This is a genomic window from Brevibacillus sp. FSL K6-0770 (assembly GCF_038000275.1).
Classification (GTDB): domain Bacteria; phylum Bacillota; class Bacilli; order Brevibacillales; family Brevibacillaceae; genus Brevibacillus; species Brevibacillus parabrevis.
In genome coordinates, this window is record NZ_JBBOBQ010000001.1 from 2212144 (window position 1) to 2268137 (window position 55994).

Genomic DNA, 55994 nt, shown 5'->3' on the forward strand with positions numbered 1-55994 from the left:
CCGAGGGTCGCCATCAGCAAATTCCCCGCGCGCGATGCCCTCCTCAAAGATCGGGATGTACAGCGTGTAGGAAGAAGACAGCATCGTCAGGACCTGTTCCATGATGGCCGGATCGGCAAGCTGGCTTCCGGCAAACTCTTCTCCTGCTCGGCGAAGCGGGTGGGACAAAAAGTCTTCCAGCAAAAAAGCAGCCAGGGCATACAGCTTTTCGACAGAGGTGGCGTGCTGTTTTTCTTTTTCTTGCCACAGCCCTGACCATTCCGTGTACTGCTTCTCCAGCAAATACAAAAACAAATATTCCTTGCTTTTGAAGTGGTAGTAAAGGCTTCCTTTGCTCGCACCAGTCGCCTGGCAAATATCTTCAATGGAAGTCGCCAGGTAGCCTTTTTGCGAAAACAGCTCGGTTGCTTTTTCGGCGATATGTTGTTTCGTTTTCTCCCCATCTAGGCGGCGTCTGGACATGATGCAGTAAACTCCTTTTTATAGACTGAACGTTCGGTTTAATAAAAGTGTAGCGGAAATGCGCAAGAAGTGCAAGGGCTGTTTGCCGGAAAGGACGTGTGAGAAAGCAGGAGCCAGGGAAAAATGAAGGGAGCGTACGAGGGGGGAAGAGCGATGCAAATCGGGTGTCACGTCAGCATTCGCAACGGTTACGAAGAGGCTGCCAGAACGGCGCACAAGGAGGGGGGCGCTTCTTTTCAGTTTTTCCCGAAAAACCCGCGCAGTCTGGGAGTCAAGTCGTTTGCTTCCCGCGATGCTGCGGCTTGCCGGGCGTTTTGCGAACAGCACGGCATGCTGGCGATTGCCCATACCGCTTATCTCGTCAATCTGTGTGTCGAGACGGCCGATTTGTACGAGGTAACGGTCGCTTCGGTGCGCAACGATCTGGAGATTGCGGAGGCGTGCGGGGCGCTCGGCGTCGTCGTCCATTTCGGACAGGACAAAGGACCGGATGTGCTTGCCGGATACAGACGCATGATTCAGATGATGAACGAGATTCTCGCTGGCTGGAGCGGACAGGCCAAGCTGCTGATTGAGAACAACGCGGGGCAGGGAAACCGGATGGGCATTACGCTGGAAGAATTGACGCAAGTGCGGCAATTGCTCGCGGAACCAGAAAAGGTCGGGTTTTGTCTCGATACGTGCCACGCGTTTGCCAGCGGGCTGTGGAACGGGGAAAACTGGCGCGAGGTTGCCGAGCGGATGCGCGAGCTGGACTACTTTTCCCATCTGCGCGCGGTGCATTTGAACGATTCGGTCTATCCGAGCGGCTCGTTTCGGGATCGGCACGCCCCAATCGGAAAAGGGATGATTGGTGACGAGGCTTTCGCGGAGTTTCTGCGCACGCCTGAGCTGCACGGCTTGCCGATTGTCCTGGAGACAGCGAGAGGGACAGACGGCGGGCACCGGGAAGAAATCAGACATGTGCGTCAGTTGGCGGGTGAGTGGCAGGCTTGACCATATTGTGATACAGTGTGAAATGATGTGATGTGTGGTCAATGAGGGAGGAGTTACCAATGGCAAAACGGATCAAAGTGACGATTGCTGACTTTGCTTCGCTGAAAGAAGTGTTGAACAACCCTGAGGAGCTGGCGCTTTACGAGACAGCGAACGGGAATACATACGATGCCGATATCCAGCACGACGGGTTCGCTGTCATCGATGTGACAGAGGACGACTATATCGAGCTGGCACCAGGCGAATACCAACTGATGATCGAGGAATGGACAAACGCGGGACAAATCGGGGATTTGACGCTGCAAACGAAGTCCGATCCGGCTGACGACACCGCTTTGCTCTACCGGAGCGTGGATGCGGCGGGCAATGAAGTGCAAGCGCCACAATCGCTGCCGAAGCAAGTGGTGGAGCTGGTTGCGAAGACGTGGTTTGGCAAAACCGCCAAGAAAATCGAGGAATAAGTCAGACGAAAAGGTCACAGAAAAGAGCGCTCACGTGTTGAGCGCTTTTTTGCTGTTCCGTGGATGGGCTGCGAACAGCTGACAGCCCGCAGACAACCGTTTAGCTGTGAACGGAATGTCCGGCATGCTTTTTTCGCGAGTGCAAGTGGTCAGCCCTTTTACCAGCGACTTGCAGCAGGTTTCGGCTTGTCCACGGCCGCTTTTCTCAAGCGTCCTCCTCGTCTTCCAAGGCAATCCCGTATTTCTTGATCCGCCGCATCAGCAGCGACTGTGTAATCCCCAAAGCGGCAGCCGTCTTGCGGGTTGTTTTGTGAATGCGCAGCGCCTGCATAATAAATTCCACTTCGATTTTTTCCATGCGCTCCGTCAGGGACAGCGAGCCTAACGTGAGGATGCCTTCCTCCAGCTCGCGAATACTGCGTTGTTCTTCCGGCAAATCGGTGACAGAAATCTCGTCGAGCTTGGAGGTGATGACGATGCGCTCCACCAAGTTTTCCAGCTCGCGCACATTTCCCGGCCAGTCGTACTGGTGCAGCACATCCAGCACATCTGACGTAAACCGCCGCTTCTGGTTATGCTTGGCGTTGAATTTTTGCAGGTTGTGGTGCAAGAGCGGGAATATATCGTCTTTGCGCTCGCGCAATGGCGGCACGTTGATCGGCAAAATGTTCAGTCGGTAGTACAGGTCGTGCCGGAACTTGCCGAGGCGCACCAGCTCCTGCAAGTTCGTGTTCGTGGCGGCGATGATGCGGATGTCGGCCGTGTAGGTTTTCGTGCCGCCGATCGGCATGAATGTTTTGTTTTGCAAAAGCAGGAGCAGCTTCGATTGCAGGTGATAGGGCAGCTCGCTGATCTCGTCGAGAAACAGCGTGCCTTTGTCCGCCATTTTGACCAAGCCGATTTTGCCTGAATGGTTGGCTCCGGTAAACGCCCCTTTGTGGTAGCCGAACAGCTCCGACTCGATCAACGTTTCCGGGATGGCACTACAGTTCACATGGATAAAAGGTCCGGTGCTGCGCTCGCTCAGCTGGTGGATTTGCTCGGCGAGATGGCTTTTGCCCACGCCGGTTTCCCCTGTGATCAGGACAGTCGTATCAGCCAAAGCGACTTTTTTGATCAGCTCCATCAGCGCCAGATAGGAGCGGCTGTTGCCGATCAGCGTCTGCGACGAGCTTTGATTCGCCTCGCGCTTCATCAGTTGCAGCTCCTCGCTGTAGCGTTTGAGCAGGGCCACGGTTTCTTCGAGCTGGGAGCTGGCCCGCGCCGCTTCTGTGATGTCGCGGGAATGGGCGACGATCAGCTCCGGATTGCCAGCTTCATCGGGGATGATATGACCCGTCACGAGAAATTTTCCTCTGCTGTTCACCAGCTGGATTGTCGTCGTCGGCTTGCCGGATTCGAGGACGAGACGTGTCACAGACGGGCTGAAAATGCCCATCTCCTCCAGATCCGCCACGTTTTGTCCGATCAATTCTGCTTTGGGCATGCCGCACAAGTTTTCGCTCGCTTTATTCAACCAGAGAGTCGTGCCTTGCGCATCCGAGATGAAAATGCCGTCCGCCAGCGAGTTCAATATGTCGATGAAGCGATCGACAGACGACAGGGCCAAAATCTCCGCATCTTTTTCCATTGGCGATTCGCTCCCCCCATTTTTGAACTGATTGTACAGGATGAAACCGCCCGTTGTATAGTGAGTCGGATTTGAAAAAATGTGAGTCGATATCAATTCGGCGTAAACAAGCCTGTTTTTCTTGATTTCGATTCAAAAGTGAGTCTGATTCGATTCGTCAGAAAAAACATAGTTTCGGCAATTTTCGCTACGATTCAGCATTTGCGGCATTGGCACGAGACTTGCTACAACGAAAAAGACGAAAGCGACTTTGCCCAATAATCAAGAGAGATAAGGAATGGCCATGCTATGCTATCAAAACTGGTGACGCGCGACCAAGCAATGGAATGTGTACAAGACGGAGCACGGCTGATGTACGGCGGCTTTGGGACGATCGGTTCTCCGGCCTTGCTGATTGATGCGCTTCTGCAAAAGGGAGTGCGCGACCTGACCTTGATCGGGATTGACGCCGGATACCCCGATGTGGGGATTGGCAAGCTGATCAGCCACGGACGGGTCAAAAAGCTGCTGACGACCCATATCGGCTCCAATCCCGAAGCAGGTCAGCAGATGATAGACGGACGTCTTGCGGTAACATTTTGCCCCCAAGGCATTTTTGCCGAAAAAATTCGCGCCGGGGGCGTGGGCATACCCGGGATTCTCGTCGATGCGCGCATGTGGGGAGAAGCGACAGACGGCCGGGAAGCGGTGCTGTTCGAGGGAAAACCCTGTTGGATGGAGCCGGCGCTGACGGCGGATGTGGGCATCGTCTACGCGAAACAGGCGGACACGTACGGCAATCTCATCTACGACAAGTCGGCGAGAAATTTGAACCCGCTGGTGGCGATGGCGGCGGAAATCACGATCGCTGAAGTGGAAGAAATCGTTCCGGCAGGCGAGCTGGACCCGGAAAAAATCGTGACGCCAGGCATTTTTGTCGATTACATGGTGAATCGCAGCGGGGGGAACAGCTGATGCGACTGACAATGGATCAACGCAACATGATTGCGCGCCGGGCCGCAAAGGAAATCGTGCCGGGAATGGCCGTGAATCTGGGGATCGGGATTCCCGAGCTGGTCGCTGATTTTATCCCGAACGAGTGGCACGTCATGTTCCATTCTGTGAACGGCATTCTCGGAGTCGGGCCTACGCCGATCCAGGGCGAAGAGGATCAGCATATTTCCAACGCGGGGGGAGCGCCAGTCACAATCGTTCCGGGGGCTTCCTACTTTGACAGCACCGTCGCCTACGGCATGATCCGGCGCCGAAAGCTGGATGTGGCTTTTATCGGGGCGCTGCAAGTAAATCGCCGCGGAGATTTGGCGAACTGGATCGTTCCCGGGACGAGGGTTCACGGGATCGGCGGTGGTGCCGAGCTGGCGTTTTACGCCAAAAAAGTGATTGTGCTGATGAGCCATGTGACGCTTTCCGGGGAGCCGAAAATTCGCAGGGAATGCACGTTTCCGCTGACAGCCAAGGGCTGTGTCGACCTGATTGTCACGGAGCGGGCGGTCATTGAGGTAACGCCAGAAGGGTTGATGCTGACGGAGGTGATGTATCCGTATTCATTGCAGGATGTCATTTACCATACCGGAGCGCCGCTTTTGATTTCCGAACATTTGCAAATGGTGGAGTAATGAAACAGTTTGACAGACATCATAAGGGGGCTAATTACTATGAAAAAATCACTCAAAGCCGTTGCAGGAGTATTGTTTTCCTTGTCACTTCTCGTAGCAGGATGTGGACAAGAAGCGTCGACTGGCAATACCGGAGGACAAGGCAGCGCAGCTGCGGGTTCCTCGATGACGAAAGAAGCGGGCGTGTTCACTTTCGCGGCTTCCGGTGAATACCAGCCGTTCAGCTATTTCAAAGACGGGCAGTTGACCGGATTCGATATCGAGATCGGCAACGAAATCGCCAAGCGGCTGAACCTTACACCGAAAGCGGTTACATCGCCTTTTTCCGGCATCATTGCCGGGGTAAAAGAAGGGCGTTACGACGCAGCGATTGCCAGTCATGCCATTACAGAAGAACGCAAACAGCAAATTGATTTTGCTGATCCATATTATTTGTCCGGTGGTCAACTGTTCACTCGTCCGGACGGCACAACTTCCACACTGGAAGAGCTGAAAGGCAAGGAAGTTGCGGTTGCCCTGGGCACTACGCACGAAAAAATGGCGCGCGAGTACACCGACAACATCAAGACGTACGACAGCGACGTGACTGCGCTGCGTGCCCTGGAGCAAGGAAAGCACGATGTGGTCATTACTGATAGCGTGGTCGGGGAAATCGCGATTGGCCAAGGCTTGAAGATCAAGAAAAGCGGAGCGCCGCTGTCAGAGGTTCAGCATGGAATTGCCGTGCGCAAAGGAAACACAGAACTCTTGAACAAAATCAACGAGGTACTGAAGCAAATGCATGAAGACGGCACTTACAAACAGTTGAGCGAAAAGTATTTCCAACGCGATATCAGCAAAAACGAGTAGTTTGACGCATCGGTTCGACTGCCTGTCATCTGCGGGCGCAAAGCTGCGGGTGACAGGAACATTTTATCAGCGAGGGGTGGCATCGAGTGCCCAGTATTTCACATTTGACCGAAGAGTTTTTTCGCACACTGCCGTTTTTTTGGAAGCCGCTGCTGCTGACGTTTGAGCTGACGGTTGCTTCCGTCATCGTAGGTTCGATTATCGGGCTGTTCGTCGCCCTGTTGAAAGTGTCCAAGTTCAAGCTTGGGCAAATCATCGCCAACGTGTATATCATGGTCATTCGCGGTACGCCGCTGATTGTGCAAATTTTTGTCCTCTATTTCGGTTTTTACAAGATGATCGATCTCGGTCAATTTTGGTCAGCGGCTTTGGCTCTGGCGATTCACAGCGGGGCGTACATCGCAGAAATTTTCCGCGGCTCCATCCAGTCGATTGACAAGGGCCAGATGGAAGCAGGCTTGTCGCTCGGGATGTCCTCGTCTCAAACGATGCGCAGAATCATTTTGCCACAAGCGATGAAGCGTTCGATTCCGCCGCTCGGCAACCAGTTTATTTTGTCGCTGAAGGAATCGTCGCTGGCGGCATTTATCGCGATGGATGAGCTGTTTTCGCTGGCTCGCCGTCTGTCAGCAGAAACCTTTGACGAGATGACGTACTTTTTGATCGTCGCCTTGTACTATTTGGTGATTGTCATGATTTTCACGTATGTCGTCCATCGGATGGAAAAGCGGTTGGCCAAAGGTGACGTGTAGAGCAAAGGGGCGAAAACAATGGAAGACAAGCAAGTCATGATTCGCGTGCAAAACTTGAAGAAGAGCTTTGGACAGGTAGAAGTGTTGAAAGACGTCACGTTAGAGGTGGCAAAAGGCGAGGTCGTCGTCTTGATCGGGGCGAGCGGCTCCGGCAAGAGTACATTGATTCGCTGCATCAACTTTTTGGAAATCAAGAATGGCGGAGATATCTTGATTGAAGGAAAGAGCATCGATCCGAAAAAGGACGATTTGACCAAAGTGCGGCAAAAGGTCGGCATGGTCTTCCAGCACTTCAATCTGTTCCCGCACAAAACTGTGTTGGAAAACGTCATGGAAGCGCCGCTGATCGCGAAAAAAGCGGACAAGGAGCAAACGAAGCAGGAAGCGTTGCAGCTTTTGCAGAAGGTAGGATTGTCAGAAAAAGCAGACGTCTATCCATCCTCGCTGTCAGGCGGTCAGAAGCAGCGGGTGGCGATCGCCCGTTCGCTGGCGATGAAGCCGGAGATCATGCTGTTCGACGAGCCGACATCCGCGCTCGATCCCGAGCTGGTCGGCGAAGTGCTGGAAACGATGAAGCAGCTCGCCCAGGACGGGATGACGATGATTATTGTGACGCATGAAATGGGATTCGCCAAAGAAGTAGCGGACTGGGTCGCTTTTATGAACCAGGGGAAAATCGTGGAGATGGCGCGCCCGGAAGAAATTTTCAACAATCCGAAAGAAGAGCGGACACGCGAGTTTTTGAATCGGGTTTTGTAAGGTAACGAGGCAAAAGCGAAAGGGAGCGTAGCGATGAGAGAAGTAGTCATTGTCGCCGGGGCGCGCAGCGCAGTTGGCGCTTTCGGCAAAAGCTTGCGCGACGTGCCGGCAACGGAGCTGGGACGGCAAGTATTGGAAGGCTTGATGGAAAAGTCTGGCTTTTCCAAGCAGGAAGTCAATGAAGTGATTTTTGGCAACGGTTACGTGCACGGCGGCGGTCTGAACGCGGCTAGGATCAGTTCGCAGCTCGCCGGATTTCCGCGCCAGGTGTACGGGCATGTCGTGATCAAGGCGTGCGGATCGGGCTTGAAGGCGATCACAAGCGGCGCACTCGCGATCATGGCCGGGCAGGAAGATGTCGTCGTTGCCGGCGGCGTGGAAAACATGAGCAATGTCCCGTACTTGGTGAAAAACCGTTGGGGCAGCAAATTCGGCAACTTGACGATGGAAGACGCTCTCTTGGCGGACGGCTTGATCTGTTCTCTGGAAGGCGAGCACATGGGGATCACAGCGGAGCGGCTCGCGCTCCAGTACGGGATTTCCCGCGAAGAGCAGGATCAGTTCGCTTTTGACAGCCATAAAAAAGCCGCAGCCGCCATCGCCGCAGGCAAATTTGCCAGCGAGATCGTGCCGATTGCAATCAAGGAGCGCAAAGGGACGCGCGTCTTTGACCAGGATGAGTCGGTGCGTGCGGATATTAATCTGGACGATTTGGCGAAGCTGAAAAGCGTCTTCCAAAAAGACGGCACGGTTACGGCGGGCAACGCATGTCCGATGAACGACGGAGCAGCAGCCGTCTTGATGATGTCGCGGGAAAAAGCGGAGGAAGCGGGTCTTAAGCCGCTGGTCAAAATCAAGACGTTTGCCAGCGCAGGAGTGGAGCCGGGCGTAATGGGAATCGGGCCTGTCCCGGCGACGCAAAAAGCGTTGGAAAAAGCAGGTCTGACACTGGATGACATCGGGCTGATCGAGCTGAACGAGGCGTTCGCCGCACAAGCGCTGTCCGTCATCAAAGGGCTGGAGCTGGACCCGGCGAAGGTCAATGTCAACGGAGGAGCGATCGCACTCGGTCACCCGGTCGGAGCGACAGGCGCCAAGCTGACCGTGACGCTGATGAACGAAATGGTGCGCAGCCGCGTCAAGTACGGCATGGTCACGCTCTGCATGGCAGGCGGAATGGGTCTGTCCGTCATCTATGAAAACATGACGCTGTCTTCGTAAGGCCAAGCATGTAAGCGAAACAAGCACAGCACATAAAAAAGCCCCGTCAGAGAGCCGCTTCGATTTAGCGGCATTCTGGCGGGGCTTTTGCGGTGGTCGGGATCAGCGCTTTGCAGTCTACTCATGTGTGCACATGCGACTGACGTAGAGTCAGGTAGATCAAGCATTCAACGGCTCGCTCGGACGCTGTCACTCTGCGAGCATGACAGAAGGCGTCGCTGTCCGCACGAACACCAGCGCATCAAACGCTTTTGCCGGAACCATTTGCAGCGTGTACATTTTCTCGATGCTGCCATACCAGCTGGCAAACATGTCGCCGATGGCGCTGATCGGCTGGGCGCGATTCACGTAGGCGGAAAAGGCTGTGTCCTGGCGGGTCTTGGCAAAATCCAAAAAGCCATCCGCCATTCCGGTCTTCGCGAACAGAACGGCTAGTCGCTGCTCTCCGCTGTTTTTGACATGGAACAGCTTGCGTTCATTGGTTGACGCGTCTTTGGCCAGAAACGAGCTTTCGTAAAATTCGCTGCCGATCGCGTAATACTGGTCGCCCCACGTTTTCGCCAGATGGGCGCCCATGGAGGCGGTGATGCCAGCCGTCGTCGACGTTTTTTCGATGTGTCCGTTATGTCCGGCGATAAACAGTTGCTGGCGTCCGTAAAATTTCTTTTCAAACGCGAGAATCCAGTTGACCCGGTCGGCCATGAAGCGGTCGCGTGTGCTACCGTAAGGGACGTTCGTTCCGTGCAAAGTGGCATTTTGCATGATCGATTCGGCATAGGCGACAGCCAGCTCGTAGTCTTTTTCCGAGCTTTTGGCGATGTAGGCGGTTTTGTTTTGCTTGATTCGTTCGAGCATGTGGCGAGTCGAAGCAAGGCTCTCCTTTGCGAGCTTTTCGTCGGACACGGTTTGATCGGTCAGCTTGGCGAGTGCCTTTGCCGATTCAGAAGCAAGCGCAGGGTCGGCTTTTTGCAAGTAGGCGAAAAGCCTTGTCTTGTTGTGATCGTAGCGCTGCATGTCAAATCCGTAAAAATGGATTTTTTGGTCGGCAGGCTGCTTTTCATTGTAAGTGCGCATCCAGGACAGCAGATCGGCCATTTCTTGCGTGTTGTAGATGGCGAAGCCGATCGCCTTTGCCGCATCGTTTGCGGTTACATGTCCACCCAAAAGGAAGTCGTTGACCTTCTGGGCGCCGCCAAAATCACCTTCGATGGCAAACACGCGATAGCCTTGCTTCTCGACTACATGCCGGAATACGTCCAGCTTGAGCGTAGTGAACTGCTTGTTTCCGTGCGTAGCTTCGCCAAAGCCGATAATCGTCTTCGCGGGCAGCTCCATTTTCGCTACAGGAACGGCATATTTTTGCAAAGAGCTTTGCAGGGAGCTTGCAGCAGGGGCAGGGGTGTCAAAGCCAGTCAGGACGCTGAGCATGAGCAGCAAGCTTGCGGCGATCAAAACAATTTTTTCCATAACAATCTCACTTTCTGTAGGGCGTTTTTCAAAAAGAATCTGCTTCACAACGGTTGTCTTGTCTTCATTCGTGTTGAGCGAGCAGATGTTGTTGCAGCGTAACGGCGATCTCGGTGGGGTTCTCCACCTGCACGACAATTTTCCGGTATTTCGCATGTCCTTCCAAATCAAGCAAAAGCAGATGATTCGTCCGCTCGAAGGAAAGGAAGTACCAATCGTTTCCGTAGAGGAATCTGCCCGCATATGTGCTGGAAAAAGGAATCTCCGTTCCCGGCATGCGCAGCGTTCCCGGCTCGGGAGTAAAGGAATCGACTTGAACATGCTTGATGAATCGATACGGCATGGTAATGCGGTTCTCGAATGCGATCACCGCGCGCCAGCCGCTGAGCGCCAATGTGCACTCCGACGGGCCAAACTGTATCGTTCTGCTCACATCCACTCACCACCGATGACGTTTTTCTTTTTATTATCGCAAAGCATGACAAAAAATGGAACGATTTAGGTGGTGAGATATCGGCAAGCGAGCCGTGGCTGCTGTTTTCCAAAAAGGAAAGCCGGCGTTTCCTGAGAGCAGGAGGCAGCCGGCTTTCGTGATCTTGCGACAGTTACATTTCCTCTGGAGCAGCCAGTCCGAGCAGGCGCAATCCTTCTTTCAGGACAGCGACTACCGCAGCTACGAGCTGGAGGCGGGACGCTTTGACGTCTTCTTCCTCGGCCAAAATGCGCACGTTGGCGTAGAACTTGTTGAACGATTGGGCAAGGTCGATGACGTACTTGCCGATTTGCGACGGATCGAAATTGTCGCTGGCCCGTTCAATCACTTCCGGGAAGCTGTTCAGCAAAGTGATGACTGCCCACGCTTCCTTGCTGTCCAATGCATCTGGTACGAGGCTGGCAGCCGTTTGCGGCTTGTACTCTCCTTTGCGCAGAAGCGAGCAAGCGCGCGCATGCGTGTATTGCACGTACGGCCCTGTCTCGCCTTCAAAGGTGAGCATTTCTTCCCAGGAGAAGTTGATGTCGTTCAGACGGTAGTTTTTCAGGTCGTGGAAAATAACGGCCCCAACCCCGACTTGGCGGGAAACTTCGTCCTTGTTCGCGAGGGAAGGATTTTTCTCCTCAATCACTTTTTGCACATCGGCAATCGCCTGCGCCAAAACTTCTTCGAGCAGGACGACTTTTCCTTTACGCGTGGACATTTTCTTGCCGTCTTTGAGCATCATGCCGAACGGGATGTGATGCATGTCGGCGGACCAGGCGTAGCCCATTTTTTCCAACACTTTGTAGAGCTGCTGGAAGTGGAGGCGCTGCTCGTTTCCTACGACGTAGAGCGCTTTTGCGAAGTCGTACGTCTCATGACGGTACAGGGCGGCTGCCAGATCGCGCGTGGCGTACAAAGTAGCGCCGTCCGACTTTTTGATCAGGCATGGCGGCATGTTGTACTCATCGAGGTTGACAACCATGGCGCCGTCCGATTCGGTCAGCAAGCCTTTTTCTTCGAGCAGGGTGACGACGCGATCCATTTTGTCGTTGTAGAAAGCTTCCCCGTGCGTGGAGTCGAAGGAGACGTTCATCAGCTCGTAAATTTTCATGAACTCCTTGAGTGATTCGTCGCGGAACCATTTCCACAGATGCTGCGCCTCGGCGTCGCCATCTTCCAGCTTTTTGAACCATTCGCGGCCCTGGTCTTCCAAGGTAGAGTCGTTTTCAACTTCTTCGTGGAAACGCACGTACAGGCTGAGCAGCTCCTTGATCGGCTCCGCTTTGACTTTCTCCTCGTCACCCCACAGGCGATAGGCGACGATCAGCTTGCCGAACTGTGTGCCCCAGTCACCCAAGTGGTTGATGCGCACAGGCTGGTAGCCGCGTTTTTCCATGATGTTCGCAATCGCGTTTCCGATGACGGTCGAACGCAAGTGCCCCATGGAAAACGGCTTGGCGATGTTAGGGGAGGAGAGGTCGATCGGCACTTTGCGGCCTTGGCCTGCTTCGCTGCTGCCGTAAGCGCTACCTTGTGCCAGGATGGTGCCAATGACTTGCTCCGCCACGTTTTGCTGATCGAGAAACAAGTTGACGTATGGGCCGACCGCTTGTGCCGAGCGCAGCGGCGCACCTTCTATTTTTTCCGCAAGCTCTGTCGCGATCATCGGCGGAGCTTTGCGCAGCGCTTTTGCCAATTGGAAACATGGGAAAGCGATATCTCCCATAGCCGGGTTTGGCGGTGTTTCCAGCATGTTGTACACCGTTTCTTGCGAGAAATCGTTCACACCGAGTCCGGTGAGGGCCGCGGCGATTTTTTCCGCCACTTGATGTTTGTAACTCATGGTAATTCTCCTTTCAGATGGGAAAAGCTTTGGAACGGAACGCTTGAAAAATAAAAAAACCTCTACGTCTCCTGTAAAAAGAGACGAGAGGTTGTGCTCCCGCGGTGCCACTCTTGTTGTTTTTGCCTGCATGATTTGGTTGAGGCAAAAACCGCTTTGCGCTGCTGTAACGGGCAGACCCGGCAAAACCCTACACAATCCAGACGCTTACATCTATAGCGTCAGATGTTCAGGCCGCATCTCCGAGGGGCGCTTCCGCACTTGGTCAGGCATCGGGCTTCCACCATCCCCGATTCGCTACAGCCGTAAGTCCAAGGGTACTGTCCTCATCAACGATTCGCTTGTTTACCTAGCATTATAGCCGTTTTTGGTGCTTTTGTGCAACTTACTCTTCCGGTTTTTTCAAAATCTTGTCGAGTGCCGCGAAATACTCCTGCGTCAGCTTTTCTCTTTCTTCCGCCGTCAAGTTTTCGGCATGCATCCATTGCGCCTTGTACTGCTCCAGTTTTTCCACCATGGCCAGCTCGGCAGCCGCTTCTTCTTCCAGATCGTAATTCTCGGATGGATCAAAAGGGATCAGCCGATTGTCGTTGCCGCTGCGCAGGTAGGAAGAGCGCCAGTTTTCCGGGAAGTGGTAATCCTGATCGCCAAACATCAGACCGAGAACGTCGTCGGAGTCGAGTGGCAAAAAGTGATCGTAATTGTCCCTTCTGCCGCCTTCGGACAGGTTGATATGCGACAAAAAGTAGCGCAAATAGTGTTCACCTGTTTCGGTATGCTTTACGATGGAATATGTTTCAAACTCGGATGTTTCCAGTTCCTTTACCGTCTCTATACAGGACAAAAACTCGTCTTTTTCACAAGCGAGCAAAGTGTTCATCGTCAATCGTTCCTTTCTAGGGGTTAGGTAAGCCTCATGATAGCAAAAGCGTTCCGCTCTGACAACGAACGCAGTGCGCGCAGGTGTCGTCTTTTCCGCTGAAAACAGAGGCCAGGAAAAATAAATCGCGATTTCTGTCACAAAAAGCAGGCTGCTGGATCAAATGGATATCGTTTGCAAGAGGAGGTGAAGCAAAGTGAATGTCAATCTGAATGCCAGTGCAAAGGCTAACGCGGCAGAGCGGTCTTTGCAGCCGACCAAGGATGCGCTGCTGTCGACTTTGATGAATGACTACGGTGACAAAATCGTCCAGCTCGCCTACATGATCGTCAAAGATCGCGGAATCGCGGAAGACATCACACAGGAAGTGTTCCTGAAAGCCTATCGGTCGCTGGATCAGTTTCGCCATGAGAGCAGTTTGAAAACATGGCTGTACCGGATTGCCATCAATGAATCGCGCAAGTATTTGCGATCGTGGTCGTTCCGGCAAATCTTTTCTACGTTTGTCTCCCCGAAAGAAACCGTGCCGGAACAAGTGGCGGAAGGGAACGTGGAATCGTCCGTTTTCAAGCAACTGGACCAGGTACATATCGCCGAGAAAGTCATGATGCTGTCGCCTTTGTATCGAAAGGTCATGGTACTTCATTACTATGAAGATTTGTCAATTAAGGAAGTAGCACAAGTGCTGGATATTTCCGAGGATGCGGTACGGACGCAGCTGCATCGGGCGCGCAAACATTTTCGGGCATTGTGTGAAAAGGAGGGATTGGAATGGAACTAGATCAGGGGCTGCGTGAAGCTGTACGCGAAGCAGGGAAAGCGGCAGCTTCGGAAGTGAAGTTTACCCGGGAAATGGAAGAGAGGATTCGGATGGAGGTCGGGAAGAAAAAGCAGAAAAATCACAAGCAGTTAGTCATGGCGGGATCGCTTGCGGCTTGTCTGGCATTGACCGTGCTAGGGGTGCGAGAGGGCTTTCTGCCGTCCATGTCGCCGCAAAAAAATGGAACGAGCGCAGCGGCGGCGCATCAAACGGACAAAACCGCGGAGCAGGCCGTTTCACCGGAACAAGCGCTGGCTCCGCTGCAAAAGGCAGTCCCTGAGCTTGGCGGTGTCACACTGCGCAAAGGCGAGACGCTGGATGGGATTGCGCTTGTGACCTTGCTGCAAAAGGACAGGGCAATCGGACAAGTCGCGTATGACACCCGGACGGGGCGGATCGAAAGCTACTTGCTGGACGCAAGCAGTGACGGCGAGAAAACAACGATTGCGCCCGCGCAAGCAGAGAAAGTCGCGCAAGCATTTTTGCAGACCGCGCTCGGTGAAGAAGCGAAGGTTTACGCGCATCAGGCGACAGAAGTTTATGCGGATGAGGATTGGCGCAACGGAACGTGGATGAACGTCAGCTATCAGCGGTTGGAAAACGGCAAGCCTGTCCCGTACGATGTCTTGACTGTCCAGGTGGACAAAAAGGAGCGCGTCGCCTTTTTCGGCAGGTTGAACGAGCAGGAGCAGAAGCTGTTTGCCAAATTCGCCGCCTCCGTGACTGAACTGAATCCGTTCCCGGTTGTCTACAACAAACAGCTGACTCGAGATGGCTGGGCGCTGGTTTTGGGCAAAGTGAACGACGAAGGCCAGACAGCGATGGTGAGCGAAATCGGCAACGGGCAAGACATCGATCTGTACCGGATTCAGCGGGACCGCAACGAAGAAGCGCAAAAGCCAAATGAAGCAGAGGCGTTAAAGCAAGCGAAGCAGCTTCTCGGCCGATTGCTTGGAGCTGACAGCGCGAACTATCGCCATGTGGAATCGAATAGCGCGGAAAAATTCATGCGTTATCATAACGGGTTACCTGTCATGGAAGATGTGCTGGATATTGAACTGGGCAGCTCCGGACGTCTTCTGATGTTCAGCAAACCGACGAGAGCGTATTCCCCGTCTTCGTTCCCGGATGCTGCGGAAGCTGTGGCGAAAAGCGCCGCCGAAAACGAGCTGGCCGCAAATATGAAGCTTGTATACGTGCAGCACATGTCCGAAGGGAAGGCGCTGAAACAGCCGACACTGGAATACAGGGCAGCGGTTTCCTTTTTCCAACAAGGAAGGCCGGTTTTCCTTGATTGGTACATTGATGCGCATAGCGGCAAGATCAACTACGGTACGGGAAACAACGGCTTTGCCTACGATCAGCTGCAGCGGGAGCAGCCGCAGGCAGATGCGTTCGAGACACACGAACAGCCTGTCATCGTGCGTACGAAGGAAGAGGCGAAGGCGCTTTTGCAAACGGAATTTGGCGTCAACGTCGAAGGCATGTCCTATCGGGAATCCGTAGATGATCACCAAAAGAACAAATCATTCAACTGGGCAGATAGCAAAGACCGCTGGCATGAAGTGACGATCGACGCGAAGACGAGCCAGGTAGTTGGGTTGCGCGTTCCCCGCACAAATACGCAAGTGACCGTGAAGCGCGAACAGGCCGAGCAGGCAGCCGTGTTCTTTTTGGCCAAATACGCCGATCCGGGCGTAAAAGAAGTGCAGCTTGCACAAGTGATGGAACCTGGCGCAGCCAATCCGGTTTCGTCAGGCAACTGGGTATTCCGCTATGTCATGAGCAAGGATGGGATTCCGGTGTTGGACAAGGGGCCAGATGCCGCTTACGAGGTGTCGGTAGACCCTTCGACCGGGAAGGTAAACAGCTTCCGGAATTGGCGAGAGACTCACAAGTTGATAGAGCTTCCTTCGTCAGCCGAGGTCGTTTCCAAACAAAAGGCTGCCGAGTCGTTTTTGCGCGTCATGCCACTCAGGCTTGTTTACCTGTTAAAAGATCAGGAAAACGATTGGCTGGATCGTCCGAGACTCGCGTACATTCCGTGGAGCGAGGAAGAGCTGGCAAGCAGTTTCATTACCATCGATGCCAAAAGCGGCGAGGCTGTAATCGAGCCGTAAGGACAAGAAAAAGAGGCTATCCCGCAAGCCAGCTGGAAGGCGGGGGGATAGCCTCTTCTTGTCATTTACCTAGCAGTCGTCACACGAACACCCAACAATGACCAGCAGGATAAACAGTACGAGCACCAGTGCGAAGCAGTCTCCAAAGATGCCATTTCCGCAGTAAGATGTACTCACGTTTGTTCCCCCTCCTTTCCGTTATGCTACAGTCTATACACGATCGCACAGATTGGCGTGGGCGGATGCCCGGTAAGCACAAAAATGGGCGCAGTCGGGGAGAAAAGCAGTAAATAATAGACAAATTCTCAATTGACGTAGACAGGACGCGGTGTTAAGATACTGTCAAACATGAAACCTGAAAGTCAAAAATGAATACCATGGTACAACTCTTATCAAGAGAGGCAGAGGGACTGGCCTGATGAAGCCTCGGCAACCGGTTAAAATCCGGTGCCAATTCCAGCAAAGCTACGGCTTTGAAAGATGAGAGGATGGTTCAGGCGCAATTGTATCCGCGGACAAATCCTCTTCTTTCAAAGAAGAGGATTTTTTTGTGCAAAAAAACTGCCGAGAATAAACGCCGCAAGGGAGAAAAGGAGTACGTCAATGAAACCCACTTTTCGCGAACAGCTTTCCCGGAAAATTCTGATTCTGGACGGTGCGATGGGCACGATGCTGCAACAGGCGAACTTGACCGCCGATGATTTTGGCGGCGAAGCCTACGATGGTTGCAACGAGCTTTTGAACTTGACGCGACCAGACGTCATTCGATCCATCCACGAAAAATATTTGGAGGCGGGAGCGGACATCGTCGAGACGAATACATTCGGAGCCACCTCCGTCGTGTTGGCCGAGTACGATGTCGCCGACAAGGATTTGGAGTTAAACATCGCTGCGGCCCGTCTGGCGAAGGAAGCCGTAGATGCCTATAGCACAACCGAGTGGCCGCGATACGTGGCAGGGGCAATGGGACCGACGACGAAAACGCTCGCTTTGACAGGCGGCGTCACCTTCGAGGAGCTGGTGGAGTCCTACTATCGTCAGGCAAAAGGACTGATCATTGGCGGAGCCGACGTGCTGCTGCTGGAAACATCGCAGGATACGCTGAACGTCAAGGCGGGGGGAATCGGCATCCGCAAAGCGTTCGCAGAGCTGGATGTGGAGTTGCCCGTCATGCTGTCCGGGACGATTGAACCGATGGGCACGACTCTTGCCGGTCAAAACATCGAGGCGTTTTATATCTCGCTTGAGCATTTGAAGCCCGTGTCCGTTGGGCTGAACTGTGCGACCGGCCCCGAGTTCATGCGCGACCATCTGCGCACGCTGTCCGGACTGGCTCAATGCGGAGTGAGCTGTTACCCCAATGCGGGCTTGCCGGATGAAAACGGACATTACCATGAGACGCCGCAAGGGCTTGCGACGAAAATGCGCGCTTTTGCAGAACAAGGCTGGCTGAACGTGGCGGGCGGCTGCTGCGGAACGACGCCCGACCATATCAGGGCGATGGCAGAAGCATTGAAAGACTGCAAGCCACGTCAGGCTGTCGATCAGGCTGTCAGCGCGGTATCCGGCATCGAAGTCGTGTACGTGGAAGATGACAGTCGCCCGCTGTTGGTAGGGGAGCGCACAAACGTCATCGGTTCGAAAAAATTCCGCGACTTGATCGCCGCAGGCCAATACGAGGAAGCGTCAGATATCGCCCGGGCACAAGTAAAACGCGGCGCTCACGTCATCGATATTTGTTTGGCTGACCCGGATCGGGATGAATACGCCGATATGGAAAAATTCCTGCAATTCGTCGTGAAAAAGGTCAAGGCTCCGCTGATGATCGACTCGACGGATGCAAAAGTAATGGAGCTGGGCCTGCGCTATTCCCAGGGAAAAGCGATTCTCAACTCGATCAACCTGGAAGACGGCCTGGAGCGCTTTGAAGAAGTAGCGCCGCTGATCAAAAAGTTCGGAGCGGCTGTAGTCGTCGGAACGATCGAGGAAGCGGGCATGGCTGTCACGCGCGAGAAGAAGCTGGAAGTGGCGAAGCGCTCGTACGATATTTTGGTCAACCAGTACGGAATTGCCCCGCAAGACATCATTTTCGACCCGCTGGTGTTCCCGGTCGGTACAGGGGATGAGCAGTACATCGGTTCCGCCAAGGAGACGGTTGAGGGGATTCGCCTCATTAAAGAAGCGATGCCGCTGTGCAAAACGATTCTCGGGGTCAGCAACGTGTCTTTCGGGCTGCCAGCAGCGGGCCGCGAAGTGCTCAACGCCGTGTTTTTGTACCACACGACGGTTGCCGGACTCGATTTTGCCATCGTCAATACAGAAAAGCTGGAGCGCTACGCGTCGATTCCCGAGGATGAGCGCAAGCTGGCGGAAGCGCTGCTGTTCGAGACAAACGACGAAACACTGGCTGCATTCACCGAATTTTACCGCCAGAAGAAAAAAGAAGTGCGGGTGGAAGCTTCCACGCTGACTTTGGAAGAGCGCCTCGCCCGATATGTCGTCGAAGGCTCCAAGGATGGCTTGACTGACGATTTGAAGCTGGCTCTGGAAAAGTATGCGCCGCTTGAAATTATTAACGGCCCGTTGATGTCAGGAATGGAAGAGGTCGGCCGCCTGTTTAACGGAAACCAGCTGATCGTAGCGGAAGTGCTGCAAAGCGCGGAAGTCATGAAAGCGTCCGTCTCGTTTTTGGAGCCGTTTATGGAAAAGAGCGATGCGGCGGCCAAAGGCAAGATTTTGCTGGCGACAGTCAAAGGCGACGTGCACGACATCGGCAAAAATCTGGTGGAAATCATTTTGGCAAACAACGGCTACAACGTAGTGAACCTGGGGATCAAGGTGCCGCCTGAGCAACTGATTGCCGCTTGCCGGGAAGAGAAGCCGGATGCGATCGGGTTGTCCGGTCTTTTGGTCAAATCCGCCCAGCAAATGGTCATTACCGCGCAAGACTTGAAAGCAGCGGGAATCGATGTGCCGATGATGGTCGGAGGTGCGGCTTTGACGCGCAAATTCACTTCCAACCGGATCGCGCCGGAATACCACGGAATCGTGTTGTACGCCAAGGATGCGATGGACGGACTCGACCTCGTCAACCGTTTGCAAAACCCGAACGAGCGCGAGCGTCTGGTCGCTGAGCAGCAAGAACTCGCTGAAGCGGCGGCAACGGCGCAACCCGTGGTGGTGCAGGAGAAAAAAGCTCCGCTGCCGGCCCGTTCGGCCATTAGCAGAACCGTTCCGATTCAGCTGCCGCCAGACTGCGAGCGACACGTGCTGCGCCAGTACCCGATCAGCCATTTGCAACCGTACCTGAATTTGCGCATGCTGCTCGGCAAGCATCTCGGTGTGCGTGGAAACGTGGAAAAATTGCTGGAAGCGGGCGACGAAAAGGCGTTGGAACTGTACGGGATAGTCGAGGAGCTGTTGAATGAAGCGAAGCAGCACGGAACGATCAAGGCGCACGGTGCCTATCAGTTTTTCCCGGCGCAAGCGGACGGCAACGATATTATCGTCTACGATCCAAACGACCACAGCAAAGTGCTGGAACGATTCTCGTTCCCGCGTCAGCCGGAAGAGCCGCATCTGTGCCTGTCCGATTTCTTGCGTCCGGTCGAGAGCAAGGAGATGGATTACGTCGGATTTTTGACGGTGACAGCAGGCGGCGGCATTCGCGAGCGCTCGACTGAACTGAAGGAACGCGGCGACTACTTGCGCTCGCACGTTTTGCAAGCATTGGCTCTGGAGCTGGCGGAAGCTTTTGCGGAGCGGATTCACCACGTAATGCGCGATGTATGGGGGATTCCTGATCCGGCGGAAATGACCATGCTGGAGCGCTTCGGTGCCCGCTATCGAGGCATTCGCGTGTCGTTCGGCTATCCGGCTTGCCCGAACTTGGAAGACCAGGCGCAACTGTTCCGCCTGCTGCGGCCGGAAGACATCGGCATCCAGTTGACAGAAGGCTTCATGATGGAGCCGGAAGCTTCTGTATCCGCGATGGTATTTGCCCACCCGGAAGCGCGTTACTTTAACGCAGGTCCGTCGGTGTTTGAAGTATAGATCGTCTAATGAAAATGGGAGAGAAGGGATTGAGTTGACGACGAGCAAGCAAGACTTACGGGAGTATTTGCAGGAGCACCTGCTGGTCGGAGACGGAGCCATGGCGACCCAGCTGCATGCGCTGGGCGCCCCGGTTGGCGTCAGCTTTGAAGAGTTGTGTTTGTCCAATCCGCGCGTGGTGCACGAAGTTCATGCGTCGTACTATCAGGCAGGAGCGCGCCTTTTGGAGACGAATACATTTTCCGCGAACCGGGATGCGCTCAGCCGCTACGGTTTGGAGCACAAAGTGGCGCGGATCAACCGTCTTGCCGTGGCGATTGCCCGCGAAGCCGCTCAGGACGATGCGTACGTGGCAGGCAGCATCGGCTCGATTTTGGCTGGACGGGTGAAGAAAAAGGTACTGGATGAGTATCGGGACCAGTACGAGGAACAGGCGATCGCGCTGTTGCACGCAGGCGTAGACGCGCTGATTTTGGAAACGTTCCTCGATCTGGAGGAACTGCTGCTCGCCATCGAGGTCATTCGTCCGCTGACAGATGTGCCCGTCATTGCGCAACTGGCGACATTGGAAGTCGGACGCACGCGCGACGGCTACTCGCTGACGGATGCTTTTCCGCAACTGAAACAGGCAGGAGCAGACGTCATCGGTCTGAACTGCCGCTTGGGTCCGGCTGAAATTTTGCGCTCTTTTGAAAGCACGATCTTCCCGGATGATTCGCTTCTGTCAGCGTTCCCCAATGCGGGGCGGCTGGGAATGACGGACGGGGAATACGCCTTCAAGTCGTCTCCCGACTATTTTGCCGAAAGCGCCTTGCGCCTGCGCGATCAGGGAGTGCGCCTGATCGGCGGCTGCTGCGGAACGACCCCTGCACACGTGAAGGCGATAGCAGACGCGCTCGCAGGGCAAAAACCGCAAGCGCGCGTGAATCCAACGATTGCGTTGGCGGAGCGTCCGCACATAACGGTACAAAGCATTCACGAGCGCGAGAAGCCAAGCATCGTGGAACGGGTGAAAACAGCTACAACGATCATCGTCGAATTTGATCCGCCGCGCGATCTCGACGCCGAACAGTTTCTGGACGGCTGCTGCGAGCTGCACAAAGCAGGGGCAGACGCGATCACGCTGGCAGACAATTCGCTTGCGACGGTGCGGATGAGCAACATGGCGCTCGGAGCGCTGATGAAAACGAGACACGGGATCGATCCGCTTTTGCATATTGCCTGCCGTGACCGCAACTTGATCGGGCAGCAATCCCATCTGATGGGGCTGCACGCGCTTGGCATCGACCAGATTCTCGTCATCACGGGCGACCCGTCCCGCTTCGGCGATTTGCCGGGGGCAAGCTCGGTGTTTGATGTCACTTCGTTCGATTTGATCCGCATGGTGAAGCAGTTGAACGAAGGCGTCTCGTTCTCGGGACGACCGCTCAAGCAAAAAGCCCAGTTCATCGTGGGCGCAGCCTTCAACCCGAACGTGCGCAACATGGCAGCGGCTGTCGCCCGGCTGGAAAAGAAAGTCGAGGCAGGGGCTGATTACATCATGACCCAACCTGTGTATGACGTCGAATCGATTCGCCTTGTACACGAGGCGACCAAGCACATAGGCATCCCGGTTTTTATCGGCATCATGCCGCTGACCAGTTCAAGAAATGCCGAGTTCCTGCACAATGAAGTGCCTGGCATCAAGCTTTCGGCGGAAGCCTTGGAACGGATGAAAAAAGTGCAGGGACCAGCGGCCAGGCAGGAAGGCATCGCCATCGCCAAAGAACTGCTCGACACGGCTGTCCGCTATTTCAACGGGATTTACCTGATTACGCCTTTCAACTATTACGATATGGCTGCTGACCTGATTGCGTACGTGCGGCAGCAAAGCGCCCTGGTCAAAACGGCGCAACCGTAGAAGACCAGACCAGCCCAAACAGGAAAAAAGCCCAATAGGCCCTCGCGCAAGACAGGCAGCTGCCTTTCGTCTTTACGCGAGGGCTTTTAGTTCATCCAGCATATAGGCGGTCTTGATCGCCTCACGCGTGCAAAACTTCTGAATCTCGGCCACTTCCATCTCCTCATACTGCTTCATGCGCAAAAACCGTTCCATGATATGTGGGAAGGTCAGATCGACAAACAGCAAATGCAGCTGCTCGGCAGACAGCGGATTTTCCTGCAAGTAGGCCCGCAACAAAGACGTAAACAACGGCTCGTTCCAGCTTCCTGCCTTGCGCATGGCGAGCGAGAGGACGCGACTGATGTCTTTGGAAGGAAAATCGTAGCGGACGTCTTCCCAGTCGATAATCGCGATTTGCTGGTTGCGCGTGAGCAAATTGCCGTTGTTGAAATCTCCGTGGCAGAGGAAATGCTTGCGCAGGGCAAGCTTTTTCCAGCTGGAAAAGTAGGCGGATGATTTCAACTGTTCTCGCGCCGCAAGCCCTGCCTGGCGAAAATAAGGCAAGTATTCCACAATCGTCGTCGATTTCGGATTCTTTTTGCTCATGTGGCGCTGCTCCCATTTTTCCAGTGCAGCCAGATCCGTCTTGTATTCCTCCGACCATTTTTTCGCCCCGTTGTACAGCTCGCCATGCTTGGAAGTAAAACCGAGCGATTGCAGATGGAAGCGCCCTAGTGCGGCTCCGACCTGTTCCAGCTTTTTCGGTGAGCTGTAGGCGATTTTCGGCCAGGAAAACCATTGGTGCAGCACAAACAAGTTGTCTTTGTACACAATCGAGCGCTGGTTGCTTTTCGTGCGCTGGATGCCGGGGATGAGAATGCCTTTTTTGCGCAAATGCGCTTCGGCGTTCAAAATGAAGTGCTGGCGTTCTTTCGGTAAGTACGAAATTTTGCCGATAAACTTGCCGATCGAGGTATCGAGAAAGACGACGAGCGACTTGGGCGTCTCGCGAAGTGTTTCCTGCTGCAATACTTTCAGCGCGTACTTTTGCTCGATTTTGCCGATGAGGTCGTCCATCCGTTTTGCGCCTCCCTTGCAAAAGAAACGTACGATTATCATACGCGGCGGCCCAAGCGGATGACACTCATGGCGCTTCAGTTGGGCGGCAAGGGAAGCGGATGCCAGTCTTTTTGGCGCAAAAAGTCGCTCAGCTCGGCGAATTTGGCGATGCGTTCCGCGCGTGTGAATGAGGCGTTGGCTCCACTCGTGGACGGGATGACGAACAAGTAGCTGCCTGCCCAATCATTGGTAGCGAATGCCTTCTCTGGTTGCAGACCCAGCGCGACAGCGGCTTTTTTCTGGCCTGTTGCATGGCGAAAAGCCGTAATTCCGTTAAAGCAGATGACGCGCGGGCGGTACGTTTGGATCATGTGCACGAACTGCTCTGCGCCTGTGTCAAAATCTTCGCGCGTGAGATCAGAAGAGGAGCGGGTAGGGCGCGTGACGAGATCGGTAATGCCGTAGTTGTAATCCAACAGCAGCGAGGTTTCTTCCGGCAGCAGTTGTCTTGCGGTAAGCCCGCCCTCGAACAAGCCGCGCCAAAACAAATTCGCCGGGTTCGCGTAGTGGAATCCGGCTGTGGCCGATACGCGCCCGGGATTGATGCCGCAAAACAACACTGTCAAATCGCGGCGGATGTAAGTAGGCAGCCATTTTTCCGTAAATTCCACCAAGATGATCCCTCCGATTGTTTTCCTTGATTTGATTGTAGCACAGAGGAGAGCGCTTACAGAAACAGGCAAAAAAAGCTGCCAAACGCTGGCAGCTTATCGGTAAAAGTGTGATTAGGTTCGATCTTACAGCTGAGCGTACGGCAGCATGTGCTCCGGCTCATTCGTGATGAATTGTTCCATTTCATTGCGGACGTATTTTTTTGTCTCGAAAGGAACGGCTTCGTGTTCTTCTTTGCCCCACAACCAGCGCGACAATTGTTGAATCATAAGGATTACCCCTCACTTGGTGGAAATGTTTTACACGCTTATCATACTCCTCTTTTGTGAGTTTGTGGCTGGGCAGGTGTGAATAAGGCGTGAAGAAATCGTGGATAGAAGGTGAACAAAAAGGAAGCGATTTCAAGCGATCCGTGAAAAAAGCGCTCCCGGATTGGGAACGCTGTGGGTACAACCATCTACACATTACAGCTTGTAGATGTCGGTATATTTTTTCTCCAAGTATTCCATCAGGTAGGTCGCGTTGGTGCCTTCGCCCGTGATCGCTTGCACGAGTTCACGCGGGCTTTTCATTTTTCCGTACTGGTGAATTTTTTCTTTCAACCAAGCGCGGATCGGAGCGAAGTCGCCGTTTGCCAGCAAGTCTTCGAAGCCGCTGATTTCCTGCTTCATGACGTGGGCGAATTGGGCCGCGTACACGTTGCCGAGCGAGTAAGTCGGGAAGTAGCCGAAGCTGCCGCCGGACCAGTGCACGTCCTGGAGAACGCCGAGTGTGTCGGTAGGCGGTTCCACGCCCAAGTATTCCTGCATTTTTTCGTTCCAGATTTTCGGCAGATCGGCAACCTGGATCGTCTGGTTGATCAAGCCTTTTTCGATCTCGTAGCGAATCATGACGTGCAAGTTGTACGTCAGCTCGTCAGCCTCTGTACGGATGAAGGACGGAGTGACAGAGTTGATCGCCCGGTAGAGGTCTTCCACGGATACGCCTTCGAATTGGGCCGGGAATGCTTTTTGCAAATCAGCGAAAAAGTGGTTCCAGAACGGCAGGCTGCGTCCGATCATGTTCTCCCAGAAGCGGGACTGGGACTCGTGAATGCCCATCGAAGTACCGTCGCAGAGCGGCGTGAACAAAAGCTCAGGATTGATGTTTTGTTCGTACATGGCGTGACCCGCTTCGTGGATGCAGCTGAACAGCGCCGAGTTGAAATCGGTTTCGTCGTAGCGAGTCGTAATGCGCACGTCGCCCGGATTGAAGGTGGTGCAGAACGGATGGGCGCTCTTGTCCATGCGGCCCGCCTTGAAGTCGTAGCCGATTTTTTCCAAAATGAAGCGGCTGAACGCCTCCTGCTCGGCAATCGGGAAGTTTTTGTTCAAGAAAGCGGTGTCCGGCTTGTTCGGCGATTCCGCGATTGCTTTGACCAGCTTGACGGTTTTCTCGCGCAGGGTGGCGAAGATCGGATCGAGCTGATCGACTGTCATGCCCGGCTCGTACAGGTCGAGCAAGGTGTTGTACTTGTTTTTGCCGTCGTGTCCCCAATATTCGATAAACTCCAGCTGGAAGTTCACGATTTTTTCCAGGTACGGCTGGAACATCGAGAAGTCGTTGTTGGCGCGGGCTTCTTCCCATACCGTTTCCGCCTGGGAGGTCAAAACGACAAATTCCTGGTATTTCTCAGCCGGAATCTGCTTGTTGCGGTCAAATTCTTTTTTGCATTCGAGCACGCTGTGACGCGTGATCTCATCGAGCGCTTCCAGTGCGGAAGGTTCGCCGAGCTCGGTTAAAAACGCTTCCATTTCTTTGGATGTCGCCAGCTTGAACTGTTCGCCAGCGAGCACGCCGATAATCTCGGAGCGGGCATCCATCCCTTTGCGTGGCGCTTGCGTTGCTTTGTCCCATTGCAGAACTGCGAGTGCCTGGTTGTAGCTGGTCATTTTTTTCACATAGGCGCGAAAATCAGCCGCGCGTGTTTCCAGATTGGTCGTCATGGAGTCCCTCCTGTGTAAGTATGAAAACGTTAATTGGTCAAGTATGTACATCATGCAGTCAAAAAATTTTTACTACTAAATATTATAACGGTTTGAAGAAAAATTACTAGGTGGATGCAGCACGCATTTGTCGGTATAATCGTATAGGAAAACAATCTGGCTACTTATTCGCGATGACAGGAGAATGATTGATGAGTCAAACCAATCCCCAATGGGAAAATGAGATAGCAAAACGACGCACCTTTGCCATCATCTCCCACCCGGATGCGGGTAAAACGACGATGACGGAAAAGCTGCTTTACTACGGCGGAGCCATTCGCGAAGCAGGGGTGGTCAAAGGCCGGAAAAACTCCAAGCACGCTACCTCCGACTGGATGGAGATCGAGAAAAAGCGCGGAATCTCCGTTACGTCCAGTGCGATGGACTTCGAATACAACGGGCACCACATCAATATTTTGGACACTCCTGGTCACCAGGACTTCAGTGAAGACACGTACCGCACCCTGACTGCTGCCGACGCTGCCGTCATGATCATCGACGTGGCAAAAGGGGTGGAGGCGCAGACGATCAAGCTGTTCAAGGTCTGTCGGATGCGCGGCATTCCGATTTTTACATTCGTCAACAAGCTGGACCGTCACGGGAAAGACCCGTTTGAGCTGTTGGAAGAAATCGAGCGCGTACTGGGCATCCGTTCGTACCCGATGAACTGGCCGATCGGCATGGGAAGCTACTTCAGCGGAGTGTACGACCGCATGAAATCCCGCGTCGAGCTGTATCAGACCAACACGCAGCATGAAGATATCTCGTTTTTCCCGGTAGAGGGAGCCGAAGACCCGCTGATCGGCGACCGCGTCGGTCAGGAGCTGTGGCAGCAACTGCAAGACGAAATTTCTCTGCTCGACGTAGCAGGGGATGAGTTCGATCCCGAACTGATTGCCCAAGGACAGCTGACACCTGTGTTCTTCGGAAGCGCGATCAACAACTTCGGCGTGCAGACTTTCCTGGACAACTTCCTGCAAATGGCGCCAGCGCCTTCCGCGAAAAAGAGCAATGCCGGCATGATCGATCCGTACACCAATCCGTTCTCCGGCTTTATTTTCAAAATCCAGGCCAACATGAACCCGGCTCACCGCGACCGTATCGCTTTCTTGCGCATTTGCTCCGGAAAGTTCGAGCGCGGCATGGCCGTGAAGCACGTGCGTCTGGGCAAAGACATCAAGCTGGCGCAGCCTGTGCAGTTCATGGCGCAAGACCGCGAGATCGTCGAGGAGTCGTTCGCAGGCGATGTCATCGGCTTGTTCGATCCGGGCATTTTCCAGATCGGAGACACGCTCTGTGTCGGCCAGTCGTTCGAGTACGAGGAAATGCCGCACTTCTCGCCTGAGTTTTTCTCCAAAGTCATGGTGAAAGACGCGATGAAGCACAAGCAGTTCCAAAAAGGCATCATGCAGCTGACAGAGGAAGGGACGGTACAATTATTCCGCACCTATCCAATGGAAGAACTGATTCTCGGCGTAGTCGGCGTCTTGCAGTTTGAGGTGCTGGAATACCGACTCAAAGCAGAGTATGGCGTCGATATTATGCTGACGAGAATGCCGTATCAGATTGCCCGCTGGCTGGAAGGCGACAAAGCGGCGCTCGATGCCGTGAAGAACAAAACCGTGACAGACCGCTACGGACGTCCGGTCATGCTGTTCGAAAGCGAGTACCAGCTTCGGGTAGCGATGGATAAGCATTCGTCCATCAAATTCCATGAAAGCTCGCTCGGGTTGAAAGCTGTTCAATCGTAAGTGGCAGGAGAGTAGAACAGGACTTCGCAGGAATTGCGGGGTCCTGTTTTTCGTGTTCCGGCGCGCTTGACTGAAAGATTTGCTCGCTTAAAGACGGGCTTGCTAACGGCTTTTTTGCCTAAAGTCTTAGGAGGGGAAATCAATGGAGAAGAACTTCAGCTCTTCCTGATCGGGCTGCTTGCGAACGTAGCCTTCCCAGCGCAAGCCCAGCTTCTCCAGCAATTTGCCGGATGCATCATTCGCCTTGTCCGTGATCGCGACGATCCGTTTCAGCCCGAACGCCTCGCGCCCGTAGTCCAAAACAGCGGAGGCCGCTTCGAAGGCGTACCCTTTTCCCCAATAGGGAGGACAGAGAGCATAGCCGATATCGACATCCTCCAGAAAATCTCTTTTTATGAGGCCACACAAGCCTACCGGAGTGCCTGTTGCTTTTTCTGCGACGACAAACAAGCCAAAGCCGTAGCTTTCGTAGCTTGCCTGCAAGCTGTTGACGATGTACTGCTGCGCATCTGCCAACGTGCGGACGCCGCGATCACCGATGTACTGCAACCAGGATGGCTCGTTCAAAAGCCCGAAAATAAAGGCCGCATCGTCTTCCGCGTGCGCGCGCCGCAGAACAAGACGCTCTGTTTGCAAAACGATCATAGCTTGACTCACCAGCCTTTTCATTTTTTTCCATCATACAGGATGCAAGCGAGAAAAGCTGCTTGTTTTTGGCAATTCAGAAAGCTTTTCCTATCCTACTTGGACGACTCCCCTCATATACTGGGACAAAGACTGGCGGGATGAGAGGATGGGAATGCTTTGAGGGTTCTGCTGTTGGTCGTGTTGTTTCTCGTTGCCTTTGACATGCACGCGCAAACGCCGCTGCTGGCGCCGTACTTGAATATATTGGGCGTATCCGCCGCGATGATCGGCTTCGTGCTGGGCGGTTATGCCATCAGCAATCTGAGCGGCAATCTCATCGCAGGCCCTTTTCTCGACCGTTTTCCGAAGAAATGGTTTATTGCCGGAGGCCTGATCCTGGCTGGGGTAATGCTGATTGGACAAGGACTCGTGACGCATGCCGGGGCATTTTTTTCGTTTCGCCTGATGCTTGGCTTCGTCATGGCGTTCGTCTCGCCCGCCTGTTCCGCCATGCTGGGGGAGACAGGCAAAACCGCGCTGGAACAGGGCGAAATCATGGGCAAAAAAGGACTTGTGCTCACGACAGCCGGGATCGTCTCGCCAGCGGTCGGGAGCTTTTTTGCGGTACAGTTCGGCTACGGCCAGTCGTTCGTCATTTTGGGTTACATCATGATCGTGGCAGGCGTTTTTTCCTGGCTCGTCCTTCCTTCCAGAGTAGTGGACAGCGGCAGCGACCAGGCAGCGCCCTCCAAGCCGAACATATCAGGCAAACAGAGCCTGCTCGCGATCATGGAAAATCGGATGCTGTATCCGGCTTTTCTCGGCGGGTTTGCCATCATCTACGCGCAAGGGACGATCATTTACGAAGTGCCGCTGCTCGTGCAAAAGCAAGGGATGTCGCCAGCCGTTACGGGAATTTTGTTCAGCCTGAAAGGATTGGGAGCGCTCGCGATCCTCAGCCAGTTTTGGCTGCACAAGGTAGCGATCGAAACGCGGTCATTTGCGGGGCTTGGCATCCTCAGCCTTTTGATGTACATGCTGGCGATGGGTCTGGCGATTCCGATTCAGGTGATGATGTTCTGCCTCGGCGCATGCTTCGGAATGCTGTTCCCGGCTTTTGCCACGACCTTGACGATCCACACTCCGCGCGAAATGTACGGCAGCGTGTTCAGCATTTACTCTGCCGTGTTGTCGGTCGGGGCTGTCCTCAGTCCCGTGGTGGCAGGTCTTTTGGGCAACTGGCATCACTCGTACTTCATCGCTTTTTTTGTCACGGCGGGGGTGTGCCTGATCAGCGGGTTGCATCGGCTGTTGTTGAGCGGGGTGACAAGGTAGGGAGCGGAGAGTTTTCCTGGAGGGGGGCAGGGAGACTCTTTTTTTGTGCAGGGGGAAAAGGGGAATCGGGAGAAGGTTGTTCACGTTTTCAGTCGGTCCGATTTTGAAAATTAAGACTCAGTTAATCGACTATTTTCCATGGCGTGCTATGATGATGAGCGGACGATCATTTTTATGATAAGCGCCAAAAGTGAAAAAAGGAGCTAAACACCAGATGAAAGACAAACGAATCACGACGGAAAGACTTGTTTTAACGCCGTTTACGAAAAGCAGCGCGGAGTCGATCTTGCGAGGAAACTTCGATGAGCTTTTAGTGGACGGCTATCGCCTGGGCAACGGCTGGCCGGATGAGGATGCCATCGAAACGTTGCCAAAGATCATTAAAAATCTGGAGCTTGTCGGAGAACCAACAGGGTTCGAATCCTGGATGATCGTGAAAGAAGACGGAAACACGATTATTGGAGATGCGGGTTTTAAAGGAAGACCGAATGAGCTGGGAGAAGTCGATATCGGCTATGGCATTATTAGGCAGGAGCGGAAGCAAGGCTTTGGAGTGGAGGCAGCGAAAGGGTTGGTAAAGTGGGCATTTTCACAAGCAGAGGTGAAAGCGATCACAGCCAGATGCCTTATACATAATGCTGACTCTGCGAGGATTTTGGAAAAATTGAATTTTCAAGAGACAGCTAGAGACGGAGAAATGATTTACTGGTCGTTGATGAGGGAGAATGTGGAGGGTGTTTCGGAGTAGGAAACGTCTTTCTGTAACCCTATAATTCATGATGCGTTTTGCGCTTCATCATAAAGCCAGTCTCAACAGGGAATGAATATTCAGAAAAAAATCTTCATACGTAACACCTTGGTACTGCAATATGTACATCTGATGAGGGCTGGCTCTATGAATATATACGCTGAGTTCGTTCATTACTCCACATAATCGTGTTCCCGATTCAGAACTCGCCATTTTTTTCTTCTCCGTGTTTAAGTTGATATTGAACGATATAAATGTCGAGTTTTTGGCTTAGCTCAACCACGGAAGCATCGGATAAACCTTTTTCTTTTACTATCTGGCATAATTGTTGTCGCAATTGTTCTATAATCAGTTCAAGTTTTTCCTTTTCCAAAACGATACCCTTCCTAGCAAAATATTGGGTTTTTATTCTAATTGGTTGAAAACCTTTGCAAGAAATGTCATAGCAAAGAAACCGTTGTCCAGTTAGCTAGTCTTTTGCACGCTCACTCCTTTGGCATATTTGCAATCTGAATGTCCTTATTGTAAAGGCTGTCGCATGCATGTTAATAAAAATAAAAGCCTTGAGAAGTTCTACATATTTCGACTTGAATTTACATGAAAAGCAAAAAGAACGCTCATTGAGCGTTCTTAGTTGAAGCGATTTTTTACTTCTAGATTAATAGCCAGGGTCAACTACTCGTTGAACTACCGTGTTTGACGGGGAGTTCACTTGGTCACCAGGCAGATAGTGGGCAGAAACAAACAGAGTTAAAGATAAGAATATCATAGCAATTGCTTTTTTCATGTTACTAGCCTCCTTTTATTTACGGTTTTTACCAATATAATTATTATATACTTGGTGAATCATATCTACAAAATGTAAATCCATAGACTTGGAATTGTTGGAGAAATAGGAAAAAATATCTGCCATACATTTGACAATTTCTTCTTCGGCATTAACTGTTCCATATGCTTGCAAACTGGTAACGTAGCTGTTCATCCCGGCGTCAAGCTGCCCCATTCTCACCATGTAATTCCCTTTGTGTTGATGATAGATTCCAATCGAGACATGTTTATAGGGTGTTTGCGGAGAATCAGGCAAAAACTCTTCCTCCCGTGCGAGCAGTTCTGCTATGGAGTCCATGTCTTCTGTTTGAAAATAAACATCAAGCAGTTCGGTTACAACGTGAATCTTTATATCCTTGCTAACCTCATCCAAGCAACGTCGAAGTAGCGGAATGGCTGTATCGTATTTTTTTAGTCTTGCTTTAACAATACCACGGGTCGTCTTGGTTGCGTCTGTAACAAAATCATATCGAAACTTTTCAAAGACATCTAAATGCTTTTCTACTGCGTCAAAATTGTCCAAGAAATAGTATGAGTTGATCATTGCCAAATAGGCCCTGGCTTTTAGTTCTGTTTCAGTCGTCTCCAAAGCCAGACCTGCTTCGCAAAGTTCAATACACTGCTTGTACTTCTTGATGGCAAAAGCTTGAAGCCCCATTCTGAAATAATAGATGATTTTTTCTTCTTGAGACAGGAAGTCCACGTAATACAGAATTTCCTCGCCAGCTTTGAATGAATCCTCCATTTGTTTTAAATCAAGTCGCTCGATCAAATATATTTGCAGCAGGCTTTTTGCAACGTATGGAGGCACGCCACGCTCTCTTGCGTATTGAGCGATGATCTTGTATAGCAACAATTGAAAAGCTGTTTCTGTCAAGTTTTTCGTCAGAAGATATAGCTGTTCTATTGCGTTATATGTATCTTCTTGGGGAGATTCAAGAAGCTTTACGGCAACTTTTGAGACTAATGGCTCGTTCGCGAATTGTACGGCCTCCAAAAGCAGTTCCTTTAAGGTTTCTACTCGTTTCTCGACGTCAATATAGTGCGCAACAATTTTTTGATAAGGGATTTCCAACACATGTGAAATCGCTTTGATTGTTCTCAACTCTGGTCGTTTGGTATCTCCCAATTCGATTTTGGAAATGACGCCCTTGTGTACCCCCGAGAGGTTTGATAGCTGTGTGATACTGAGACTAGCCTGTTCCCTATGCTTTTTTATGATATCACCGATGGTAGTAAATTGAAGAGTGCCTACACTTTCGTCCATCTCGTTCCACCTTCTAACCTGGTTTCCCTGCATTTTCCTTTTTTATCCTTTTGAATTTTAACACTATGCATTTTCTTTGTAAATTATAGGAATTGGTAACTGTGTGAAAATAGAGTGAGCTTTTGCACGAGATCGAAGTTTGTTCGCGCTGTCAAATTTTGTCCACTTTTTTCCACGTTGTGATATGATGATGAGCAGAAAACAGCACGCTCATGCCACTAAAACCTAGTAGCTCTATATAAAATCTTGGTACTAATACATACATCAGATGGAGGCTGGCTCTGTGATCGGTATTGGTTGAGTCTGTTCAGCAAAAAAGCTCTGAAAGGATGAGATTTGGGATGAATATGACAACCCCACTGGTGCTAACTGGTGTCAATGTAACGCTGGCTCCTCTGGAACTGAGGCATGCCGAGGATTTGTATGAGGCGGGTCGGTTCCCGGATATATGGGGGCTGACACAAGGGCGAATCCAGTCACTGGAGGACGCAAAAGAGTATGTCTCGAAAGCTTTGGAACAAAAGAATGCCTTTCCGTTTGTTATCGTCGAACAAAAGACGCAAAAGGCAGTAGGCAGCACCAGATTTTACGATATCTCTGTTCCAAACAAAAGCCTGGAGATCGGTTCGACCTGGCTGACTCCTGCGATGTGGAGGACTTCCATCAATACGGAAGCCAAATACTTGCTGTTAAAATATTGCTTTGAAACGGCGGGAGCCATTCGAGTTCAACTGAAAACGGACAGTCGGAATGTCAGGTCCCAAAAAGCAATTGAGCGGCTTGGCGCAGTCAAAGAGGGCGTTTTGCGAAACCATATGATTTTGCCTGACGGGTATGTAAGAGACACGATTTACTACAGCATACTCGACAGGGAGTGGCCAGCCGTCAAGGCGCGGCTTGAGGGATTTTTAAAGTCATACATTGATTAGTACATGCAGTTGCTTTTCGCTTTTCGTGTAACGAACAGACTTGGTTTGTTTAGGAAAAGCGATGTCAGTGTAAGGACAATCGAGCATTCATGCTGGCGACCTGCAATAGGAAAAGCCCAGCGATATAAAGGCGTAGAGAGAGTTTTCCTGGTGCAAACGGGGGGACTCTTTTTTGTATGGGATGTGGAATATGGCCTAGCCTGGTAAATGAGTCGGCAACGCCTATTGATGATGTCGAAGTTCCTGACCGGGTGGGTTGCACGAAACAAGTATGAACAACAAACCTTTGCCAAATTCATTTCCAACATTCAGGTGAAGGTAGACTCAGCACGAATGTTCCTTAATAATGGAAATATCAGACAACCGAGAGTCTGCTTTTAGGCGATGAGCATGTAGCAGCAATGTACTGCAATGGCAAAAAAGTGCGAGGAGGCAAACCCGTGGGCAGATCGTTCGCAAATTTGCATATCAAGTCGGGAAGTTTTGAGAAGGCTGTCGAGGCGCTAAAAAAGCTAAGCGAAGAGCGCGCCGAGGTATTAGGTTATTCATCTACGCAAAATGAAGCGGCTGCGGATGTTTCAGAGCGGTCTGTTGGCGAATGGAAAAGTAATCAGCCAGACACGGAGGCGCAAAAGCCCAAAGTTGTCATGCACATAAGCAAAAGCAACGACAACTGGGTCAGCGTGCTCCATGATTATTTTGTCTGGGGCACGGTGAAGAAGATCGGCAAAGCGTTGTCCCAGCTGATCGAGGAACCAGTAATGACCGCCGGATACATCAATGAGGAAATATTCGAGTTGGCGTTTTACGAGAACGGAGAGATTCAAGCGGAAAAAATCTTTTGTGAAACGTGGACGCGGGACGAGTACAGACTAAAAGAAGAGCGTCTTCATGATGACTACATGCGAGAAGCGTTGGGGATGCGTGTGGAGGATTTTGATTCGTTCATCAAGCTGACAAGTCCGGAACAGGCCGCAGACAAGCTGTCGCAACTCACAGGGATACCGATCTGGAGTGATTCGGAGTGGCTGCCGTACGAAGAGAAGCTCAGAGATCAATTTGGGCAATATGAGTTTCAGATCGAAAATGCATGAGTGGTATATGGAAAATGAAGAAGTTAAAACAAATGTTGAAAGATATAAAAATAATAGATTTTCTAAGGTAATTCATGAAATACGCGTAACAGCGTTTTTACATTGCAACGTAGGCTATACAGATCAAGCGTTAGATGAAAAAGAGGGGCATTCTCCCTCTTTTTCGTTGCCCAAGCTCTCAATGACCTGAACCATTTTAATTAAAGAAATAGATATATCCCACCTGGAATTTTCCACATGTTGCTCCCCCCAACAAATTCCCTTATAATACCGATGTGTTTTCCCGATAATCATTCTCATAAAAATCAAACAAATCAACGCTGTTCATTTCACGCAAAACAGGCAGGGGTGCTCGGATGAAGGAAGAGGAAAAGAAGAAAATCCATGGTTGGTTCGCGCATTGGACGCATGCGGCTGTTCAGGTGATCGACGTTCGGCATTTTGTGTTGCAGGCGCAAGAGTCGTGGAACAGCTACCGGCTTCCGGCCTCCAGTTATTTATACGCTTGCAAGGGACAGGCTACGGTGCGGCTGGATGGACGCGAATATGCGGCGGATCGCTTTTTGTTGCTTCACGGCGGCAAAGGAATGGTGCTCGACGTGAAGCTGACGGATGAGCTGTTCGTCTTTTATTTGATCTTGTACAAAGCCAAAATGATGCTGCCGCGCTCCGCCAACCATGCTCTGTTGAGCGATGGGGGCGGCGAGCCGTTTCATCTGCCGTATGCCCTCGTGCCGCATGAGCCGACCAAACTGTATCATCTCGTCGCGACGATGGCCCGCGACTGGGCAGCACAGGAGCGGCTTCGGGCAAAAGGCACGTTTTTGCAATTCGTCCATGAGGTCATGCAGCAACTGCTGCGGCACGGGTTTCAACAAGAACAAGAGCCGCTCGCCAAACAGGTCGTTCGCTATTTGGAGGAGCATTATACCAAGAGAATTTCGCTGGAGAGCCTCGCGGAGCATTTTTGCTACAGTGCCAGATATTTGACCCGACTCGTCAAGGAAGAGACGGGCCACAGCCCGATCGACTATGTGATCTCGCTACGGATGGAAAAGGCGAAGGAGCTGCTTTCCCAGACAGATGCGACGATGCAAGAGGTGGCGGCTTCTGTCGGGTACCACGACGTGCTCTATTTCAGTCGGCTGTTCAAAAAACATACGGGCATGACACCCACCAGCTTTTCCGGACATGCCCCAGGTCCAGATCGTCTATATGGAAAGCCCGGATTGTGTATTGTGGACGCGCATAGGGAAAGCTATAGTGTTAACGATAATCGTTATCAGCGAAGCTTTGGGGGGATCATCCACATGAACAAAAAATCGACGCGCCACATGGCAACTCTTTTCATGGTCAGTCTAGCACTGTTCGTGAGCGCGTGCTCCGGTACAGCCAGCCCGACACCACAGACAGGGAGTGTGCAGGAGCAAACTGGCGCGACACAGCGCGAGTTGACCGATGGCATGGGCAACAAGGTTACGGTGCCGTCACATCCGCAACGCATTATTGCGACCTACCTGGAAGATCATCTGGTGGCACTCGGAGTCAAGCCGGTTGCCCAATGGTCGGTAGGGAAGGGCGATGTTCAAGGATATTTGCAAAAAGACTTGGCCGGTATTCCGGCAATCCCGCATGATTTGCCGCCAGAAGTGGTCATGAGCTACAACCCGGATCTGATCATCATGGACAATGAAGACCTCGTAGCGGGAGACAAGTACAGCCAGTACGCCAAAATATCGCCGACATATACGATCGGAAAAGAGAAAAACAGCGATTGGCGCAAAGAGCTGCTGGTTGTGGGGGAAGTCCTGAACAAGAGCGAAGAGGCGAAAAAAGTGCTCGCGGACTACGATGCCTACGTTGCGGAATCGAAACAAAAGCTCAAGCAGGCGATCGGCGACAAAACGGCTGCGGCCCTGTGGGTGACAGCCAAAAACATTTATGTAGCGCGCCAAGATTTGTCCAGTGGCGATGTGCTGTATAAAGACCTCGGGTTTACGGTGCCAGCCGTCGTCCAGGAGATTTCCAAATCCGGCGACGCGAACTGGAACGCTCTGTCTCAAGAGAAGCTGGCTCAGATGGATGCGGACTACTTGTTCATCGTGAACAGCAAAGGCGCTTCCAAGGATGAATTTTTGAAGGAGCCGGTTTGGGCGAACATCCCTGCCGTTCAAAAAGGGCAGGTCTACGATTTCTCCACAGAGTCCAGCTGGCTGTACACGGGAGTTATCGCCAATCGGCAAATGATCGAGAACGTGCTGGAAAATGTGGTGAAGTAAGCCAGTTCAAAAACCAAACCTTTTGCACGCGGCAGGCGAGCGGGGGGATTGGTTTTTTTGTTGTATGGGTGGACGCAGGTCAAAAATGGACGAGGCTTCATCAACTGGGGCGGGGGACGCTCATAGCGTGGGACCTGATCGACGTTTTGCCGCAAGCGGAGCTTTTTGACGGATGGACCGCCGAACAGACAAAGCAGCAGGAAAAGTTTCATGCCTTTCATGACAAAAGACAACGAGGTTGTCGTTGTCTTTTTCTGAGCATACATTTCGCCATTTTCATAAAAGAACAGGTGAGCAGTTGCGGTCGCCCAAATGAACATGGGCTTGTTACTGCCATTTACGCTTATGAGCTTTTCGTTTTAGCGATCGGGCTTCCCGCCACCCAGCCTAGCCTTCACATGCTTCAACTCCGCCACAATGATGAAGCTGACGATCACGAGCAAAAACCACGAGCTGATTTTGCTCAGATGGACCAGCTCCCAGCCGGAGCGCTGGTTCGGGTACGCCCAGGCGCCGAAAAACGTGGCGATGTTTTCTGCGATCCAGATGAAAAAGCCGATCAGAAAGTAGCCGAGCGGGACGGGCATGGAAAAACGCTCATGGGTGACGCGGAAGTAGACCTTCGAGCGCCAGAACACGACGAACATGAGCACCATCAGCACCCAGCGAAGATCCCAGATGTAATGATGGGTGAAAAAATTCAAGTAGATCGCCGCACCGAGCGAAGTGACCAAAAACGGCCGCGGCCAGTTTGTCAGACTGACGTCCAGCCGTCGCCACGCCTGGCACAAATAGCTCGCCACGCTCGCGTACATGAATCCGCTGTAGAGCGGGACGCCAAACACTTTGCTGTACCCTTCTTCCGGATAGCTCCACGAGCCCATGTGCACTTTGTAAATTTCCAGGCACAGTCCGATCAGGTGAAAAACCGTGATGACCTTCAACTCGTCCCGCGACTCAAGTCCGCTTTTCACCATGAACACCTGGAAGGCCAGACAGAGCAGCAAAAGCAGGTCGTATCTGGGCAGGCCAGGGATGGCGACGAACTTGGAGATCGCGAGCGAGGCGAAGATGAACACGGGAAACAGACAAGACATGGCCTCCTGGTATCCGAATTGGAGCAGGAGGCGGATAAATCGGATCATGATGTGACTCCTTCGGCAGTTGTAGCGTCTTTGGCGACAGGCAGATCGTTGGAATGCCCGTCGCTCCAGCTTCTTATTCTCCCATGAAACCAAATGCTTGAATAGTACCTAAACAAACATGCGGGGATGATCGTGCGGGCGCAATGCGAAAGTTAGAGCGACGATAGAAGCGAACCCCCCACTCTTTTTGACGCGCGGGCTGAAGGCCAATGTGCGCTTTGTTGATTAATCACGGAACCTCAAGCTTATCCCCTTGTATGATGCGCGGCATCCCTTCGCGAACAAAATGCGATCCCTAACCCGGGAATCAGCACGCGTATAGCCTACCTCCTTTAAACCTTCAATCTATGTTTAAACTTCGCGACGGATGTTGCTTGCAGTACAAGGCTGACTTCCGCAAAACCTTACCATTTGCATAAATATAGTACGATTAAGGAGGTCGATTGATTTCACTTAGCACAGTATTTCTTTGGGCGTGGAGGGTGGTAGCGTGTCAACCAATCGGGAGAGCGTAACAATTCCTATTTTCCCTTGCAGATCGATAGACGAACAGTTGGAGTTTTATCAGGCGCTAGGTTTTGAACTGACTTACAGGCAAGCCAAGCCAAACTTATACGCTTGCGTCCGTCACCGGATTGTGGAATTGCATTTTTTTGTCTGGAAGCAATTGGACCCATCCAACTCGTACAGCATGTGCTATGTACACGTCCGCGATGTGGATGCCGTGCACAAAGAGTTTTGTGAAAACTTGAAAAATGCGTATGGCAAGGTTCCTTCCAGAGGTTTTCCGAGAATTACCAAACCGAATAATCTCGTGGAAGACCGCCGATTTAACCTCATCGACCCTGCCGGAAACCGCTTGTTAATCGGTCAGAAGCACGCATTTGCCGCGCCAGTCCAAACTGAGCAAACCGTGATGGCGCAGCCGTCCAGGTTTGCCAATGCGTTCGAAACGGCATATCGATTGGCGTATGCCAAAGACGAACCCGCAGAGGCGGCCAAGGTACTGGATCTTGTATTTTCAAAAGCAGAAGAAGCTTCGGCAAGCCTGCGCTACAAAGCTTATGTGCTGCGAGCCGATATCGCGGCCTCGATGGACGAGATAAATCTCGCGCGGGTTTTGATGCAGGAGGCAGAGCAATTATCGCTGTCTGGCCAAGAGCGGGAAGAGGTGGTGGAGGCAACAAACAGGTTGGCTGAACTGAAAGGGGCTTTCGGGCACGGTCATTCTTGACGGGGATAGGACCAGTGCAATTGTAGCTCCCGCGGACTTTTTTTCAGAAAAAACCAGTGTGCTACGGTCGAACACCGTCTCACGCTGGTTGCTCAGGCAATCCATATTAACAGGAGTTAAGGTTACTGCTTTGCATTTTCTACTCAGAATCGCCGTCTTCATCTAAAACTTCTGGGTAATAGCGCTTGATGACATCACTAGCTGAAATCTCTTGACCAACATGGATAAATCTTGAATAAATTTCAGTTCCAATCGTGATTTCATCATCATTTAGCTCAAATGCATGCAGATGTCTTACAAACTGATGCTTAACTGTTTCACCAAAGCTATTCAAAGACTCATGTTCAGCCTTTTTGGCAAACTTTTCCGCAATTTCAATGGCCTTTTCCATATTCGTATCTTTTGCGAGAATAATACTTTCTTCAAAAAGTTTCATGTTGTTCTCAGCATTGTCTTCATTTTTTTGCTGATCGGAACCTCCAGAGTGAACCGATTCAAATAAGACTTTGACTGCATACCATTTTGTTTGGGGCGGTTTAGAATTTGTCTCCATAATTTCACCCTTACACCTTTAATTTTTGCTGAATCTCCTGTTTTAGCATCTGCCTCCAAAACGCCAAAAAAGCTGTAACAGGCCGCATACCGCTAACCTGTTACAGCCCTACTACCGCGTCAAACAGTCTTCCTGTTAAAACTCTTACTCTTCCCCCGTAGCAACCGGATTCTCGCTGTACGAAACCCAGTCGCTCCAGCTTCCTGCGTACAGCTTGGCATCTGTGCGGCCAGCCTGGTGCAGGGCGAGCAGGTTGGAGCAAGCGGTCACGCCTGAGCCGCAGTAGACGATGATTTCTTGTTCGGCGAAGTCAGCGATGCGATTGCGAAGCTGCTCGGCTGGTAGCATGGTCATGTCTGCTTGGAGGTTGTCCTTGTAAAAGAAGTGGCGGGCGCCGGGGATATGTCCTGCTTTCGGATCGAGCGGCTCTTGCTCGCCGCGATAGCGTTCGCCTGCGCGGGAGTCGAGCAGCACCGCTTCCGGCTCGCGATTTTTTACGCCTTCGACGCTGACCAGCATGTCCGGGCGCAGTTGCGGGACGAAAGTACGTGCTTGCGGCGTCGGCACTTCCGCAGTTACTTCGTAGCCAGCTTTTTTCCAGGCTGCGTATCCGCCATCGAGCACAGCGACACGATCGTGACCGAGGTAGCGCAATAGCCACCAAAGGCGTCCCGCCATCGCCATTTCCTGGTCGTCGTAAGCAATGACGGTTGTGTGCTCATCGATTCCAGCCTGGGAAAAGAGCGCGGCGAGGGCAGCCGGATCAGGAAGAGGATGGCGTCCGCCGTGTTCCTGTTTCGGGCCGGACAAGTCGCGATTCAGATGAAAATAGAGCGCTCCCGGGATGTGGTCTGTTGCGTACTCTTCGGCTCCTTGTTCGGAAGCGGAAAGGGCAAAGCGGCAATCGGCGATAACAATTCGTTCGTCGTTCCTATGATCGCGGAGCCATTGTGGCGTGACAAGTGCTTGCATCGTTCACCCTGCTTTCTGATTTTTCTTCATCATAGCAGATGGCTATCCGATGGGGTACAATATTTCTAAAAAGTGTTGGCAGAGAGGGGCAACGGAATGAAGCGTGTTATCCGCTACTTTTTGGAAGGATTGCTGTACGTCATCCCACTGGCTGTGACGATCTATATTTTGTACTACATTTTTGCGACGGTCGACAGCTGGTTTTACAACCTGGCCCGCAACAATTTCCCTCTGCACTTCCCGGGCATAGGCGTGCTGATCACGATTGTGGGGATTACGGTTGTCGGATTTCTCGCGTCGAATGTGCTGACTCGCGGGGTGCTGTCCATCGTGGACAGACTGTTTGAAAAAGTGCCATTCATCAAGCTGATCTACACCTCGATCAAAGATTTGATCGGCGCCTTTGTCGGGGATAAAAAAAGCTTCGACAAACCTGTCTTGGTCACATTGTCCAAAGACACTGGGGCGAAAGTCATCGGCTTCATCACAAAAGAAAGCATGGATACATACGGGCTTGCCGATCACGTCGCCGTCTACCTTCCGCAGTCGTACAACTTTGCTGGCAATCTGCTGCTTTTTCCAAGCGAGCAAGTACAACCGCTGGACATGGACAGCGCGGACGTCATGGCTTTTCTCGTGTCCGGTGGAGTATCGGGAAAGAAGACGGCTGCCAAGGCGGAAAACGAAGCAGCCGGGCAGGGATAAGGCAGTTTTTCAGCCAAGCATGCGCCGCCTCTATCCAAACAAACATCCGCAGACGCTATGCAGAACGTACAAAGGGCAGCCAGACTTTAGACAAGTCGGGCTGCCCTGATTTTTGGCGAGAGGATCAACTGCTGAAAAAACCGCTGTGGCTGGAGTGTTTGCGACGACGATAGTAGTGATGTCCGTACGACTTGTGACCGAACTTCCACAACGGCCCGCGATGTCGGTAATCGCTGCTGCTGTACTTGCGATAGCCGTGTCCGCCCATTTTCCAGATGAATTTGGCCCCTTTTTTCAGCAGGACGACCACAATAATGATCGCGGCGAGAAACAGCACGAAACCGATCGCCAAAATGGTAAGTATGACTGACATCAACATCGTCTCCTTTTGTCCAACCTGGTTTTCGCGAAAAGTGCGGTAAGCAAGCTTCACGCGTTTTCGCGGGCCGGTTATCCGTATAAGTTATGTTACGGACGGGAAGACAAGAAGTTTCAAGCGAAGAGAACGAGCCTTCGGGCATGAGCGTGCAAGCTGTTTAGCCCTCCGCGTTCAAATATTTTTCGTACGGCGTGTAGTCAATCTGCTTGGATTGCAAATGGGCGATGAGCCATTTGTGGTCGCGTTTGGGGGTAGCCACGATATAGCCTTTGACGATCAGGTCGGTGGTGATTACGGTCGCCTTCTCTTCAAGGGCGATCTGCCCGATTTTGGCTGCGATCGAACGTCTGGCTACATCACGGAACAACTGCGGAACCGGGGCGACCAGTTCGTTGAGAAGCACCAGGCCGTCTTCCGTCCACATTGCGCGCGTTTTGTCGATGTAATAGTCCTGCCAGTCGAGATCGGACTTGCCGTCCTTTTTGGGCATGGACTTGAGGAACTTGCGAAACATGAAGTAGCCGCCAATCCCCATCAGTCCTACAAGCACAATCGTCCAGCCAACAATGAACAGGGAAAACCCTGTAGACATTTCATTCATTTGCGAACACCTCGTAACCGTAATCCATAAAAAAGCCTATATAGGTAAAGTGTACCTTATTTTCATGTACGCAACAAACTTTTTGTGCTTTTGCCCATCGCGAGGGTTTTCTCTTCCCAAGTACACATACAATTTAGTATGATTAGAATTAATCTTTATTGGGAGTGGACGCTCATGTTCAAGCTTGGACAACGCGTCGTCATTGTTGCCGACTCCTTCGAGCAAGGTTTGCCGATTGGCGAATACGGGTATTTGATCGCGCGCGACCGCAACCCGGACAGTGCGTTTGCATGGGTCATTCGCATACCCAAAATAGATAAGCACATTCCTGTGGTGGAAGAGGACATCGCCCTGGAAGAACAATTGCTGGAGGAGGAAGCGCAGCGCGTCTCGCAGGAAGCCTTGCTTGACTACGCTTTGGCTACCCGCAACGAGGCTCTCTTCAGGCAACTGATGGGCATGTCGGATGCAGATGAGGCAAATGACGAACCAGCGAAGGAATCAATGGAGGATTTTATCCGTAAAGTAAACCTGAAAGCCTGGATATAACCAATCGCGGTTTTCCTTTTGGGGAAAATCGTTCTTCTTTGCAAGACAGGGCTTGTCCCTTGATACTATTGTGAAGGAAATGAAAGCGAGGCTGTTTCATGTCTGAATTTGTGACGTTTACCAATGAATTTGGCCATACGATCGAGATGTCCAGAGAGGACTATCAGAAAAAAGTGATTCCGCACAATCTGGATATGTATTGGGACCAAAAGGAAAAGCTTCGTGACTTCGCGATGGAGTTGGTGAAGGAGCAATTTCACGAGCAAGCGGCGATTGCGGCGGACAGGCTGCTCGAATTGTACGGGCCGATCGAGTCTGCGCTCATTTTCCGTGCAGTCGTTCACATGCAGGCGAGAGAATTTGAGAGAGCGAAAACGATTTTGAACGATTGCCTGGAACGATTCCCGGCGTCGGGAACGGCTTGTACCAACCTGGCGAAAATTTACGCGTATGAAGGGGAAGAGGACAAAGCGTTCGAAATCCTGAATACCGGACTGCACAAAGATCCGAACCAGGAAAACGGACTGAACATGTACGTGGAAAGCTTTTTGCAAAATGGCAAGCGCGAGGAGCTGAGAACCCGATTGGAAGCGCTCTCCGTCAAGGAGGGAGCGTGGAGACCGCAGCTGCACTTGGCGCGTCTTGCTCTGACCGAAACCGACCTCCTGAACGCGATGAAGTGGTACACGATTGCCATCGAGGGGGCGAAAGACCGCTTTGAAGTGGTCATGACGGTAACGGGCGAGCTGGGCCAGGCAGGCTATGTCTATCAGCTGATCCAGATTTGCGAAAAGTTTTGGACGCCGCAGTTCCCGTATCCGTATGCAGGCTTCAACTACGCCAACGCTTTGTTGGCTACCGACCAAAAGGAGCGGGCGATTGCGATGCTGCGCAACATGCAGGATCATTTGCCGGACAACTACAAGCCGATGGTCGATCATTTCCTCGCACGGGTGCCTGGCGCGCTGGAAGCAGAAGAAGCAGCGAAGCAAAAAGTGGAAGCAGGCAACCACGCTGGCGATCAGACGGAGAAAAAGAGCTGGTGGAAGTTCTGGAAGTAAGATGAGACGCGTACATAACGCCCGGCATGCGATTGGTCGGGCGTTTTTTCTATGCGTATGCGGATAAAAAGGCTATGCCGGACCGGAAAGCGATTAGAATTGTGCTTAGGCTTGAAGCAAGGAAGCGGCTTTCACGTGTTTTCACGATAAAAGACAGGTAACTGGGGCAAAGGAGGCTGGGCGATGCTGCATCATGTCGAGTTGTACGTCACAGATTTGAAGCGGTCCGCGGAATTTTGGGGCTGGCTGTTGGAGCAGCAGCTAGGCTATGAACGCTACCAGCAATGGGCGAGCGGGGTCAGTTGGAAGCATGGCAACACGTATCTGGTGTTCGTGCAGGCGGAGGAGCGGTTTCGCGATGTGCCGTATCACCGCTGTCGCGTCGGATTGAATCATCTCGCTTTTCACGCGCGCAGCCGGGAGCAGGTGGAGTCGATTCGCGAGGAACTGCGGCGGCGAGGCGTGCCGCTGCTCTACGAGGACCGCCATCCACATGCGGGCGGCCCGGAACATTACGCGCTGTTTTGCGAAGACCCGGATCGGATCAAGGTGGAGATCGTAGCGCCGGAGTAAGTAAACAGGCGGCACGTCCCGGACGGTTTACCCGAGCTGCTTGATTTTCTCGGCAATCGGTTCTTGTTTTTCTTCATCCCAGACGATGGAGATTTCAAATGTTCCCGGCTCGAAAAAGAGCGGGAAACGACGGCGAAACCACGGTTGCATCGGCACCTGGTCAATCTCGTCGAGCGAAATCCAATGCAGCTCTCCCTCGGGAGGATGTGTCAACAGCTCGCCTTCAAAGCGGGTTGCCAAATAGTTGAAAACGATGTAGCGAAAGCCTGTCGCCGGGACGACATACTCATCCACGCCCTTGAAGGCAAGGTCTGTGACGCGAAGCCCTGTTTCTTCATACACTTCGCGAATGGCCGCTTCCGTCAGGCTCTCGGGAAAATCCACCTTGCCCCCGGGGGCGATGTAGCCGGGGAAGCCTTTGGAACTGGGGCGATTGAGCAAAAGTACCCTGTCGCCGTCGCGGATCATGCACATAGTCATCAACTGATAAGTAAGAGTGGGAGCTTGTACATCTGATGTACCCATAAATGATTTTCCTGCTTTCTGGACTTTTTTGACCATAAGTATAGCACAGCTTTTGCACCGCAAAACGTCTGTCAGTCAAAACACAGCGCGACCATCCCCGGACGATGGTCGCGCTGTGTTGCGAAAAGGCATCTATTTAAACTGGCTGGTGAGCCGCCGTTCCAAAAACGCCACGCCTTGGTACATCAAGGTGGCGACGACCGCGATGATGGCGAGACTCATCATGACCAGGGTAAAATTGAACACTTGAAATCCATAGATGATCAGATAGCCCAAGCCTTGTTGGGAAACGAGAAACTCCCCGACGATGACTCCGACCCAGGAGAGGCCGACGTTTACTTTCAGCGTGGCGAGCAAGGTCGGGAAGGTGGCGGGGAGGATGACCAGGCGGAAAATGTGCCGTTTGTTGCCGCCGAGCGTCTGCACGACTTTGACGTAGTTTTGGTTGACTTCGCGAAAGCCGGAGTAGACGTTGATCGTGGTAATGATGATGGAGATCGCGCAGCCCATGGCGATGACGGACATGAGTCCGGGGCCGAAGCCGACGATGAAAACAGGGCCGAGCGCGACTTTTGGCATGCTGTTGGCGATGACCAGGTACGGATCGAGGACGCGGGAGAGAAAGGGCGACCACCAGATGAGCGTTGCGATCACAGCCCCGAGCAGCGTTCCGAGCAAAAAGCCGATAATCGTCTCCCAGACGGTCATGCCGACGTGCGGCAGCAGGCTTCCGTCGAGCAGCTGCGACCAGAATTGCGCCCAAATTTTCGACGGGTAGCTGAAAATAAGCGCATTGATCGTGTTGGTGCGCGCAAGCACTTCCCACAGGGCGAGAAACAGCAGAAACAGCATGCATTGGGTGAAAAACACCCAGTAGCGGTTTTTTGCTTCCTGCTTCAAATAGTGGCGATGGATGCTTTCAATTTCCTTTTGCTGCATCAGATACTACCTCCATCTCCTTCCAGACGCGATGGAACAGGTCCTGGAAGCCATCCTGATTTCTGGCGTCGAAGGGCAGGGAGTCGCGGATGGCGGGCGGGATTGCGATTTCGCTGCTGACGCGGCCAGGGTTGCGCGAAAAGATGTAGATGCGGTCTCCCATGGCGATCGACTCCGACAAATCGTGCGTGACCAGGATGGCGGTTTTTTTGTGTCTGCGCAGCGTCGAGAAGATCAAGTCTTCCAGTTTCAGCTTCGTCTGGTAGTCCAGTGCGGAAAAAGGTTCGTCTAAAAGCAGCACGTCAGGCTGGCAAGCCAGGGTGCGAACGAGCGCGACACGCTGCCTCATGCCGCCGGACAGCTGCATGGGCGAAGCTTTGCGCACGTCAGACAGCTCCATTTCATCGAGCAGATGCAAGGCGTATTGCTCTGTCTCCCTGGAGCGGATTCCCTGGATGTCCAGGCCGAGAAAGACGTTGTCTTCGATCGAGCGCCAGTTGAACAAGTAATCTTGCTGAAGCATGTAGCCGACCTGGCGGGAAGTTCCGCGAACGGGTGTCCCATCAATGGACACTTTTCCCGCAGTCGGCAATTCCAGTCCCGCCATGAGCGAGAGCAATGTCGTCTTGCCACAACCACTAGGGCCAACCATACAGATGAACTCGCCTTCCTCCACGCGCAGGTTGATGTCCTGGACCGCCATGAACGCCCTGGTTGTGGATAAATAGAGGTGGGTCACGTGGGAAAGTTCAATCTTGGCTGGCGCAGAAGGAGTCTGGTTCATGACGGATTAATTCCCTTCCTTGGATTGTTTGGCGAAGGTGGTGTTGACCAGCTTGCTGTAATCGGCCCGTTGTTTCAGTTCGCCAGCGGCATCCATGATGTCTTGCAGCTGATTCCATTCCGCTTCGTCCAGGATCGGATCGGTGGCGTAAGAGCCTTGCTCCAGATAGCGTTGCACGGCTTTTTCCAGGATGGTCGGATCGATCTGTTCAAAATATTTGCCGATGACCGCAGCCGTCTCCTTGGCGCTGTGGCTTGCAACCCACTGTTGCCCTTTGTAGATCGCATTGGTAAACTTTTGGATAGTTGCCGCATTGCTGTCGATATTGCTTTGCTTCGTCATGTAGACGGTGTAGGGAACGGTGCCGCTTTCCTTGCCGAAGGAGGCGACGACATGCCCGATCCCTTCCTGCTCAAACCGCGACGCTTCCGGTTCGAACAGTTGAACGTACTCGCCTGTGCCTGAAGCGAAAGAAGAAGCGATATTTTTAAATTCGATATTCTGAATCAGCTCCAGGTCGGACTGCGGATTGATTTGATGTTTTTTCAGGACATACTCTCCGACCATTTGCGGCATTCCTCCTTTGCGCTGACCGAGGAAGACGCTGCCTTTCAGCTGGTCAAACGAAAACTGGTCGGGTTTGTTGCGGGCGACGAGGAAGGTGCCGTCCGTCTGGGTCAACTGGGCGAAGTTGACGACGACGTCTGCTGCTCCTTGCTGGGAGACGTAAATACTCGTCTCCGAGCCGACGAGCGCTACGTCGATCCCGCCAGACAAGAGCGCCGACATGACCTTGTCGCCGCCGGGAATAGTGGAAAGCTCCACATCGAGCCCCTCTTCCTTGAAAAAGCCTTTTTCCAGCGCGACGTATTGGGGGGCGTAAAAAAGCGAGCGGGTTACTTCGCCAATTCTTATTTTTTCAGGAGTGCTGGAGCAGCCGGCCAAAACGGCGATCAGAGCCAGACAGGCAGCCAGCCCCAGCGCGAAAAATCGTTTCATTATCAGGAGTACCTCCTTGCTAGGCTGTTGTTTGTTGTAAGGTATGCGCCCAGACAAAAAAGGGTGAATGCCTACAGCTGGTGACAGGCACGCTTGCGGGAAGCTCTGCACAAAGAGAGGGGCAATCATTGTGATTGTGACATTTTTAGGTACGGGATCAGGAGCGCCCACCACGCGCCGCAACGTGAGCGGAATCGGGCTTCGCTTTTTGCAGGCAGGAAAATGGTGGCTGTTTGACTGTGGGGAAGGTACGCAGCATCAGCTTTTGCGCTCTCCCATGAAAATCAGTCAGCTGGACAAAATTTTCATTACGCATTTGCATGGCGACCACTTGTACGGCTTGATCGGGTTGCTCGCTTCCCGCTCGCTGCGCAATGGCGAAGCATCGCCGCTCACGCTTTACGGACCGCCGGGGATTGACCGCTATTTTCGGGCGATCATGGATGTAAGTCCGGTGCATTTGCAATATCCGCTGGAGCTGAAAGTGGTCAGCGAAGGCGTCATTTACGAGGATGAGGAAGTCGTCGTTTCGTGCCGGAAAGCGAACCATCGGGTGACGTCTTTTGCCTACAGCGTCCTGGAAAAAGACAAACCGGGAGCTTTTCTCGTCGAGCGAGCGAAAGAGGCGGGAGTTCCGTCCGGGCCGCTCTTCGGAGCCTTGAAGCGCGGCGAGCAGGTGACGCTTGCCGACGGTCGCGTGCTGGATGGCAAAGATTTTGTCGGAGCGCCGCAGCAAGGCCGCAAAATCGTCTTCAGCGGCGACACGGAGCCGTGCCAAAGCGTCGAGGAGCTTGCGGCGAATGCCGATTTGCTCGTGCACGAAGCCACGTATGCCGATCACGACAAGGAGCTGGCGGTGCGCAGCGGACACTCCACGGCGAAAGAAGCGGCTGAGCTGGCGAAGCGTGCAGGTGTAAAAGCGCTTTGCCTGACCCATTTCAGTCCGCGCTACGAGGATGAGGACGGGGACTTTTCCATGGATGATCTGTTAAAAGAGGCGCAGGCGATCTTTCCCATGACGACGCTCGCCGAAGACTTGGGCAGCGTCGAAGTGAAGCGAGTGCGAAAAACGGTGGGAGAAACCGATCTTCCTTGTTATAATGAATAAATTATGAACGCATGGATGTGAGACTTCACCATTCAGTGAGAGAAAAATGGCAACGGGAGAGGAAAGGTGAACGACGGTGTCCGGTACACGGGTCAGCAAGTCGATTGCCGTGCGCTACGCCATGTTTGTGCTCGGATTGTTCATCGGGGCATTCGGCTGCGTGCTCGCGATCAAGGCGAATCTGGGGGTGGCGCCCTGGGATACGTTTCACATCGGCTTGCAAAAAACATTTGGTTTAACCATTGGCATCTGGTCGCAGATCGTCGGCGTAGTGGTCATTTTGTCGTCCTATCTGGTAGCCAAAATCAAGCCGACCTTTGGCATGTTTCTGAACATGATCTGCTTCGGAAGCTTCCTGGACTTGATTTTATGGCTCAACATCGTGCCGGAGTTCGAGTCATTCTGGCTGCGCTTGCTGGTGTTTTTGCTCGGTGTAGTCGTCATGACCATCGGCATCGGCATGTACTTGTCTCCGCGCCTGGGGGCAGGGCCGCGCGACAGCTTCATGCTTGCCATGAACGAGCGATTGGGCTGGAGCATTCAAAAGGTTCGGCTGATTATCGAAGTAACGGTGTTGATTGCCGGAGCGGCGCTGGGTGGCCCGGTGTCGATCGGAACGGTGCTCATTGCCGTTTTGACGGGGCCGATGATTCAGCGGACGATTCCTTTTTGGCAGTCGGTTATGAAAAAACAGTATGGCCTGATGGAGCCAATCGAGCGTCGCGCGAGTTGATCTGACGCGGTTTTCCCTCACAGCAGCTACACTCTTATCCTGAAAAATGGGCAATGTCTGGGCGAGCGTCCAATCAAGATTGGCTATTCGCACATACATTATGATTAGTTGCTGACAAAGGAGGGAAAGCGAATGAGTCTGTTCAACGGAGGATTCGACGATTTTGCTTTGATTCTGGTGTTGTTCGTATTGCTGACAATCGTTGCTTGCGCTTGCGACTAACGAGGTAACACACCGACCGCAAAAAGGTTGGCAATAGCAAAAGGGAGAGCGTAACTGCTCTCCCTTTTTGCTGTTCCGCTCGCCTTAGTCGAGCTTTTCATGAACCTGTTTTTTGACACTGGAGATTTGTTTGTCGGACAGTTTGACGCCTACGGCTTTGCTGACTTTTTTAATCAGATCGCCGAGCTTCTTGTCGTCCTTCAAATCTTTTTTCGTGATTCCTTTCGCCAACGACTTGATGTCGCTCATTTTCCATTTTTTCTTGCTTTTCTTGTTGATTTTTTTCAAGAGATCGCCTGTGCCTTTGCCCTTCTTTTTACCCATACAGCACTCTCTCCTCTCAAGATTGGCTTTGAGCCTGCCCTAAGCAGTTATATGGGAGAAGGCATCTGTTTGCTTGGACAGATGGACTGGGGGAATCGCCTATTTTGGCGGGCGGTGTGCAGATGCCCAAGCAGACAGAGGCAGATACGACATAGGATGTGGCAACGCTGTGCATGACAGGAGGCTAGTGGGTTGAAAATCATCAGCTTTCAGCGGGAGACGTCCTTTCACGACATCCTGAGCGATTTGCAGAAAAAAGTGATGACCAAAACAGAGAGACTTCCTTGGCGATGCTTCGATGACTGGGCTTGCCTGTGCATCAAGGACAACATATACGAGCAGCACTGCGAGCATTTTCGCAGGTATCAAGCCATGGTGGAAGAGAATGTGACCGTAAGCGTCCATGCCCAAGCACAAACAGTAACACAAACAGAAACAGAGGGCGAAGACGAAATCCCGTGGGGCGTCCGCTATGTCGGCGCGCAAAAGCTGTGGCGAAAAGGCCGGGGCGAAGGGGTGAAGGTGGCGGTCATTGATACGGGGATTTCCCGCGACCATTTTGACTTGAAGGATCGGATCAAAGGGGGCGTCCATTTTGTGCGCGGCAAGCAAAACGGACATGGGACGCATGTAGCCGGAATCATTGTGGCCGAGATGAACCAGCGCGGAATCGTCGGTGTCTCTCCCGAGGCGCATCTGTACGACGTACGCGCCTTCGACCACGAGGGCAAAGCGTCGCTGTCGACGATTTTGCAGGCATTGCACTGGTCGATTGCCAACAAAATGGACGTGATCAACATGAGCTTCGGCATGCCGCAATACAGCGAGGCGTTGGCGCGAGCTGTGGAAAAGGCGAAAGAGCACGGCATCGTCATGGTAGCCTCGGCGGGAAACAGCGGGGGAGAGGTCGAGTACCCTGCCAAGTACAAAGGCGTTCTCGGAGTGAGCGCAATCGATCAGTCGGGCAGGCTGGCTTCGTTCAGCTCGCGCGGAAGGGGAGCGAATACGAAAGCGCCTGGTGTGGAAATTTTATCGACGTGGCCGGGCAACCAGTTTAAAAAGCTGAACGGCACCTCGATGGCAGCTCCACACGTCTCCGGGCTGATGGCGCTGGAAATCGGCCGCAAGCGGAACAAGGCAAAGTAGACGAAAGACAACGAAACGGAAAAAAGCTCCATGGCTTCTTGCAGCCACAGAGCTTTTTTTGTGGGAAAAACGTCTCGAATGTGTTCCTCGCCGTGTTGTTTCGAGGATTATTGATGAATTTTGGTGTCATGATCTTGCTGGACGCGAAACCATATATTAAGATCATTAATGACGCTCGCCAATTCATGAATTTCGCTGTTCAGCTCACAAGAGCGCGCGAAATTTTCCTCCTCGGACATCTGCTTGGTTTTCTCGATGATCACAGCTTCCACCCGGTGAATCCGATCGGGGATGGTTGCGCGAATTTCTTCCCACTCCATCAAAATGTCCGCACGTTCCGTATGTGAATACTCCTCCCATTGCATATCCAATGCAGGAAGGCGAATGCCTAAACGTTCATCGAAAGTAAAGTAATTGCGCAAAGGTAAGTTCACTCCTCTCCAGTTCCATCATACCAAAAATGAGCGGAATCGGGGAGAGAAAAGCGCTTGAAAGGAATGGTTGGATGCAAAAAGGACGCGTCCTGATCGATGCCGATGCTTGTCCGCGCCAGGCGCTGGTGATCGCGCAACAGTTGTGCAAGGAGTTCGGGTGGCAGTGCCTCACGTTTGCCAGCTACAATCATCAGATCGGTTCCGAGCATCACGTGACAGTCGATGCCGGCCCGCAGGCGGTCGACATGAAGCTCGCCAATGAAACCCGCCCGAATGATGTCGTCGTGACGCAAGATATTGGACTGGCGGCTCTGATTCTTGGCAAGCGTGCGCAGCCGCTGACGCCGCATGGCCTGATTTTTGAACCGGAACGGATGGCTTTTCATTTGGAGGAGCGAAACGAGAAAGCCCGCTTTCGTCGCGGGGGAGGAAGAACGCGCGGCCCTGCGGCCCGTACGCGTGAAGATGACCAGCGCTTTTTGACGGCACTGCGTTCATTGCTAGAGAGAGGAGAACAACAGGATGGGAACGAGTAAAGAAAGAGGATTGATTTTTTGCGGCATCGTGTTCGCGGTGCTGGGGGCATGGATGTTTCGCCAATACATAACCGGTCAGGTAGCGGGGATGGATCAGGCAGCCTTTTCGTTGGCAGCCGCTGTTCGCTCCGCTGGCTTGACGAGCTTTTTCCAGCTGCTTACCCACTTTGGGAACGCGACTTTCCTTGCGCCGTTTGGCGTCGTGCTGATCGTCGCCCTTTTCCTCAAAAAACGCAGGCTTGAGTCTGTCGTCATCCTGCTGTCGCTCGGGGTCAGTGAAGTCGTCAACGAGATTTTGAAGCTGATTTTTGCCCGTCCTCGACCAGTTGGCTTCAATCTGATCGATCTGCCGGATTCGTTTTCTTTCCCAAGCGGCCACGCCATGATCGCGCCCGGCTTTTACTTGATGCTCGCCTTGCTGATCGCCCGCTGGTACGAGGAAAAAAGTTGGTCGGCATACGTACAGCCTGTCGTGTTTGTTTTCGTTGTGCTGCTTGCCGCGAGCCGCGTGTACTTGGGCGTGCACTTTTTGAGCGATGTGCTGACCGGGTTTTGCCTGTCGATGTGCTGGTATTTCTGCGTTCGCTGGGGTTATGAAAAAAGGCTGGGGAGACGAGATGTCGTCGTCGGCCCCATACCGCAATCGCGCTAGTTGCGCTACGTTGTTGAGTATCCCAATTCACTCATCAGACTCAGCCATTTTTCTACGCTGGGTTTATTTTTTTTGTCTTTCGGCAGGACGATATAGGCTGAGCGCTTGGGCGGCTTGTTGCCAGTGATCGGCAGTTCCTTCAGCGTCCCGGCAGCCAGCTCTGCTTTGACCGCAGAGCGGGTGAGCAAGCTGACGCCAAGCCCTTCCTTGATCAAATCGATGGCAAGCTCCGCCTTGTCGACAGTCAGCTTGGGCACGTAGTTGCGCGGCAATGTTTGCCTGATCCATTCGTTAAAAGGCGGTCCCCAGTTCATGTAGAGCAGCGGCAGGTTGCGAAGCTCGCGCGAATCCACGTGAGTCGCTTGGGCGACGCTGCTCTCTGGACAGCAGACCAGGACGATTTCATCATCCCAGGTAGGAATGACTTCAAAGTTCGGCAAGGAGGGCGGCACGTACACGATCCCGATCTGGATCACGTTGTCGAGCAAATACTGGATGACGTCCGAGGAATGCCCGGTTCTGGTGCTGATGGCAATTTGCGGGTAACGACAATGGTACTCTTTCAAGATCGGTTCGAGGGTAGAGGTCCAGATGGCGTTCAGGCTGCCAATCGACAAGTAGTCCTCGTAGGGCTGGAGAGAAGCGACTTCGTTGAGCGCTTCGTGGGACAGTTTGAGTATGCGCTCGGCATAAGGCAAAAGCGTCAAGCCTGCCTGGGTAATTTCAACACTTCGCTTGTCACGGATGAAGAGAGGCTTTCCGACTTTTTCTTCCAGTTGCTTGATTCGCATCGTCACCGTAGACTGGACAAGATGGAGCATCTCCGCAGCCTTGGTGAAGTTTTTGGTCTGTGCCAATGTGTAGAAAGCGCGCAGTTGTTCGAAGTCCATAGCGTGTGTTTCCCTCTTATCTAAATATTTGATAACCATATACAAAAACGTTCGTTTCCCAAATTATACCCTGTTCTTTAAGCTGGGGATATCCCTAAATCATGAGAGCAAACGGGAGAGCGAGGGTATCGAATGAAGCGGGAAATGTGGAGAGAAACACCGTTTTCGGTCAAATTGCTGTTGGCGACATCCTTTATGATGAATCTCGGCTTTTACGCCCTGATTCCTTATTTGACCTTGTATTTGACAGGCAGTATCGGATGGACGCTGGCGATGGCTGGTCTGGTACTTAGCGTGCGACAATTTTCCCAGCAAGGCTTTGCGTTTATGGGCGGAGTCATTGCCGATGCCTTCGGCTACAAGGGCGCGATGGTTTTGGGTATGGCAGTGCGGGCTGTCGGCTTTGCCCTGTTTGCTTTTTGCACCGAGACTTGGCATTTTTTTATCGCAGCGATTTTGTCAGGCTTGGGTGGGGCGCTGTTTGACCCGGCTGGCTCGGCGGCGTTTGCGATTTTAACCCCTGATTCCATCCGCAAAGAAGTGTTCGCCTTTCGCAATGTGCTCGGAAATATTGCGGTGGTCGGTTCGCAAATCGTCGGTACAGCGCTGTCGGCTGTCGATTTTACCTACCTGTCCCTGTTTGCCGGAGCGGTTTTTGCCTTGAACGCGGTCGTCTCGTTCTTTTTTCTGGCCCCGATCAGCGCTACCAACACGCGGCACAGTATTTGGGAGAGCATGTTCACGGTGATTCGGGACAAGCGCTTTGTGCGCTTTACCTTGATTTTGATGGGTTACTACTATTTGAACATGCAAGTATTTTTGACGATACCACTGCTCGTGGAGCATGTGACACATAGCAAGACTTCGGTCGGAATTGTTTTGTCTGCCATGTCTTTGTTCGTCATCCTTTTTCAAATGAAAGTGACGCAATGGCTGGAAGGCTACCCGCACAGGCTCACCTTGATCGGGATCGGCACCCTCGTCATGGGGGCAGGACTGTTCCTGTTTACGTTTGCCGACTCTCTGTGGATGTTGCTCATCGATGTATTCCTGTTCGCACTGGGGACGATGATCGCCGTGCCCAATCTGGTAGACGTCGTTCCGCGTTTTGCGCCAAAAGATTTGGTAGGGGCTTACTACGGCTTCAACGGCTACTCGATCGCCATCGGAGGCTCGCTCGGCCAGATCGCAGGCGGCTGGGTGTACGATGTGGGGCTTAGGCTGGAAGCGACGTGGCTCCCCTGGACGATCTGCCTCGTTGTCGGGCTGCTCGTTGCCTGGATGCTTCACCTGATGGAGCGCGATACGTACAAACTCGGCAACGATTTGACAAAAATCGCGCAGCCGTAAACTTTTTGACGAGAAAACACGAAAAAATGTTGGGCGCAAATTGAAACATTTACCATTCCTTGTGCGTATATATCGGTAGGAAACGAAATGCTGGGCGTTAACGAAAGTGAGGGAATTTTATATGGAAGATATGAAAAAATTGAAGCGGATGTTGCTGGTGACGAGTTCCCTTGGATTTGCCGTTTTTGCCATGGTAGTCATAACGGAAATCGTGCGAATCTCTCTGTAGCATGGCCAAACAAGTTTGCGTATAAAGCGAAAAGCTTGCTTCCCGTAAATGGGAGTGCAAGCTTTTCTTTTTGCTTTCTTATAGGTTGTCCGCTTTGCGATAAGAGCCAAGCTCGTTTTTCGGTTGTGGCTCCAGTCGGTTTTTGAAGCGGTATTGGTAAATGAGGATCGCGATAATCATGAACGGCACCCCGCAGTAAAGGGCAATTCGCTGCTCCGGATCGAAGGCCAGGCTCACGAGAACGGTCAAGTTCAAGATCAACGAAACCAACGGAAGGACCGGATACAAAGGCGTGCGGAATTTCAGGTCTTCCAGTTTGCCGCCGTTTTTCAGGTAATGGCGACGGAAAGCGAGCTGCGAAGCCGAAATGGAGATCCAGCCCACTTGTGCCCCCAGACCAGCGATAGACAAAAGCACCATAAACACGGTATCTTCCGCGAAAAAGCCAG

At 52.5% G+C, this 55994-nt stretch carries 59 protein-coding genes, 1 riboswitch and 1 other annotated feature (2 of these 61 only partly in view); of the genes, 31 read left to right on the top strand and 28 right to left on the bottom strand.

Going from position 1 to position 55994, the window contains the following annotated elements; genetic code table 11:
* Nucleotides 1-462, bottom strand: the 5' portion of a protein-coding gene (locus NST23_RS10790) for a TetR/AcrR family transcriptional regulator (RefSeq protein ID WP_122965725.1). The gene continues 132 nt to the left of window position 1, outside the view; 462 of the gene's 594 nt are visible here — the first part of the coding sequence; its start codon is at nt 460-462; its stop codon lies off the left edge, out of view.
* A gap of 153 nt (nt 463-615) precedes the next feature.
* On the opposite strand from NST23_RS10790, the gene NST23_RS10795 reads away from it, so the two are divergent.
* Both NST23_RS10795 and NST23_RS10800 read left to right on the top strand, forming a co-directional pair.
* The gene (locus NST23_RS10795) at nt 616-1458 is read left to right on the top strand and encodes a deoxyribonuclease IV (protein ID WP_122965889.1); all 843 of its coding nucleotides are present in this window, start codon (nt 616-618) and stop codon (nt 1456-1458) included.
* A 59-nt stretch (nt 1459-1517) separates the two neighbouring features.
* Entirely contained in the window at nt 1518-1919 is a 402-nt protein-coding gene (locus tag NST23_RS10800; protein WP_063227799.1) for a hypothetical protein, read from the top strand.
* A 205-nt stretch (nt 1920-2124) separates the two neighbouring features.
* Here the strand turns inward: NST23_RS10800 and NST23_RS10805 are convergent, their stop codons facing one another.
* On the bottom strand, nt 2125-3549 hold the full coding sequence (locus tag NST23_RS10805) for a sigma-54 interaction domain-containing protein (protein WP_122965726.1): 1425 nt from the start codon (nt 3547-3549) through the stop codon (nt 2125-2127).
* A 288-nt stretch (nt 3550-3837) separates the two neighbouring features.
* Between NST23_RS10805 and NST23_RS10810 the strand changes: the two genes are divergently transcribed.
* The 6 genes from NST23_RS10810 to NST23_RS10835 all read left to right on the top strand — a co-directional run bounded on the left by NST23_RS10810 (nt 3838) and on the right by NST23_RS10835 (nt 8746).
* Nucleotides 3838-4503, top strand: a complete 666-nt coding sequence (locus tag NST23_RS10810; RefSeq protein WP_340963648.1) for a CoA transferase subunit A — start codon at nt 3838-3840, stop codon at nt 4501-4503.
* Complete coding sequence (locus NST23_RS10815) at nt 4503-5165, top strand: 3-oxoacid CoA-transferase subunit B (protein ID WP_122965729.1); 663 nt, start codon at nt 4503-4505, stop codon at nt 5163-5165. Before NST23_RS10810 ends, NST23_RS10815 begins: the two co-directional genes overlap by 1 nt.
* Nucleotides 5166-5204: 39 nt before the next feature.
* On the top strand, nt 5205-6014 hold the full coding sequence (locus tag NST23_RS10820) for a transporter substrate-binding domain-containing protein (RefSeq protein WP_173599195.1): 810 nt from the start codon (nt 5205-5207) through the stop codon (nt 6012-6014).
* An 86-nt stretch (nt 6015-6100) separates the two neighbouring features.
* On the top strand, nt 6101-6766 hold the full coding sequence (locus NST23_RS10825) for an amino acid ABC transporter permease (RefSeq protein WP_063227804.1): 666 nt from the start codon (nt 6101-6103) through the stop codon (nt 6764-6766).
* 18 nt (nt 6767-6784) lie between these two features.
* Nucleotides 6785-7525 carry an amino acid ABC transporter ATP-binding protein gene (locus NST23_RS10830; protein WP_122965731.1) on the top strand — a complete coding sequence of 247 codons (741 nt, stop codon included), beginning with the start codon at nt 6785-6787 and terminating at the stop codon, nt 7523-7525.
* Between the two features lie 33 nt (nt 7526-7558).
* Nucleotides 7559-8746: a thiolase family protein gene (locus NST23_RS10835; RefSeq protein WP_217021722.1), complete on the top strand. Its 1188-nt coding sequence runs from the start codon at nt 7559-7561 to the stop codon at nt 8744-8746.
* A gap of 189 nt (nt 8747-8935) precedes the next feature.
* Here the strand turns inward: NST23_RS10835 and NST23_RS10840 are convergent, their stop codons facing one another.
* From NST23_RS10840 to NST23_RS10855, 4 genes are all read right to left on the bottom strand, one after another.
* Nucleotides 8936-10213, bottom strand: coding sequence for an erythromycin esterase family protein (locus tag NST23_RS10840; RefSeq protein WP_340963651.1), 1278 nt, complete (start codon nt 10211-10213; stop codon nt 8936-8938).
* Nucleotides 10214-10277: 64 nt separating this feature from the next.
* Nucleotides 10278-10646: a hypothetical protein gene (locus tag NST23_RS10845; protein ID WP_122965734.1), complete on the bottom strand. Its 369-nt coding sequence runs from the start codon at nt 10644-10646 to the stop codon at nt 10278-10280.
* Between the two features lie 172 nt (nt 10647-10818).
* Nucleotides 10819-12534 carry an arginine--tRNA ligase gene (gene argS, locus NST23_RS10850; protein WP_280648262.1) on the bottom strand — a complete coding sequence of 572 codons (1716 nt, stop codon included), beginning with the start codon at nt 12532-12534 and terminating at the stop codon, nt 10819-10821.
* A 76-nt stretch (nt 12535-12610) separates the two neighbouring features.
* Nucleotides 12611-12876 (bottom strand) — a binding site (T-box leader).
* A 43-nt stretch (nt 12877-12919) separates the two neighbouring features.
* Nucleotides 12920-13414 (bottom strand): hypothetical protein, encoded by a 495-nt coding sequence (locus NST23_RS10855; RefSeq protein WP_122965890.1) that lies wholly within the window; start codon nt 13412-13414, stop codon nt 12920-12922.
* Nucleotides 13415-13622: 208 nt separating this feature from the next.
* On the opposite strand from NST23_RS10855, the gene NST23_RS10860 reads away from it, so the two are divergent.
* Entirely contained in the window at nt 13623-14195 is a 573-nt protein-coding gene (locus NST23_RS10860) for a sigma-70 family RNA polymerase sigma factor (RefSeq protein WP_122965891.1), read from the top strand.
* The gene (locus tag NST23_RS10865) at nt 14186-16354 is read left to right on the top strand and encodes a YcdB/YcdC domain-containing protein (protein WP_173599192.1); all 2169 of its coding nucleotides are present in this window, start codon (nt 14186-14188) and stop codon (nt 16352-16354) included. Before NST23_RS10860 ends, NST23_RS10865 begins: the two co-directional genes overlap by 10 nt.
* Nucleotides 16355-16423: 69 nt before the next feature.
* Here the strand turns inward: NST23_RS10865 and NST23_RS10870 are convergent, their stop codons facing one another.
* A complete protein-coding gene (locus NST23_RS10870; RefSeq protein WP_083955646.1) occupies nt 16424-16531 on the bottom strand; it encodes a YjcZ family sporulation protein in 108 nt (35 codons plus the stop codon).
* A 209-nt stretch (nt 16532-16740) separates the two neighbouring features.
* A riboswitch (SAM riboswitch) is annotated at nt 16741-16841 on the top strand.
* A gap of 116 nt (nt 16842-16957) precedes the next feature.
* Between NST23_RS10870 and metH the strand changes: the two genes are divergently transcribed.
* Together metH and NST23_RS10880 are read left to right on the top strand one after the other, a co-directional pair.
* Entirely contained in the window at nt 16958-20407 is a 3450-nt protein-coding gene (metH, locus tag NST23_RS10875; RefSeq protein WP_173595635.1) for a methionine synthase, read from the top strand.
* A gap of 34 nt (nt 20408-20441) precedes the next feature.
* Nucleotides 20442-22307 carry a bifunctional homocysteine S-methyltransferase/methylenetetrahydrofolate reductase gene (locus tag NST23_RS10880; protein ID WP_173595636.1) on the top strand — a complete coding sequence of 622 codons (1866 nt, stop codon included), beginning with the start codon at nt 20442-20444 and terminating at the stop codon, nt 22305-22307.
* A 72-nt stretch (nt 22308-22379) separates the two neighbouring features.
* On the opposite strand, the gene NST23_RS10885 is transcribed toward NST23_RS10880, so the two are convergent.
* The 4 genes from NST23_RS10885 to NST23_RS10900 form a co-directional block, all read right to left on the bottom strand.
* The gene (locus NST23_RS10885; protein WP_173595637.1) at nt 22380-23366 is read right to left on the bottom strand and encodes a phosphotransferase; all 987 of its coding nucleotides are present in this window, start codon (nt 23364-23366) and stop codon (nt 22380-22382) included.
* Nucleotides 23367-23443: 77 nt separating this feature from the next.
* The gene (locus NST23_RS10890; RefSeq protein ID WP_122965740.1) at nt 23444-24022 is read right to left on the bottom strand and encodes a mismatch-specific DNA-glycosylase; all 579 of its coding nucleotides are present in this window, start codon (nt 24020-24022) and stop codon (nt 23444-23446) included.
* A 123-nt stretch (nt 24023-24145) separates the two neighbouring features.
* Nucleotides 24146-24289 (bottom strand): hypothetical protein, encoded by a 144-nt coding sequence (locus NST23_RS10895; protein WP_167470357.1) that lies wholly within the window; start codon nt 24287-24289, stop codon nt 24146-24148.
* A gap of 195 nt (nt 24290-24484) precedes the next feature.
* Entirely contained in the window at nt 24485-26005 is a 1521-nt protein-coding gene (locus NST23_RS10900) for a carboxypeptidase M32 (protein ID WP_173595638.1), read from the bottom strand.
* 191 nt (nt 26006-26196) lie between these two features.
* Between NST23_RS10900 and NST23_RS10905 the strand changes: the two genes are divergently transcribed.
* Nucleotides 26197-27795, top strand: a complete 1599-nt coding sequence (locus tag NST23_RS10905; RefSeq protein WP_122965742.1) for a peptide chain release factor 3 — start codon at nt 26197-26199, stop codon at nt 27793-27795.
* Nucleotides 27796-27921: 126 nt separating this feature from the next.
* Here the strand turns inward: NST23_RS10905 and NST23_RS10910 are convergent, their stop codons facing one another.
* Nucleotides 27922-28440 carry a GNAT family N-acetyltransferase gene (locus tag NST23_RS10910; RefSeq protein WP_173595639.1) on the bottom strand — a complete coding sequence of 173 codons (519 nt, stop codon included), beginning with the start codon at nt 28438-28440 and terminating at the stop codon, nt 27922-27924.
* A gap of 159 nt (nt 28441-28599) precedes the next feature.
* Between NST23_RS10910 and NST23_RS10915 the strand changes: the two genes are divergently transcribed.
* Both NST23_RS10915 and NST23_RS10920 read left to right on the top strand, forming a co-directional pair.
* On the top strand, nt 28600-29757 hold the full coding sequence (locus NST23_RS10915) for an MFS transporter (RefSeq protein WP_173595640.1): 1158 nt from the start codon (nt 28600-28602) through the stop codon (nt 29755-29757).
* A 214-nt stretch (nt 29758-29971) separates the two neighbouring features.
* Complete coding sequence (locus NST23_RS10920) at nt 29972-30505, top strand: GNAT family N-acetyltransferase (RefSeq protein WP_340963654.1); 534 nt, start codon at nt 29972-29974, stop codon at nt 30503-30505.
* 199 nt (nt 30506-30704) lie between these two features.
* On the opposite strand, the gene NST23_RS10925 is transcribed toward NST23_RS10920, so the two are convergent.
* From NST23_RS10925 to NST23_RS10935, 3 genes are all read right to left on the bottom strand, one after another.
* Nucleotides 30705-30878, bottom strand: coding sequence for an aspartyl-phosphate phosphatase Spo0E family protein (locus NST23_RS10925; RefSeq protein WP_217365719.1), 174 nt, complete (start codon nt 30876-30878; stop codon nt 30705-30707).
* Nucleotides 30879-31163: 285 nt separating this feature from the next.
* A complete protein-coding gene (locus tag NST23_RS10930; RefSeq protein WP_255679242.1) occupies nt 31164-31292 on the bottom strand; it encodes a hypothetical protein in 129 nt (42 codons plus the stop codon).
* A gap of 15 nt (nt 31293-31307) precedes the next feature.
* Nucleotides 31308-32600: a helix-turn-helix domain-containing protein gene (locus NST23_RS10935; protein ID WP_122965892.1), complete on the bottom strand. Its 1293-nt coding sequence runs from the start codon at nt 32598-32600 to the stop codon at nt 31308-31310.
* Nucleotides 32601-32941: 341 nt separating this feature from the next.
* On the opposite strand from NST23_RS10935, the gene NST23_RS10940 reads away from it, so the two are divergent.
* The 4 genes from NST23_RS10940 to NST23_RS10955 all read left to right on the top strand — a co-directional run bounded on the left by NST23_RS10940 (nt 32942) and on the right by NST23_RS10955 (nt 36902).
* Nucleotides 32942-33529, top strand: a complete 588-nt coding sequence (locus tag NST23_RS10940; RefSeq protein WP_340963657.1) for a GNAT family N-acetyltransferase — start codon at nt 32942-32944, stop codon at nt 33527-33529.
* A gap of 440 nt (nt 33530-33969) precedes the next feature.
* Nucleotides 33970-34623 carry a hypothetical protein gene (locus tag NST23_RS10945; RefSeq protein ID WP_340963659.1) on the top strand — a complete coding sequence of 218 codons (654 nt, stop codon included), beginning with the start codon at nt 33970-33972 and terminating at the stop codon, nt 34621-34623.
* A gap of 7 nt (nt 34624-34630) precedes the next feature.
* Nucleotides 34631-34813 (top strand): hypothetical protein, encoded by a 183-nt coding sequence (locus NST23_RS10950; RefSeq protein WP_340963661.1) that lies wholly within the window; start codon nt 34631-34633, stop codon nt 34811-34813.
* Nucleotides 34814-34979: 166 nt separating this feature from the next.
* Nucleotides 34980-36902 carry an AraC family transcriptional regulator gene (locus tag NST23_RS10955; RefSeq protein WP_340963663.1) on the top strand — a complete coding sequence of 641 codons (1923 nt, stop codon included), beginning with the start codon at nt 34980-34982 and terminating at the stop codon, nt 36900-36902.
* 359 nt (nt 36903-37261) lie between these two features.
* Here NST23_RS10955 and NST23_RS10960 read toward each other — a convergent pair whose 3' ends face one another.
* Nucleotides 37262-38047 (bottom strand): DUF817 domain-containing protein, encoded by a 786-nt coding sequence (locus NST23_RS10960; protein ID WP_340963666.1) that lies wholly within the window; start codon nt 38045-38047, stop codon nt 37262-37264.
* A gap of 490 nt (nt 38048-38537) precedes the next feature.
* Here NST23_RS10960 and NST23_RS10965 point away from each other — a divergent pair, with 490 nt between their 5' ends.
* Nucleotides 38538-39281: a bleomycin resistance protein gene (locus tag NST23_RS10965; RefSeq protein ID WP_340963668.1), complete on the top strand. Its 744-nt coding sequence runs from the start codon at nt 38538-38540 to the stop codon at nt 39279-39281.
* 139 nt (nt 39282-39420) lie between these two features.
* On the opposite strand, the gene NST23_RS10970 is transcribed toward NST23_RS10965, so the two are convergent.
* Complete coding sequence (locus NST23_RS10970; protein WP_340963670.1) at nt 39421-39834, bottom strand: DUF4288 domain-containing protein; 414 nt, start codon at nt 39832-39834, stop codon at nt 39421-39423.
* A gap of 144 nt (nt 39835-39978) precedes the next feature.
* Nucleotides 39979-40806 (bottom strand): sulfurtransferase, encoded by an 828-nt coding sequence (locus NST23_RS10975; RefSeq protein ID WP_340963671.1) that lies wholly within the window; start codon nt 40804-40806, stop codon nt 39979-39981.
* Between the two features lie 96 nt (nt 40807-40902).
* Between NST23_RS10975 and NST23_RS10980 the strand changes: the two genes are divergently transcribed.
* Nucleotides 40903-41511, top strand: coding sequence for a DUF502 domain-containing protein (locus NST23_RS10980; protein WP_122965754.1), 609 nt, complete (start codon nt 40903-40905; stop codon nt 41509-41511).
* Between the two features lie 124 nt (nt 41512-41635).
* Here NST23_RS10980 and NST23_RS10985 read toward each other — a convergent pair whose 3' ends face one another.
* The gene (locus NST23_RS10985; protein ID WP_173595653.1) at nt 41636-41884 is read right to left on the bottom strand and encodes a hypothetical protein; all 249 of its coding nucleotides are present in this window, start codon (nt 41882-41884) and stop codon (nt 41636-41638) included.
* A 163-nt stretch (nt 41885-42047) separates the two neighbouring features.
* Nucleotides 42048-42491: a DUF2621 domain-containing protein gene (locus NST23_RS10990; protein ID WP_302053632.1), complete on the bottom strand. Its 444-nt coding sequence runs from the start codon at nt 42489-42491 to the stop codon at nt 42048-42050.
* Between the two features lie 174 nt (nt 42492-42665).
* Between NST23_RS10990 and NST23_RS10995 the strand changes: the two genes are divergently transcribed.
* From NST23_RS10995 to NST23_RS11005, 3 genes are all read left to right on the top strand, one after another.
* A complete protein-coding gene (locus NST23_RS10995; RefSeq protein WP_122965757.1) occupies nt 42666-43040 on the top strand; it encodes an ATPase in 375 nt (124 codons plus the stop codon).
* A 98-nt stretch (nt 43041-43138) separates the two neighbouring features.
* Nucleotides 43139-44101, top strand: coding sequence for a tetratricopeptide repeat protein (locus NST23_RS11000; RefSeq protein ID WP_122965758.1), 963 nt, complete (start codon nt 43139-43141; stop codon nt 44099-44101).
* 183 nt (nt 44102-44284) lie between these two features.
* A complete protein-coding gene (locus tag NST23_RS11005) occupies nt 44285-44674 on the top strand; it encodes a VOC family protein (protein ID WP_122965759.1) in 390 nt (129 codons plus the stop codon).
* A 27-nt stretch (nt 44675-44701) separates the two neighbouring features.
* Here the strand turns inward: NST23_RS11005 and NST23_RS11010 are convergent, their stop codons facing one another.
* The 4 genes from NST23_RS11010 to NST23_RS11025 all read right to left on the bottom strand — a co-directional run bounded on the left by NST23_RS11010 (nt 44702) and on the right by NST23_RS11025 (nt 47921).
* Complete coding sequence (locus NST23_RS11010) at nt 44702-45199, bottom strand: 8-oxo-dGTP diphosphatase (RefSeq protein WP_340963674.1); 498 nt, start codon at nt 45197-45199, stop codon at nt 44702-44704.
* Between the two features lie 132 nt (nt 45200-45331).
* Complete coding sequence (locus NST23_RS11015) at nt 45332-46138, bottom strand: ABC transporter permease (protein WP_122965761.1); 807 nt, start codon at nt 46136-46138, stop codon at nt 45332-45334.
* Nucleotides 46119-46922: an ABC transporter ATP-binding protein gene (locus NST23_RS11020; protein ID WP_122965762.1), complete on the bottom strand. Its 804-nt coding sequence runs from the start codon at nt 46920-46922 to the stop codon at nt 46119-46121. Before NST23_RS11020 ends, NST23_RS11015 begins: the two co-directional genes overlap by 20 nt.
* Nucleotides 46923-46928: 6 nt before the next feature.
* Entirely contained in the window at nt 46929-47921 is a 993-nt protein-coding gene (locus NST23_RS11025) for an ABC transporter substrate-binding protein (RefSeq protein ID WP_242771848.1), read from the bottom strand.
* Nucleotides 47922-48051: 130 nt separating this feature from the next.
* Between NST23_RS11025 and rnz the strand changes: the two genes are divergently transcribed.
* The 3 genes from rnz (at nt 48052) to NST23_RS11040 (ending at nt 49984) form a co-directional block, all read left to right on the top strand.
* Complete coding sequence (gene rnz, locus NST23_RS11030) at nt 48052-49029, top strand: ribonuclease Z (RefSeq protein ID WP_173595725.1); 978 nt, start codon at nt 48052-48054, stop codon at nt 49027-49029.
* Between the two features lie 121 nt (nt 49030-49150).
* Nucleotides 49151-49762 carry a YczE/YyaS/YitT family protein gene (locus NST23_RS11035; RefSeq protein ID WP_217364905.1) on the top strand — a complete coding sequence of 204 codons (612 nt, stop codon included), beginning with the start codon at nt 49151-49153 and terminating at the stop codon, nt 49760-49762.
* A 132-nt stretch (nt 49763-49894) separates the two neighbouring features.
* Nucleotides 49895-49984 carry a YjcZ family sporulation protein gene (locus NST23_RS11040; RefSeq protein WP_122965765.1) on the top strand — a complete coding sequence of 30 codons (90 nt, stop codon included), beginning with the start codon at nt 49895-49897 and terminating at the stop codon, nt 49982-49984.
* Nucleotides 49985-50068: 84 nt separating this feature from the next.
* Here the strand turns inward: NST23_RS11040 and NST23_RS11045 are convergent, their stop codons facing one another.
* Nucleotides 50069-50308: a stage VI sporulation protein F gene (locus tag NST23_RS11045; protein WP_063230750.1), complete on the bottom strand. Its 240-nt coding sequence runs from the start codon at nt 50306-50308 to the stop codon at nt 50069-50071.
* 192 nt (nt 50309-50500) lie between these two features.
* On the opposite strand from NST23_RS11045, the gene NST23_RS11050 reads away from it, so the two are divergent.
* On the top strand, nt 50501-51454 hold the full coding sequence (locus NST23_RS11050) for a S8 family peptidase (protein ID WP_173595727.1): 954 nt from the start codon (nt 50501-50503) through the stop codon (nt 51452-51454).
* 107 nt (nt 51455-51561) lie between these two features.
* Here NST23_RS11050 and NST23_RS11055 read toward each other — a convergent pair whose 3' ends face one another.
* On the bottom strand, nt 51562-51876 hold the full coding sequence (locus NST23_RS11055) for a hypothetical protein (protein ID WP_063230752.1): 315 nt from the start codon (nt 51874-51876) through the stop codon (nt 51562-51564).
* 83 nt (nt 51877-51959) lie between these two features.
* Between NST23_RS11055 and NST23_RS11060 the strand changes: the two genes are divergently transcribed.
* Entirely contained in the window at nt 51960-52424 is a 465-nt protein-coding gene (locus NST23_RS11060) for a YaiI/YqxD family protein (RefSeq protein ID WP_122965767.1), read from the top strand.
* Nucleotides 52411-53076, top strand: coding sequence for a phosphatase PAP2 family protein (locus NST23_RS11065; protein ID WP_122965768.1), 666 nt, complete (start codon nt 52411-52413; stop codon nt 53074-53076). Before NST23_RS11060 ends, NST23_RS11065 begins: the two co-directional genes overlap by 14 nt.
* Nucleotides 53077-53081: 5 nt before the next feature.
* Here the strand turns inward: NST23_RS11065 and NST23_RS11070 are convergent, their stop codons facing one another.
* Nucleotides 53082-53966, bottom strand: a complete 885-nt coding sequence (locus NST23_RS11070) for a LysR family transcriptional regulator (protein ID WP_122965769.1) — start codon at nt 53964-53966, stop codon at nt 53082-53084.
* A gap of 132 nt (nt 53967-54098) precedes the next feature.
* Here NST23_RS11070 and NST23_RS11075 point away from each other — a divergent pair, with 132 nt between their 5' ends.
* Nucleotides 54099-55316: an MDR family MFS transporter gene (locus NST23_RS11075; protein ID WP_122965770.1), complete on the top strand. Its 1218-nt coding sequence runs from the start codon at nt 54099-54101 to the stop codon at nt 55314-55316.
* Between the two features lie 307 nt (nt 55317-55623).
* On the opposite strand, the gene NST23_RS11080 is transcribed toward NST23_RS11075, so the two are convergent.
* Nucleotides 55624-55994, bottom strand: partial view of an amino acid permease gene (locus NST23_RS11080; RefSeq protein ID WP_340963676.1) — the 3' end only. The gene runs 1063 nt beyond the window's last position; 371 of the gene's 1434 nt are visible here — the last part of the coding sequence; its start codon lies beyond the right edge, outside the window — the gene reads right to left on this strand; its stop codon occupies nt 55624-55626.

Coding starts and splice junctions, on each gene's coding strand:
- NST23_RS10855 (WP_122965890.1), bottom strand. CDS start 13,414: ATGAACACTTTGCTCGCTTGTGAAAAAGACGAGTTTTTGTCCTGTATA.
- NST23_RS10975 (WP_340963671.1), bottom strand. CDS start 40,806: ATGCAAGCACTTGTCACGCCACAATGGCTCCGCGATCATAGGAACGAC.
- NST23_RS10955 (WP_340963663.1), top strand. CDS start 34,980: ATGAAGGAAGAGGAAAAGAAGAAAATCCATGGTTGGTTCGCGCATTGG.
- NST23_RS10950 (WP_340963661.1), top strand. CDS start 34,631: ATGGAAAATGAAGAAGTTAAAACAAATGTTGAAAGATATAAAAATAAT.
- NST23_RS10805 (WP_122965726.1), bottom strand. CDS start 3,549: ATGGAAAAAGATGCGGAGATTTTGGCCCTGTCGTCTGTCGATCGCTTC.
- NST23_RS10920 (WP_340963654.1), top strand. CDS start 29,972: ATGAAAGACAAACGAATCACGACGGAAAGACTTGTTTTAACGCCGTTT.
- NST23_RS11020 (WP_122965762.1), bottom strand. CDS start 46,922: ATGAACCAGACTCCTTCTGCGCCAGCCAAGATTGAACTTTCCCACGTG.
- NST23_RS10970 (WP_340963670.1), bottom strand. CDS start 39,834: ATGGAGACAAATTCTAAACCGCCCCAAACAAAATGGTATGCAGTCAAA.
- NST23_RS11060 (WP_122965767.1), top strand. CDS start 51,960: ATGCAAAAAGGACGCGTCCTGATCGATGCCGATGCTTGTCCGCGCCAG.
- NST23_RS11025 (WP_242771848.1), bottom strand. CDS start 47,921: ATGAAACGATTTTTCGCGCTGGGGCTGGCTGCCTGTCTGGCTCTGATC.
- NST23_RS10835 (WP_217021722.1), top strand. CDS start 7,559: ATGAGAGAAGTAGTCATTGTCGCCGGGGCGCGCAGCGCAGTTGGCGCT.
- NST23_RS10795 (WP_122965889.1), top strand. CDS start 616: ATGCAAATCGGGTGTCACGTCAGCATTCGCAACGGTTACGAAGAGGCT.
- NST23_RS11010 (WP_340963674.1), bottom strand. CDS start 45,199: ATGGGTACATCAGATGTACAAGCTCCCACTCTTACTTATCAGTTGATG.
- metH (WP_173595635.1), top strand. CDS start 16,958: ATGAAACCCACTTTTCGCGAACAGCTTTCCCGGAAAATTCTGATTCTG.
- NST23_RS11035 (WP_217364905.1), top strand. CDS start 49,151: ATGTTTGTGCTCGGATTGTTCATCGGGGCATTCGGCTGCGTGCTCGCG.
- NST23_RS10980 (WP_122965754.1), top strand. CDS start 40,903: ATGAAGCGTGTTATCCGCTACTTTTTGGAAGGATTGCTGTACGTCATC.
- NST23_RS10810 (WP_340963648.1), top strand. CDS start 3,838: ATGCTATCAAAACTGGTGACGCGCGACCAAGCAATGGAATGTGTACAA.
- NST23_RS10895 (WP_167470357.1), bottom strand. CDS start 24,289: ATGATTCAACAATTGTCGCGCTGGTTGTGGGGCAAAGAAGAACACGAA.
- NST23_RS10990 (WP_302053632.1), bottom strand. CDS start 42,491: ATGAATGAAATGTCTACAGGGTTTTCCCTGTTCATTGTTGGCTGGACG.
- NST23_RS11015 (WP_122965761.1), bottom strand. CDS start 46,138: ATGCAGCAAAAGGAAATTGAAAGCATCCATCGCCACTATTTGAAGCAG.
- NST23_RS10930 (WP_255679242.1), bottom strand. CDS start 31,292: ATGAAAAAAGCAATTGCTATGATATTCTTATCTTTAACTCTGTTTGTT.
- NST23_RS10910 (WP_173595639.1), bottom strand. CDS start 28,440: ATGATCGTTTTGCAAACAGAGCGTCTTGTTCTGCGGCGCGCGCACGCG.
- NST23_RS10985 (WP_173595653.1), bottom strand. CDS start 41,884: ATGTCAGTCATACTTACCATTTTGGCGATCGGTTTCGTGCTGTTTCTC.
- NST23_RS10800 (WP_063227799.1), top strand. CDS start 1,518: ATGGCAAAACGGATCAAAGTGACGATTGCTGACTTTGCTTCGCTGAAA.
- NST23_RS10960 (WP_340963666.1), bottom strand. CDS start 38,047: ATGATCCGATTTATCCGCCTCCTGCTCCAATTCGGATACCAGGAGGCC.
- NST23_RS11040 (WP_122965765.1), top strand. CDS start 49,895: ATGAGTCTGTTCAACGGAGGATTCGACGATTTTGCTTTGATTCTGGTG.
- NST23_RS11000 (WP_122965758.1), top strand. CDS start 43,139: ATGTCTGAATTTGTGACGTTTACCAATGAATTTGGCCATACGATCGAG.
- NST23_RS10865 (WP_173599192.1), top strand. CDS start 14,186: ATGGAACTAGATCAGGGGCTGCGTGAAGCTGTACGCGAAGCAGGGAAA.
- NST23_RS11065 (WP_122965768.1), top strand. CDS start 52,411: ATGGGAACGAGTAAAGAAAGAGGATTGATTTTTTGCGGCATCGTGTTC.
- NST23_RS11045 (WP_063230750.1), bottom strand. CDS start 50,308: ATGGGTAAAAAGAAGGGCAAAGGCACAGGCGATCTCTTGAAAAAAATC.
- NST23_RS10935 (WP_122965892.1), bottom strand. CDS start 32,600: ATGGACGAAAGTGTAGGCACTCTTCAATTTACTACCATCGGTGATATC.
- NST23_RS10940 (WP_340963657.1), top strand. CDS start 32,942: ATGAATATGACAACCCCACTGGTGCTAACTGGTGTCAATGTAACGCTG.
- NST23_RS10900 (WP_173595638.1), bottom strand. CDS start 26,005: ATGACGACCAATCTGGAAACACGCGCGGCTGATTTTCGCGCCTATGTG.
- NST23_RS10840 (WP_340963651.1), bottom strand. CDS start 10,213: ATGGAAAAAATTGTTTTGATCGCCGCAAGCTTGCTGCTCATGCTCAGC.
- NST23_RS10885 (WP_173595637.1), bottom strand. CDS start 23,366: ATGGACGACCTCATCGGCAAAATCGAGCAAAAGTACGCGCTGAAAGTA.
- NST23_RS11005 (WP_122965759.1), top strand. CDS start 44,285: ATGCTGCATCATGTCGAGTTGTACGTCACAGATTTGAAGCGGTCCGCG.
- NST23_RS11075 (WP_122965770.1), top strand. CDS start 54,099: ATGAAGCGGGAAATGTGGAGAGAAACACCGTTTTCGGTCAAATTGCTG.
- NST23_RS10820 (WP_173599195.1), top strand. CDS start 5,205: ATGAAAAAATCACTCAAAGCCGTTGCAGGAGTATTGTTTTCCTTGTCA.
- NST23_RS11070 (WP_122965769.1), bottom strand. CDS start 53,966: ATGGACTTCGAACAACTGCGCGCTTTCTACACATTGGCACAGACCAAA.
- argS (WP_280648262.1), bottom strand. CDS start 12,534: ATGAGTTACAAACATCAAGTGGCGGAAAAAATCGCCGCGGCCCTCACC.
- NST23_RS10905 (WP_122965742.1), top strand. CDS start 26,197: ATGAGTCAAACCAATCCCCAATGGGAAAATGAGATAGCAAAACGACGC.
- NST23_RS10830 (WP_122965731.1), top strand. CDS start 6,785: ATGGAAGACAAGCAAGTCATGATTCGCGTGCAAAACTTGAAGAAGAGC.
- NST23_RS10815 (WP_122965729.1), top strand. CDS start 4,503: ATGCGACTGACAATGGATCAACGCAACATGATTGCGCGCCGGGCCGCA.
- NST23_RS10995 (WP_122965757.1), top strand. CDS start 42,666: ATGTTCAAGCTTGGACAACGCGTCGTCATTGTTGCCGACTCCTTCGAG.